The sequence below is a fragment of the Kitasatospora sp. NPDC092948 genome, from assembly GCF_044754805.1.
Taxonomy (GTDB): Bacteria; Actinomycetota; Actinomycetes; order Streptomycetales; family Streptomycetaceae; genus Kitasatospora.
This window is the reverse complement of sequence record NZ_JBIVPU010000002.1, coordinates 563093-617773: the sequence shown is the minus strand read 5'-3', so window position 1 is coordinate 617773 and position 54681 is coordinate 563093. Positions and strand designations below refer to the sequence as shown.

The following is a 54681-nucleotide window of genomic DNA, read 5'->3' as shown; positions in this document are numbered from 1 at the left end:
GCGCTGGCGCTGAGCCCGGGTGCGGCAGTGATCCATCTGGTGCGAGAGGCCGTGACCGCCACCGGCCGAGTGGTCGAGGTCTGTGACACGCTCATGGCCGCTGACCAGTTCGTTCTCGACTATCGGTTCGCCGCCACCGACTGACGGAAGCTCAAGTTCCGTAACCCGTCGCGGGTTTCTTCTCGCGGCGGGTTTACTTATGTACAGGAGTCGGGCACTCTTCTATTCGTAACTCCTGTACATGAGTGCAGGAGGTCACCTCGTATAGAGGAGTTGCAGCCATGGCTGTGTTCAAGGTCGACGTCTCCACCGCCTTCGTGTTCGTCGCCGTCCCGCCCGCGCCGAAGGTGGTGAACCGCCAGACGGGCGAGATCGCCGTTGACCGGGAGACCGGCGCGAAGCTGATGACCGTCGGCCTGACCATCGCGGACGAGGGTGAGGCGAACCTGTACACCGTCTCCGTGCCGGAGACCGGACTGTCGGAGTCGCTGGCGATCGGGATGCCGGTCGCGCTCACCGGGCTCAAGGCGTGGGACTGGGAGAACGAGTTCAACGGGCAGAATCGGCACGGGATTTCGTTCCGCGCGGCGGCCGTCACCTCGCTCGTTCCGGTTCAGGGCTGACGCCGTGTCGGGGGTGATGGCGCTCGCGGAGGTGGGCGTCCCGCTCGCTGCGGTCGGGGGTGGGGTCGCGTTCGCCCGGGTCAAGGCTCCGGCGCTGTACTGGTCGGCCATCGGCCTTCCGATCACCGCAACGCGGTTCTCCGCGACGTACAGCAGCATCATGGACGCCTGCGGTCTGACCGTGGCTCCGTCCTCGTTCCGGATCGCGATCACGCGGGCGACCACTCGGCGGGAGATCCGGCCGGTGCCGCCCCGCATCCGTCGGGTCCGGCCGACCACCACCGGACTCACGGTCCGGCTCCGGCTGGCACCCGGCCAAGAGCCGGCGGACCTGGTGGCCTCGACCGAGCGTCTTCGGCACGCCTGGGGCGTCCACAGCGTCCACGTTGCGGTGATCAAGCCGGGCGTCGTCGAACTGCGGATGACCGGGTATGACGTGCTCCGCAAGGTGCGGATGCCTCGCGGGTCGGTGGCCGGTGAGCTGGCCGTCCCGGTGGCGCTGCGCGAGGACGGCACGGCGTTCGTCCGCGACTACCGCGCGGTGCCGCACGCGCTGACGCTCGGGACCACGCTGTCCGGGAAGTCGATGTATCTGCGGAACCTGATCGCCGAACTCGCCCGCACCGATGTGGCGTTGGTCGGCATCGACTGCAAGCGCGGTGTCGAACAGGCCCCGTTCGCCTCGCGGATGACGGCGCTGGCGACCAATCCCGAGATGGCAAGTGACCTCCTGGACAAGCTCGTTGAGCTGATGGAGGACCGCTACGACCTGATCCGCTCCCACCAGAACATCCCGTCCGCAGTCTCGTCGGAGGAGATCACCTCGGACGTCTGGGGCCTGCCGGCCAAGCTCCGGCCGGTGCCGATCATCCTGGTGGTGGACGAGGTGGCCGAGCTGTTCATGGCCGCCACCCGTAAGGACGAGGAACGGCGGGACCGGATGGTCACCCAGTTGATCCGCCTCGCTCAGCTCGGCCGCGGCGCGCACATCTACGTCGAAGCGTGCGGCCAGCGGTTCGGTGCCGAGTTCGGCAAGGGGGCGACCATGCTCCGGGCCCAGCTCACCGGCCGGGTCGTGCACCGCGTCAACGACAAGGCCACGGCGGAGATGGGGCTCGGCGACGTCTCGCCGAACGCGGTTCTCGCCGCTACCCAGATCCCGCCGAACCTGCCCGGTGTCGCGGTGGCCGGTGACTCCTCCGGCGGCTGGTCCCGCATTCGGGCGCCGCACCTGACGCTCGCCAAAGCGGCGACCATCTGCCGGGCGAACGCCCACCTCACCCCCGTGATCGACCAGTTGGAACGGTTCCGCCCCTACGTTCCGCCGATGGTTGCCGTCCCGCCGAAGCCGACCTCGCCGCCGCGCTTCGCTGCATCGCCGGTCACCGAGTAGCCCATCTGCACCCACGGTCGGCGCGACTGCTTCGCGCCAGGTCCCTACCCCCGCCATGCCCGCGCCCGGGCCCAACTATGAACGGAGGAAAGGACGATGCGTCTCCCGCGTCCGGACGCCGTGCTCATCCAAGCCGCCATCGCCGGCGCACTGTCCTTCGCCCACCTGCACGACGTCGCCGAAGCCGCCGGCCAGCACGATTGGAAGGCGTGGGCGTACCCCGTCTCCGTCGACCTGCTGTTGGTCGCGGCCTGGCGGCGGATGCGACACCTCAAGTCCACTGGTGCGCCGGTCCGTTCGGCCTGGACCTGGTTCGGGATCGCGCTCGCCGCCTCGCTCGGTGCGAACATTGCCACCGCCGGCTTGCTCGACCTCGCTCACGTCCCCGCCTGGCTTCGAATCCTTGTTGCCGGTTGGCCCGCCCTCGCGTTCTTCGGCGGCACCCTGCTCGCTCACGGAAACCGGCCGGCGGATGAGCCCGAACTCGCCAGCGATGACGGCGAGTTGCCGCTCTACGAGCCCGATCCGCCGGCCGATCTCCCGGACGCCGAGCCCGAGTTGGAAGCCGTCGAAGCCGCTGCTGCACCCGCGGCTCTGCCGGCCGCCCCCGCTCCGGCGCCCGCGCCCACTGTCGCCGTCCCGGCTGTGCTGGTCGACCACGCCCGGAAGATCGCCGACGACCACCACGCCCGGACGGGTCAGCCGATCGACACCGAGACCCTGCGCGTCCGGCTCGGCGTCCCGCCCCACTTCGCCACCGCCATCGCGGCCCAGCTCACCTGAGAGGTGATCCCATGCCCCGCCCGATCCGCCTGCGCAACATGATCCGCATCGGCCCCGTGCAGGTCGGCACGTACTTCGACAACCGCGGCCGCGAGAAGCACACCGCCGCCTGCACCGCCCCGCGCTGCGGCTTCTCCGCCGACTACGACAGTCGCGCCGCAGCCGAGATCGCCGCCCGTACCCACCGCTGCACCATCCGCTGACAGGAGCCCGCCATGTCCCTCACCCTGCCCTTCGTCCTCGTCCTCGGCATCGCCGTCTGGGCCGTCGTCCGCTACCTCAACATCCGCCTCTGGGTCGCCGTCCTGATCGGACTGTTCGGGTTCTACCTGGCGAACACCTTCCTCGCCCCGGTTATCGACGGCACCGCCCGCTCTGGCGTGGACGTCATCAACAACACCCAGCAGAAGTGACCGGGGGCCGACCGTGAACGCCACCCTCCTGCTCCCGGACTCGCTGTCGCTCACCCCCGAAGGCTCGGCCCTGGTCGCGGAGATCGAGGCGTACTTGGCCACGCTGCCCGTCCAGGCCCGCGCGGTGGTGCCGCTCATCTGCAACTTCGGCAGCACGATTCAGCGTTGGAACGCCGGCTTCCCGCAGCCGCGGTTGTCCGTGCTGGACCGGCTCGCACACCGCACCGCCCGGCCGGTGGACGTGTCCGTCGCCGATCACCTCCGGCTCACCTCCCGCTACCTCGCCGAAGTCGGGTGGGTCCAGGGCAAGTTGTGGGACGCCTCCGGCCGCGTCTGCCTCCTCGGCGCCCAAGCCGCCGTCCTGCTGAACGGCTACGGCACCCCGTACACCGTCGGCCGCGCCCGCAACCAGGTGATGGAAGTCCTGCACACCACCGGACGGGCCGCCGCCTCCCCGGACGTGTTCAACGACGCCCCCGGCACCCGCCAGACCGATGTGCACCGCCTGCTCGACCGGGCCTCCGCCCGCGCGCACTCCCTCGGCATCTGACCGGTCCCCGGGGCGGAAGCAAGCCGCCAAGCCATCCCGCCGCCCCGGAGACCTCGACCCGCTCCGGAAGGACCGCAATGGACCTCGCCCCGCTCGTCGCCGCCGGCGTCCCCCTGCTCGGCTGGACCGCCCACAGCGCATTCCTCGCCCGCCGGCTGACCACCGCTCGCCGCGACCCGCTCACCGGCCTGCTCACCCGCGACGGCTTCACCGCCCGCGCCGAGCGGCTGATCCACCGTCACCCCGAGCGCACCACCGTCCTGCTGATCGACCTGGACGACTTCAAGGCCGTCAACGACACCCACGGCCACGCCGCCGGAGACGCCGTTCTCGCCGCCACCGCTCGCCGCCTCGCCACCTGGTGCGGCACCGACGGCCTTGCCGCCCGCCTCGGCGGAGACGAGTTCGCCGCCGTCGTCCTGGACACCGACCACCGCGTCCCCGAGCTGCGCGGCCTGCTCCAGCACCCCGTGCCGCACGGCACCGAGCTGCTGAGCGTCAGCGCCTCCGTCGGCACCTCGCACCCCGGCACGCACCTGCTCACCGAGGCACTGTCGGCCGCCGACCGCCAGATGTACGCCGCCAAGCCCGGCGCCCGAACCGCGCGCCGCCGCTGAGACAAAACCGGCCCCCGGCACGGCAGCAAGCCGCCAAGCATCCCGCCGCGCCGGGGACCTCAACCCTCCCCGAACCGTAGTCCGCGAAGGAGACCCCCATCATGACGCAGCACCGCCACGCCCAGGGCCGCATCTGCCCGAACTGCGACGGCTTCCCCCGCGTCGCCATCGCCACCGGCACCCGCCGCCCGGACGGCACCCGCACCACCAGCCCGGTCACCTGCCCCTCCTGCCACGGCCGCGGCACCGTCGCCCGCGCCTACCCGCCGGCGCTCTGACATGCCCTCCCTCGACTGGCGCGACTCCCGCCACTGGGACAACAGGCCCGCCCCCTGCGGCGTCTGCCACGAGCCGACTCACCTCCGCTCCGACCGCGGCAGGCCCGCCCACAAAGTCTGCGCGGAGACCTGGACCGACCAGCACACCACGCCCACGCCCAACCCGTCCTGATCCGCCCGCCCGGGGTCACTGCTCACGGCTGGCCCCGGGTCTTCCCCATCAGGGAGGTGACCCATGAACCGACTCACCGAGCGACCCGACCTCGCTCTGCTCGACCTCGCCCGGCTCGCCGCCCGCGGTGACCTGCCCCGGCTCGAAGACCAGATCCGCCGGACCGGCGGGTGCGCCAACCCGATCCACCTGAAGGGCTTCTGCACCCTCACCCACGCCCCCACCGGCGCGGTATGGCACCGCTACTCGACCGACCACGAGCCCGGCCACCGGCTCAAGGTCGCGTGCGGCAATCGTCGAGCCTCTCGCTGCCCCGCCTGCGCGCGAACCTACTCGGCCGACACCTACCACCTGATCCGCGCCGGACTCGCGGGCGACGACAGCAAGGGCATCCCAGCCACGGTGCGCTCGCACCCCCGCGTCTTCGCCACCCTCACCGCACCGTCGTTCGGCCCGGTCCACAACCGCCCCGACCACGGCCCGTGCCGCTGCGGCCTGGCCCACCCGGCGGGATCTCCCGTCCTCGGCACGCCGCTCGACCCGGACGCCTACGACTACGCGCACGCCGTGCTCTGGAACAACCACGCTCCCGACCTATGGCGGCGCTTCACGATCTACCTGCGCCGCGAAGTCGCCCGCCGCGCCGGCCTGACGCTCCGTGGCTTTCGCGACGCGGCCAAGGTGTCGTTCGGCAAGGTCGCCGAGTACCAGCGCCGCGGCGCGGTCCACTTCCACGCAGTGATCCGGCTCGACGGCCCCGAGGGCGCCGACACCGCCCCGCCGTCCTGGGCCACCGTCCCGCTGCTGGACGACGCCATCCGGGCCGCCGCACGCCGCGTCGGCGTCCCCATCTCGGCTGCCAGCGAACGGCCCTCCCGAGTCCTGCGCTGGGGCAAGCAGCTCGACGTCCGGCCCATTGGTGCGTTCGGCTCCGGCGAGATCAGCGAACAGGCCGTCGCCTCGTACGTCGCCAAGTACGCAACCAAGAGCGCCGAGACCACGGAAACCGTGGACCGCCGCATCCTGGAGCGCCACGAACTCGAACGTCACGACCTCCCGGACCACACCCGCCGCTTGATCGAAGCCTGCTGGGACCTCGACCCGCTCTACCCGGGAAGCCTGCTGGCGCACTGGTCCCACATGCTCGGCTTCCGCGGTCACTTCTCCAGCAAGAGCCCCAGCTACTCGACCACCCTCGGCGCTCTCCGCCAGGTCCGTGCTGACTTCCGTGCCGAGCAGTCCCGCACCGACCTCCGCGAACGCCTCCTTGCCGCCGGCTTCCCCGACCTGGACGAGGTGGATGACGCCGAAACCCTCGTCGTCGCCCACTGGTCCTTCGCCGGAGCCGGTAACAGCCCGGGTGAATCCATGCTTGCCGCCGCTGTCGCACGGGAGCTGAACGAACGCCGCACCAACGACCGGCAGGAACTGCTGGCCCAGCTCGTGGCCGAAGGGGAGGACCGATGACGACCGCAACCGAACTGCCGCTGGGCAGAAGAACCGGAACGGTGCCGGTCCTCTACCGGGTGGAGGACGTGGTGGAGGCGCTGAGCCTGAGCCGCACCGTGATCTACGACCTGATCCGCGTCGGGCGTCTCCGCACGGTCAAGGAGGGCCGCTCGCGGTTGGTGCCGGCGTCCGCCATCAACGAGTACGTCGCGCTGCTGGAGAACGAAGCCAGGGGGTAGCAGTGACGACCCGTCGCAGCCGCGGGGACGGCGGACTCCACTGGGACGAGAAGCGCCAGCGGTGGATCGCCAGCGCGAGCCTGGGGTTCGACCCGGCGGGGAAGCGCATCGTGAAGCGGGGGAGTGGCAAGACCAAGACCGAGGCGAAGGCCAAGCTCAAGGAGATCCTGCGCGATCACGAGGACGGCCTTGCCATCGCGCCCACCAACTACACCGTGGGCAACGCCGTGAACGACTGGCTGACGTACGGGCTGGCCGGCCGCGAGGACAAGACCGTCGAGACCTGCACCATCTTGTGCCGCACCCACGTCATATCGGCGCTGGGCGCCCGGAAGCTCCGAGACCTCGGCGCTGAAGACGTCGACCGCTGGTTGGCGGCCAAGGCCAAGGAACTGAGCACCCGTACCCTCCAGGCACTGCACTCGTGCCTCAACCGGGCGGTGAAGCGGGCGATGGCCCGGGACAAGGTGAAGCGCAACGTCGTGGAGCTATGCAGCGTCCCCACAGGCCGCCCTGGACGGCCTTCCAAGGCGCTGACGCTGGCTCAGGCCGAAGCGGTCCTCCAGGCCGCTCAGAAGACCGGCATGTACGCCTACATCGTGGTCTCGCTGCTGACCGGCGCCCGCACGGAGGAACTGCGGGCGCTCACCTGGGACCACACCTTCCTGAAGGGCACCCCGGATGCCGTCCCGCCGCACATCGCGGTGTGGCGCTCGGTCCGGGCCGGCGGCGACACCAAAACTCGGAAGTCCCGCCGCACCCTCGCGCTCCCCGCCCGGTGCGTCGAAGCCCTGCTGGACCACTGGGTCGATCAGGGCTGGGACCGGCTTGCTGCCGGCGACAACTGGCAGGAGAACGGCCTCGTCTTCCACTCCGCCGTGGGCACCGAGCTGGACCCGTCCCACGTCCGCCGCGCCTTCCGGACGGCCATCGCCAAGGCCGACGGCATCACCGCCGCCGACTGGACGCCCCGCGAGCTGCGGCACAGCTTCGTGTCGATCCTCTCCGACAAGGGCGTCCCGCTGGAGGAGATTTCCCGACTCGTCGGCCACTCCAGCACCAGCGTCACGGAGGAGGTCTACCGGAAGCAGATCCGCCCGGTGATCCAGACCGGCGCGACCGTCATGGACGACGTGTTCGGACACGCACCCGACTGGTAGTCACGCAGGTGATCCCGTACAACGAGGAAGGGCCCTACCGGATTTCTCCGGCAGGGCCCTCATCTGCACTTACGAAGAGATCGGTCAGTTGAGCAGTGTCTCCTCCGGGCGGCGGTTGAGAACCTCTATCGTCCGGTTGTTCAGGAGGTGCTCGACGCAGGCTGGCAGGTCGCCGCCGTGGTCTTCTCGGGCCATCTCACGGAGTTCCTTTACGAGATCCTGTCCGTTGATGAGGACGATCGGGTACTGGTCCTCGACCATCTCCAGTTGCGCGGGCTCCGAGTAGGCGCCGGTGGTGACGTAGACCCCGATCCAGCCGCGCCGGAGTCGGGCGACCACTCGGGCGATCTGCTCGGCCGATATCAGGCTGTCCGGCTTGATGCACTTGGCCTGCCCGAGGACCACGAGCTTGGTGCCGGCCAGCCCGGAACCCAGATCCAGTCGACCCACGAAGTCGGCACCGCCGTCGCCCGATCGTCGAGTGAGCCACTCTTCGATGTAGCTGTGGCCGGAAGCGCGCAGTATTCGTGCGGCGACCGCGGAAGCCAGAGCTTCGAATGCGTGCTTGTCTCCATCGAAGCGCCGGTAGACCTCCTGGAGGTCCGCCTCCAGAGGGCTGTCCTCGGCCGGCCGTTGGTCCTTCACCTTGACCACCCGGCTGCGGGCCACGCGCCGGCGTACCCGCGGCAGTGCCGAGTGTCCGTGCTTGACCCACTGCCGCCACGCGGCCGGAGCCAGGGCAAGTGCATCGGCATCGGAGCATCCAGGATCGCGGCGGGCCGAGATCCAGTCCCAATCCAACTTGTCAGCCTCGGCGGAGAGGTCGATCACCGCGAGGTCGAAGACGTAGTTCGTGAAGGTCGCGTTGGCCTGCCCTGCCCACTGGACCACCCGTTCCGCGCGTTCGATCAGACCGACGCCGCAGAACTCGACGTGCCCCTTGACCCTGCCGTTCCGCGACACGGAGCGGAACAACAGCAACGGGGCCGCGGCTGACCGGCCCGCGACTGTCGGAGCCTGGTGCCTGTCGAACGCCTCCAGCAGGGCTGCGTTCCCGGTGGTGCTTCCGAGCGGCTTCGTCGTCTCGGCCTTGTGATCGCCGAAGTACCGCACATGTCCGTTGTCGAGGTCGAACACGTCATGCCACGGTGTCTGCTCCGATCCGGCCTTCCACGGGCTGGAGCGAATCATCACCGCCGGCCGCCGCGCATCGTCGCCCGCCCTGACCTTGGCCATCGCGTTGATCCCCGCTTCGAGCAGGGCGCGCTTCTGGCCGGGGCTGTCCGTGACGAAGTAGAAGTTGGCGAACCCGTCGACGGCGGCTGGTGTTGCGTCCTTCGACGCCGTGTACCGCAGCACGTCTCCCATACCCAGCGAATTCCCCACAGTGCCCCCTCCGACGAACAGACTGCTCCGTCCGTGATCCTGGCACGCCTGTACGACCCACGGAGTTTCTCGTCCCTCCGGCCGGCGGTGGCCCGGCGTTGCTGCCTCTCGCTTCCGCCCGGTGATCCAGACCTGGTGCGACCCTCATGGACGACGTCTTCGGACACGGACACGCACCCGACGGGTAGTCACTCAGTTGGACCCGCACAACGAGGAAGGGCCCTACCGGATTTCTCCGGCAGGGCCCTTACCTGCACTTACGAAGTCGGGGTAGCGGGATTTGAACCCACGGCCTCTTCGTCCCGAACGAAGCGCGCTACCAAGCTGCGCTATACCCCGGTCCTGCTTTGTTGCTTTCCGTCTCCGGTGCAACGAGTAGAACTCTACAGGAGGTGGGGCCAGAGACGAAATCCGGTTTAGGGGCTGGTCAGCGAGGGGCGGGGGTGAGGGTGAGGAGAGTGGCTTCGGGGGGGCAGGCGAAGCGGACGGGGGTGTAGCGGTTGGTGCCGCAGCCGGCGGAGACGTGGAGGTGGGAGCGGTGGCCGGCGGCGGTGTGGGTGGAGAGGCCCTTGACGCGGTCGGTGTCCAGGTCGCAGTTGGTGACGAGGGCGCCGTAGAAGGGGATGCAGAGCTGGCCGCCGTGGGTGTGGCCGGCCAGGATCAGGGGGTAGCGGTCGGCGGCGAAGGCGTCGAGGACGCGGAGGTAGGGGGCGTGGACGACGGCGAGGGAGAGGTCGGCGTCGGGGGAGGGGCCGCCGGCCACCGCGGCGTAGTCGTCGAGGCGGATGTGCGGGTCGTCGAGGCCGGTGAACTCGATGTCGAGGCCGGCCACGGTGAGGCGGCCGCGGGCGTTGTTGAGGTCGAGCCAGCCGGCCCGGTCGAAGCCGTCGCGGAGTTTCTGCCAGGGGTTGTGGACGGCGCCGGAGATGCCGCGGCGGCCGCTGCCGTCGGGGTTGTTGAGGCCGTGGATGCCGCTGCGCAGGGCCTTGAGGTAGCGGGTGGGTGACTTGCGGGCGGGCCCGTAGTAGTCGTTGGAGCCGAAGACGTAGACGCCGGGGAAGTCCATCAGCGGGCCGAGCGCGTCCAGCGTGGCGGGGACGCCGAGCGGGTCGGAGAGGTTGTCGCCGGTGTTGACGACCAGGTCGGGGCGGAGGCCGGCGAGGCTCTGCAGCCAGCGCTGCTTCTTGGCCTGTCCGGTGACCATGTGGATGTCGGACACCTGGAGGATCCGGATCGGCCGGGCGCCGGCGGGCAGGATCGGAACCTCGACGCGGCGCAGACGGAACGAGCGGACCTCGTACCCGGCGGCATAGACGAGACAGGCGGCGCCGGTGGCGGCGACACCGAGCGGGACGGAGTACAGCGGTCGCATCGGTCCATGGTCGCAGACCGTTCGAAAAGACGGGCAAGCACCCGGGGCTCGGCGGCGGATGACGGGTCGTCAGTGCGAACCGGCAGGTAAAGGGGCGGCGGCGGGGCGGGACAGGTGTCAGAATCGGCGGCATGACGACGCTCAAGGAGCAGCTGCACGAGGACCTGACGGCTGCCATCAAGGCACGGGACGAGCTGCGCTCGGCCACCCTCCGGTTGACGCTGGCCTCGGTGACCAGCGCCGAGGTGGCGGGCAAGGAGAAGCGCGAGCTGTCCGACGCCGAGGTGCTGCAGGTGATCGGCAAGGAGTCGAAGAAGCGGCGGGAGGCCGCGGAGGCGTTCGAGGGCGCCGGTCGGACGGAGCAGGCGGCGCGGGAGCGGGCCGAGGGCGGGGTGCTGGAGGCCTACCTGCCCAAGCAGCTCACGGACGAGGAGCTGGCCGGGATCGTGGCCGCCGCGGTGGCGGAGTCCGGGGCGAGCGGCCCGCAGGGCATGGGCGCCGTGATGAAGCTGGTGCGTCCTCAGGTCGAGGGCAAGGCGGACGGCGGCCGGGTGGCCGCCGCGGTGAAGGCCGCCCTGGCCGGCTGATTCCGACCGCGCCGGTATCGGAGGGGCATTCGTACAGCAGCGGGCGCCCGCACAGAGACCCCGCACAGAGACCCCGCACAGAGACATAGACGTGCAACAGCCGAAGCCGCCCCCCCGGAGAGGATCTCCGGGGGGGGCGGCTTCGGCTGTTACGGGGTGCGCCGGTCAGTGGCGGCCGGGCTTGCCGGTGTTGCCGCCGACGGGCGGGAAGGAGAAGCCTCCGCCGGTCGGGAATCCGCCGTTGCCGCCGCCGTTGCCGCCGCCATTGCCGTTCCCGCCGCCGTTCCCGCCGCCGCCGGCGTTGTCCCCGGACGGGTCGCCGGGGTTGTCGGTGGCGGGCGTGGTGGCGGGGGTGGTGGGCTGCTGCGGGGCGATGGGGACGCTCTGGAAGGTGGTCCGGGGGGTGCCGTCCAGGGCGTCGTTCATGGCCATCTGCCAGATCGGGCCGGGGCCGTCGGCGCCGTAGACCGCCGAGAAGTACTTGCCGCCGATGCTGATGTTCTTCATCGAGACGTTGCCGCCGACGCCGCCGAGCCAGACCGAGGTGGCGAGGTCGGGGGTGTAGCCGGTGAACCAGGCGGCGTACCGCTCGTCGGTGGTGCCGGTCTTGCCGGCGATCTGGCGGCCGTCGTCGAGGCCGAGGGAGGAGCCGGTGCCCTTCTCGGTCACGCCGAGCAGCAGGGTGTTGACGCCGTCCGCGGTGCTCTGCGACATCGCCTGGGTGCAGTTGGCCTTCGGCACGTCGAGCTGCTTGCCCTCGCTGGTGACCACGGAGGTCAGCGCGATCGGGGCGCAGTAGGTGCCGCGGGCGGCGAAGGACGCGTAGACCGAGGCCATCTGGAGCGGGCTGACCTCCTGGGTGCCGAGCACCATGGAGGGGACCTCCTGGAGCGCCTTGCCGTTGGCCAGGGTGCCGACGCCGAGCTTGTCGGCCATCTGCTTCATCGGGCACAGGCCGGTCTGCTGCTCCAGCTGCACGAAGTAGGTGTTGACCGACTTCTGCATGGCGAGCTGCATGCTGTACGGGCCGACCTCGGAGGACGACTCGTTCTGCACGGTGGGCTTGCTGGTGTCGTTCCAGCTGCCCTGGCAGGTGGAGACCCGGGGGTACTCCATCTTGTTCGGCGAGGGGAGTTCCTGGGTGATCGGCACCCCGTTCTCCAGGGCGGCCGCGGCCAGGATCGGCTTGAAGGTCGAGCCGGGGGAGAAGCCGTTGCCGCCGCCCATGGACGCGCCGACGTTCAGGTTGAGGACGGTCTGCTTCTTGGACTCGTCCAGGCCGTACGGGCGGGTCTGCGCCATGGCGAGGATCTCGCCGGTGCCGGGCTTGATCATGGTGCCGGCGGCGGCCACCTTGTCGGTCACGTTGACCTTCTTGGTGACGGCGTTGTACATGTCGTGCTGCTTGTCCGGGTCGATGGTGGTGGTGATCTTCAGACCACCCTGCGACCAGACCTTCTGCCGGTCGGCGGCGGTCTTGCCGAACGCCGGGTCCTGCTTGATCACGTGGCGCACGTAGTCGCAGAAGAAGCCCATGCCGTTCCCGGCGGTGATGCAGCCGTTCTGCGGCTCGGAGTACTTGATGCCGAGGTCGGAGGCGATGGCCGCCTTCGCCTCCTCGGGCGAGATGTGCTTGTACTCCAGCATCTTGTTGATCACCGTGTTGCGGCGGGTCTGCGCGGCCTGCGGGTGGGTGACCGGGTCGTACGCCGAGGGGTTCTGCACCAGGCCGGCCAGCATCGCTGCCTCGGGGAGGGTGAGGTCCTTGGCGCTCTTGCTGAAGTAGCGGTTGGCGGCGGCTTCGATGCCGTACGCCTGGTGGCCGTAGAAGGTGATGTTCAGGTAGTTGGTGAGGATCTGGTCCTTGCTCAGGTCCTCCTCCAGCTTGATGGCGTACTTCAGCTCCTGGATCTTGCGACCCATGCTCTTCTTGGTGGCTTCCAGGAAGGCCTGCTGGTCGTCGCCGGCCTGCTCGACGAAGACGTTCTTCACGTACTGCTGGGTGAGCGTGGAGGCGCCCTGGGCGGTGGTGCCGGACTCGGCGTTCTTGGTGGCGGCGCGCAGCACGCCCTTGAGGTCGACGGCGCCGTGCTCGTAGAAGCGGTTGTCCTCGATGTCGACCTGCGCCTGACGCATGATCGGAGCCATCTGCTCCTTGGTCAGGATGGTGCGGTCGCGGTCGTACACCTTGGCGATCAGGCCGCCCTTGGCGTCGTAGATCATCGACGCCTGCGAGAGGGTGGGCGTCTTGAAGTCGTCCGGGATGTTGTCGAACGATTCGGCGGTGTCCTTGGCGGTCAGGCCGAACGCACCGACGGCCGGCAGCGCCATTCCGGCGACCAGGATGCCGGCCAGCACGGCGCTGCCCAGGAACTTGACGCCGAGGCCTGCCTTGTCCAGTGCGGTACCCGTGGATCGCGTAGCTGCCATGGGGAGAACCCTACGTTGCGGAATCCCGTACAGGGGGGCAGGTGTTCGCCTACGCTTGTCACAAGACTGCGACAGCTTCGCTCCGTTCATCATCATCACTCTTGTGAGTGATGAGCTTTGTCCGATTCGGGGGACTCTGTACCGAATTCCGACAGCTGCACGGCGAGCGGCTGTTGCACACCGTGACGAAGACCTGCCATTCGGCCCCGGCAAGGCCCACGACCTGCAATCACTCCAACGAGTGAGCTGTCGGACACCCATAGTCCGATCGGGTCATTCGAGATTGGGCCGACAGGGGCTGTTGCGTCGTGTCGTTCTTCCGTAACGTCCTCAACTGGCAACGGTGAATATGCCGTTGCCGCCGTGGGGGAGCCCCGAATCGGGAGAGGACGGCGCCGGGATGGGCTGGGTGGACGACTGGAGCGCGCAGGCCGCGTGCCGCACGAGCGATCCGGATGAACTGTTCGTGCAGGGGGCGGCGCAGAACCGCGCCAAGGCGGTGTGCAGCGGGTGTCCGGTGCGCACCGAGTGCCTCGCGGACGCACTCGACAACCGTGTCGAGTTCGGTGTGTGGGGCGGAATGACGGAGCGCGAGCGTCGGGCGCTGCTGCGCCGGCGCCCGACTGTGGGGTCCTGGCGCAGGCTGCTGGAGACCGCGCGCACCGAGTACGAGGAGTCGCTGGCCACCGGAGTGGTCCTGCGGGACTACGCCCAGGCGGGCTGACGACTCGTCAAGAACAGCGGTGCGGCGGGCCTTCGGCTCACTCGGCGGGGGAGCCGAGTCGGTCGCCGATGGCCCGCAGTCCGTCCAGGTCGTGGACGTCTCCGGGCAGTGCGGGCACCTCGACGATCGGCACGTCCGGGTAGACCGAGGCGAAGCGGTCGCGGGTGCGCCGTTCCCGAGCCATGACCTGCACCCGTTCGGCGTGCAGGCGCAGCAGCCCGGCGGCCAGGGTCTCGGCCTCGACGGTCGAGGTGGCGGTGCCGTTCTCCTCCAGTGCCTCGGCCGCGGCCAGCGCCCGCTCGGAGGTGAGCTGCGGTGCGCCGGTGGTGTGCACCCGGTTGAGCACCAGGCCGGCCAGCGGCATGGCGTCGGCGGCGAGCCGGTCGACGAAGTACGCGGCCTCGCGCAGTGCGTCGCGTTCGGGTGCGGCGACCACCAGGAACGCGGTGCCGTCGGCCTTCAGCAGCTGGTAGGTGCGGTCGGCGCGTTCCCGGAAGCCGCCGAACATCGAGTCCGTCGCGGAGACGAACGTCTGGATGTCGGTGAGCAGTTGGGCTCCGAAGATCTTGCCGAGGGTGCCGGTGATCAGCCCCATGCCGACGTTCAGGAACTTCATCGCGGAGCGGCCGCCGACCTTGGCGGGGGCGGTGAGCAGCCGGATCACCTTGCCGTCCAGGAAGGACCCGAGGCGGCTGGGGGCGTCCAGGAAGTCCAGGGCGGAGCGGGACGGCGGGGTGTCGACGACGATCAGGTCCCAGCGGTCCTCGGCGCGGAGCTGGCCGAGCTTCTCCATCGCCATGTACTCCTGGGTGCCCGCGAAGCCGGCCGACAGCGACTGGTAGAACGGGTTGTCCAGGATCGCCTTGGCCCGGTCGGGTTCGGCGTGGGCGAGCACGACCTCGTCGAAGGTCCGCTTCATGTCCAGCATCATCGCCTGGAGTTCGCCCGTTCCGCGGGTGCCCTCGACCACCCGCGGCGTGTTGTCGAGCTCGGTCAGGCCCATCGACTGGGCGAGCCGGCGGGCCGGGTCGATGGTCAGCACCACGACGCGGCGGCCGCGTTCGGCGGCGCGCAGGCCGATCGCCGCGGCGGTGGTGGTCTTGCCGACGCCGCCGGAGCCGCAGCAGACCACGATCCGGGTCGCCGGGTCGTCGATCAGGGTGTCGATGTCCAGCCCGGTCATGCCGCTCCCTGCCGCTTCAGTTCGCCCGCCAGCCGGTACAGGCCGCCCAGGTCCACGCCCTCGCCGAGCAGTGGCAACTCGTAGCTGGGAAGCCGCAGTTGTTGCAGGTCGATGCGCCGGGCGCGTTCCAGTTCGACCCGTTCGGCGTGTTCCCGGGCCTGCTCCAGCAGCGGGTCGAGCAGCGGCTCCACAGCGGCCCGCACGGTCTCCGGCTTGCGCGAGCGCCCGCCGAGGCCGGCCTCGCCGAGGGCCAGGGCGACCTCCTCGCGGTGGTCGCCGTGCGCGGCCTCGACCGCCGCCGCGTCCAGTATCGGCGGGCGCACCATGTTCACCAGCACGCCGCCGACCGGCAGCCCGGCCTCGCGCAGGTCGGCGATCCCGTCCACGGTCTCCTGCACCGGCATCTCCTCCAGCAGGGTGGTGAAGTGCACCGCCGTCTCCGGGGAGCGCAGCACCCGCATCACCGCCTGCGCCTGGCTGTGGATCGGGCCGAACCTGGCCAGCCCCGCGACCTCGGAGTTGACGTTCAGGAAGCGGGTCAGCCGGCCGGTCGGCGGGGCGTCCATCACCACCGCGTCGTACGCCCGGCGGCCGTCCGGGCCCTTGCGGCGGGCCGCCTCGCAGGCCTTGCCGGTGAGCAGCACGTCGCGCACGCCCGGGGCGATGGTGGTGGCGAAGTCCACGAAGCCGACCTTCTGCAGGGCCTTCCCGGCCCGGCCCAGCTTGTAGAACATCTCCAGGTACTCCAGCAGTGCCTGCTCGGTGTCGATGGCCAGCGCGTGCACCTCGCCGTGGCCCTTGCCGGGCAGGCCCAGCTGAGCGGGCGTCACGGTGGCCACCCGGCGTTCCTCGTACGGCAGCGCGGCGATCTGGAACAGCTCGGCGATGCCCTGCCGGCCCTCCACCTCGATCAGCAGGGTGCGGCCGCCCTCGGCGGCCAGCGCCAGCGCGAGCGCTGCGGCCAGCGTGGTCTTGCCGGTGCCGCCCTTGCCGCTGACCACGTGCAGCCTGACGCCCTCCCAGTCCGGCTCCCGCGGCGACGCCTGCCCGGTCGGCCCCGCCGTACCGCTGCTGCCCGCCACGCCCGCTCTCCGTCCGTCGCTGCCTGCTGAAGACCCGGGAAGGCCCTCCTCTGCCGGGGTGCCGCACGGGCATCCCTCACCGCGAGGGTAACGAGCGCGCGCTCCGGATGACGGGAGCATCCCGGCCACCCCGACGATTGATGCCCCCTTTGTGTCCCACCTCACACCGGCCGGGGCGGCTAGAGTCACCCCCATGACCAAGTGGGAATACGCAACCGTGCCGCTGCTCGTGCACGCGACCAAGCAGATCCTCGACACCTGGGGCCAGGACGGCTGGGAGCTCGTCCAGGTCGTCCCCGGGCCGAACCCGGAGCAGCTGGTGGCGTACCTGAAGCGCGAGAAGGAGTAGTCATGGGCCAGGTAGAGCAGAAGCTCGCCGAGCTCGGGCTGACCCTGCCCGAGGTGGCGGCCCCGGTCGCCGCGTACGTCCCCGCGCTGCGCGACGGCCACCACGTGCTGACCTCCGGCCAGCTGCCGATGGTCGGCGGCAAGCTCCCGCTGACCGGCAAGGTCGGCGCCGAGGTCACCGCCGAGGACGCCAAGGACCTGGCGCGGACCTGTGCGCTGAACGCGCTGGCCGCGATCAAGTCCGTGGTCGGCGACCTGGACCAGGTCGAGCAGGTCGTCAAGGTGGTCGGCTTCGTCGCCTCCGCCCCCGACTTCACCGGCCAGCCCGGCGTGGTCAACGGCACCAGCGAGCTGCTGGGCCAGGTCTTCGGCGACAAGGGCGTGCACGCCCGCAGCGCCGTCGGCGTGGCCGTGCTGCCGCTGGACGCGCCGGTCGAGGTCGAGCTGACGGTCCGCATCCGCGCCTGACCGCACACGCCCGTGAGGGCCCGTCGCCGCACCGCGGTGACGGGCCCTCACGCGTTCGGGCCTGTCCGGCCCGGCTAACCACCGTTAACATCCGTGACCATGCCCGAGATGCCTCAGCCCTGGCCCGCCCGGATCCGCGCCCTGGCCGCCGGGGACATCACCCCGCCCGAACCCCGGCCCTCCGCCACCGTGGTGCTGCTGCGCGACGCCGCCGCCGGCCCCGAGGCGTACCTGCTGCGCCGCCGCACCACGATGGCCTTCGCCGGCGGCATGTACGCCTACCCCGGCGGCAGCGTCGACCCGCGCGACCGGGAGGTGCGCCCGCCGTGGGCCGGCCCGTCCCCCGCGGAGTGGGCCGAGCGCCTGGGCGTGGACGAGCCGACCGCCTGCGCGGTGGTCTGCGCCGCCGTCCGGGAGACCTTCGAGGAGGCCGGCGTGCTGCTGGCCGGCTCCGACGACCGGACGCTGGTCGAACCCGGCGACTGGACCGCCGAACGGGCCGCGCTGGAGTCCCACGAGCTCTCCCTCGCCGAGTTCCTCACCCGCCACCGACTGGTGCTGCGCAGCGACCTGCTGGCCGCCTGGGCCCGCTGGGTCACCCCCGCGTTCGAGGAACGCCGCTTCGACACCTGGTTCTTCGTCGCCGCCCTGCCCGCCGGACAGGCCGCCGCGGACAGCGTCGGCGAGGCCGACCGGGTCGCCTGGATGACGCCCGCCGACGCGGTGGCCGGCTTCCACGAGGGCCGTTTCGGCATGATGCCGCCGACCATCACGGTGCTGCGCGAACTGACGCCGGTGGGCAGCGCCGCCGAGGCGCTGAGCGCCGCCGCGGGCCGCAAGGTGACCCCGGTGCTGGGGTGGGCCGAGTTGGACGGGGACCGCATGACGGTGCGCTGGCCCGGGTATGACGAACTGACTGTCGACGGCGTGTTCCCGGCATGAGAACCTTCCCCCGGAAAGCACGGCAGCCGCCGCGCCGACCAGTGCCTTTTCGCTGCGCCGGTACCGACCGCGCCCCTGGAAGGAGACCTCCGATGACTCACAACGACGTGGCTCGCCGGACCTCGGCCATGCCTGCCCGCACCGTCACCCCCCGCGCCGCCGCCTGCGAGGAACCAGGGGCCGCGCCCGCCGCCGCCCGCCTGCTGGTCCGCGAGCTGCCCGCGCGGGCGCTGGTGCGGTCGCTGCCGCTGCGGCGGCTCGGTCGGGCCGAGGTGGACGCCGCGTGAGCGGTCTGCTTCCGGGAGACCCCGCCGACCACGTCGGCGGGGTCGCCACCCCGCGCGCGCAGTGCGTGCTCGCGCCGAACCCGTCCCCGATGACGCTGGACGGCACCAACACCTGGCTGCTGTCCGAGCCCGGCTCCGACCTCGCCGTGGTGGTCGACCCGGGCCCGCTCGACGAGACCCACCTGCGACGGGTCGTCAGCACCGCCGAACAGCAGGGCAAGCGGATCGCCCTCACCCTGCTCACCCACGGCCACCCCGACCACGCGGACGGCGCCGCCAGGTTCGCCGAACTCACCGGCACCGCGGTACGCGCCCTCGACCCGGCGCTGCGACTCGGCGACGAGGGACTGCACGGCGGCCAGCGGCTGGAGATCGGCGGCCTCGACCTGCGGGTGATCGCCACCCCCGGGCACACCACCGACTCGCTGACCTTCCACCTGCCCGCCGACGGCGCGATCCTCACCGGCGACACCGTCCTCGGCCGCGGCACCACCATCATCGACCACCCCGACGGCCGCCTCGGCGACTACCTCGCCTCACTGCGCCACCTGCACGCGATGGCCGCCGAACACGGCGTCCGCACCGTGCTGCCCGGCCACGGCCCGGTCCTCGCGGACGCGCTCGGCGCCGTCGACTACTACCTCGCCCACCGGGCCGGCCGCCTCGCGCAGGTCGAAACCGCGATCGAGGCGGGCTGCCGCACGGCGGCCGAGGTCGTCGCCCGGGTGTACGCGGACGTGGACCGCGCGCTGTGGCCCGCGGCGGAACTGTCGGTCGAGGCCCAGCTCACGTACCTGAAGGAGCACGGCCTCATCTGAGCGGGAGCCACGGCGGGCGAGCGCGAGAACGTGGGCGCGTGGGGCACCTCCCGGCCCGCCAGGGCTGGGGGAGAACTGCGCGACAAGCGCGAAGCACGTCCGCAAGGTCGCAATCAAGTGCAGGTCATTGCCCTGCGTCGCGATCTTGCGGACGTGGTGCCTTCCGCTTCGCGCAGTTCCCCGCGCCCCTGGTTGTGCTCTCCCTGCTGGTTCGTCTACCGGGAGCGGCGCGACAGGCGCTCGACGTCCAGCAGGACGACCGCTCGGGCCTCCAGCTTCAGCCAGCCGCGGCCGGCGAAGTCCGCGAGGGCCTTGTTGACCGTTTCGCGGGAGGCGCCGACCAGCTGGGCCAGCTCTTCCTGGGTGAGGTCGTGGGCGACGTGGATGCCCTCGTCGGACTGCACGCCGAAGCGGCGGGAGAGGTCGAGCAGGGCCTTGGCGACGCGGCCGGGCACGTCGGAGAAGACCAGGTCGGACATCACGTCGTTGGTGCGGCGCAGGCGGCGGGCGATCGCGCGCAGCAGAGCGATGGAGACCTCGGGGCGGGCGTGCAGCAGCGGGAGCAGGTCGCCGTGGCCGAGGCCGAGGAGCTTGACCTCGGTGAGGGCGGTGGCGGTGGCGGTGCGCGGGCCCGGGTCGAACAGCGAGAGTTCGCCGATCATCTCGGAGGGGCCGAGCACGGCGAGCATGTTCTCGCGGCCGTCCGGCGAGGCGCGGTGCAGCTTGACCTTGCCTTCGACCACGACGTACAGCCGGTCGCCCGGGTCGCCCTCGTGGAACAGCGACTCGCCGCGGGCGAGCGTCACCTCGGTCATGGAAGCGCGGAGCTCGGCAGCCTGGTCGTCGTCGAGTGCCGCAAACAGCGCGGCGCGCCGCAGAACGTCGTCCACGAGCTTCCTCCTGCTGGTGTCATGGGCAGTGCTATTCACCACCAAGGATGACGCATGTCGCTCCGATCATATGAGGAGGGGGTGTGCCCGGGGGTGGCCTACGCGGCCATTCGCGCACTTTGGGTGACCGCCGCGACGGTGCCCGTCCGGCGGCGTGTCGCCGGGCGGGCGGCGGCGCGGGTCAGCCGCCGAGTGCCTGAAGGGCGAATGCGCGGGTGCCGGCGACGTGCTGGCGGGCGAGCACGGCGGCGGCTTCCGGGTCGCGGGCCTTGATGGCGTCCAGCAGCTGCTGGTGCTCGGTGCACATCGGGGCGCTGGTCTCGGCGTCCGAGGTGAGGCGGAAGAGTCGGCGCAGCCGGCCGTCGAGCGGGGCCATCATGTCGCGCAGCAGCGGGTTGCCGGAGAGCTCGACGATCTCGCGGTGGAAGTCGGCGTTCAGGTCGGCGGTCTCGCGCACCCGGCCGGCCTCGGCGGCCTTGCGGGTGCGGGCGAGCAGGCGTTCCAGGCCGCGGATGCCGGCGGCGGTGGCGTGCCGTGCGGCGAGGCTGGCGGCGAGGGCCTCCAGGGACTCGCGGACGGCGAAGAAGTGCTCCGCGTCGGCCGGCCCGAAGTCGGCGACGACGGCGCCGCGGCGGGCCTGGACGGTGAGGAAGCCCTCGCGTTCCAGGCGCTGCACGGCCTCCCGGACGGGGATCCGGGACACGCCCAGGCCGTCGGCGAGCTCGCGTTCCACCAGGCGCTGCCCGGCGGGGTGCTCGCCCTCGATGATCCGCTCGCGCAACCGGAGGTAGACGAGGTCCGCCAGTGACTGGTGGGCGTCGCCGAGGTTGTCGGGCATCGGGGCTCCAGGCGGAAGCGGGCGGACGGAGCGGTCTGAGGATCAGATCATTCCAGATCGCAACCCGCTACCCCCTTGTCCGGTATTCGGTATACCAGTTACGTTGGCCGCCCAGCGGGTCGGAACGGCGTCCGGCGCCACGCCCGCACCCCCTTTCGACGAGCCCGTACAGGGCCCGCACGGGGTCCGCACAGGGCTCGAACGGAGCCCGTACGGAGCCCGTACACAGCCCGCACCGAGCTCGCACCGAGCTTTCGCCGAAGCCGAGGAGGCCCCCGTGGCGACCCACCCGACCCCAGGCCCGCAGTTGCTGCTGGACGCGACGCTGCCCGACGGCACCCGCGCCGACCTGCGGATCGAGGGCGGTCGGATCGCGGAGGTCACGCCCGTGCGGCCCGGCCGGGAGCCCGCCGCCGCCGGACCGGGCGAGCGCCGGCTGAACGGCGCGCTGCTGCTGCCCGCGCTGGTGGACGGCCACGCCCACCTGGACAAGACGTTCCTCGGCGCGCCCTGGCAGCCGCACCGGGAGAGCGCCGACCTGCGCACCCAGATCGCCTCCGAGCGGCAGCAGCGCCGCGAGGTGGCCGCCCGCCTGCCGGTGGCGGACCGGGCGGAGGCGCTGGCCCGCCGGATGGCGGCGCTCGGCACCGGTTTCGTCCGCTCGCACGTGGACGTCGACCCGGACACCGGCCTCGACCACCTGTACGCGGTGCTGGAGGCCCGCGAGCGGGTGCGCGACCTGATCGACGTGCAGCCGGTGGCGTTCCCGCAGAGCGGCGTGGTCGCCGAGCCGGGGGTGGCGCAGCTGCTCGACGCGGCGCTCCGGGAGGGCGCCGAGCTGATCGGCGGGCTCGACCCGTTCGGGTTCGACAACGACGTGGACGGCCAGCTGGACGTGGTCTTCGGCCTGGCGGAGCGGCACGGCGTCGGCGTCGACATCCACCTGCACGACGGCGGCGCGCCCGGCGTGGCGCAGCTGCGGGCGATCGCCGGCCGGACCGCCACGCTGGGCCTGGCCGGCCGGGTCGCGGTCAGTCACGCGTACTGCCTCGGGCAGCTGGACGAGCGTGAACTCGACGCCGTCGCGGCCGTGTTGGCGGACGCCGGGGTGGCCGTGATGACCAACGGCCCGGCCCAGTCGATGCCGCCGGTGAAGCGCCTGCACGAGCGCGGGGTGCTGGTGTTCGCCGGCTCGGACAACATCCGCGACGCGTGGTGGCCGTACGGGACCGGCGACATGCTGGAGCGGACCACCGTCATCGGCCTGCAGGGCGACCTGATGACCGATCAGGACCTGCGGCTGGCCGCCGACCTGGCGACCGGGCACGCCGCCCGGGCGCTCGGGCTGGCCGAGTACGGGATCGCCGTCGGGGGACGCGCGGACCTGGTCGCGGTGGCCGCGCACTCCGTGCCCGAGGCGGTCGCGGCGCACCCCGAACGGCTGCTGGTGCTGCACCGCGGCCACCCCGTGCTGGACCGACTCGCCCCCTGACAGACCCGAACTCCCCCTGTACCACCCCGTGTTCGGAAGGACCCCCACACCATGACCACCGTCTCCACCCCCACCGGAAGACCTCCCGCCGAGCCGGCCGCCGCCCCCGCCGGGCAACTCGGCAAGGGCCTGATCGGCACCACCGACCTGGTGTTCTTCGTGGTCGCCGCGGCCGCGCCGCTGACCGTGCTGGCCGGCATCGCGCCGTTCGCGATCGGCGTCGGCGGCGCGTCCGCCCCGGCCGCGTACCTGATCTCCGGCGCGCTGCTGGTGCTGTTCGCCGCCGGGTTCACCGCGATGAGCCGGTACGTGCGCAACGCGGGCGCGTTCTACGCGTACGTGGCGCGTGGGCTGGGGCGCACCCTCGGGGTGGTCACCGCCTATGTGGCGGTGGTCAGTTACAACCTGATCACCCCCGGCGTGGCGGCCGCGTTCGGCTACTTCGCGGCCGGGCACATCGAGCAGCGCACCGGCGCGCACGTGCCGTGGTGGCTGCTGTCCGGGGTGTGCGTCGCGGTGGTCGGCGTGCTCGGCTGGCTGAAGGTCACGCTGTCGGCGAAGGTGCTCGGCGTGGCGCTGGTGCTGGAGGTGCTGTCGCTGCTGCTGATGGAGGGCGGGGTGCTGGCCGACCGGGGGACGGCCGCGCTCGACCCGGTGTCCTTCGACCCGTCGCTGCTCACCCAGGCCGGGGTGGCCGGCATGTTCGTGCTGGTGATCGGCGCGTTCACCGGCTTCGAGGCGACCGCGATCTACGCCGAGGAGGCCCGCGACCCGGCCCGCACGGTGCCGCGGGCGACGTTCATCGCGATCGGCTTCCTGGCGGTGTTCTACGCGCTGGGCACCTGGATCGTGATGGGCGCGTACGGCACCGACCAGGCCGTCGCGCAGGCCCGTGCGGACGGCGGGCCCGACCTGACGTTCCGGGCCGCCGAGCGGTTCGTCGGACTGTGGCTGTCCGACAGCATGCACGTGCTGATCATCGTCTCGGCGTTCGCCTCCGCGCTGGCCTTCCACAACGCGGCCGCGCGCTACCTGTACGCGCTGGGCCGGGAGGGCCTGCTGCCGCGCGGCCTGGGCCGGGTGTCGGGGCGCACCGGGTCGCCCGGGACGGCGGTGCTGGTGCAGTCGGTGTTCAACGTGCTGGTGGTGGGCCTGGGCGCGGTGCTCGCCGTCGACCCGTACCTGGTGGTGCTGCTCTGGTCGAACAGCGTCGGGGTGCTCGGCATCATGGCGATGCAGGCGCTGGCGGCGGTCGCGGTGTTCGCGTTCTTCCGCAAGGACCGGCGCGGGCTGTCGGCGTTCCGGGTGGTCTGGGCGCCGCTGCTGGCGGCCGCCGGGCTGGCCGTGCTCACCGTGCTCGCGGTGTTCAACTTCGATCTGCTGACCGGCCGTTCGGGCCTGGTGAACTGGCTGCTGCTGGTGCCGATGCCACTGGTCGGCACGGCCGGCTGGCTGGTCGCCCGGCGGATCCGGCGCACCGACCCGGAGCGGTTCGCCCGGCTCACCGAGGTCGATGTCGAACGCGACTGAGCGCGGCGCGGAGCGGCGGCGCGGGCCCGTGACGGGTCCGCGCCGCCGCTTCGGCGTGCGTCAGCCGACGAGCGCGCCGTGCTCGGCGACCACCCGGCCGGCCTTCACCACCAGCTCGCGCTCCGGCAGGTCGACCAGCACCTGCGGCGGGCACTCGCCGTCCACCAGCAGGAAGTCGGCGGGCGAACCGGCCGTCAGGTCGGCCCTCGGCAGGCCGAGCAGGTCGGCGCCGCCGTGCGCGGCGAGCTCCAGGCAGTCGGTCAGCTCCCGGTCGGTGCGGGCGTCGGTGGTCCAGCCCAGCAGGTGCGCCCGGTGCAGCATGTCGGCGTTGCCGAACGGGCTCCAGGAGTCCCGCACCCCGTCCGAACCGAGGCCCACCCGCACGCCGTGCGCCCGCAGCACGCGGAACGGCAGCACCTGGTGCGCGGACGGGGCGACGGTGGTCAGCGCGATCCCGGCGGACGCCAACAGCTCGGCCATGGCGGCGAGTTCACCGTCCGGCAGCTCCGGCAGGCAGAACACGTGGCTGACCGTCACCCGGCCCTGCAGGCCCGCGGCGACGGTGCGGGCGGCGATCTCCCGCAGCGGGCCGAGGCCGGCCGCGCCGCGGTCGTGCAGGTGGACGTCCAGCAGCACCCCGTACCGTTCGGCCAGCGAGAACAGCAGGTCGAACTGCTCGCGGCCGTCCGCGCTGCCGCCGTCGAACCCGGCCGGGTCGATGCCGCCGACCGCGTCCACCAGGTGCTCGCGGGCCGCCTCGGTGAGCAGCTCGGCCGCACCCGGCGTGCGGACCACCCCGTGCTGCGGGAACGCCACCGACTGCACGTCGAGTTTCCCGGCGAGCCGGTCGGCGGCCTCCCGCAGGCCGGTCGCGCCGGCCAGGCCGTACGCGGGCGCGACGTCGACGTGCGCCCGGACGGCGCGGGTGCCGCGCGTCACCGCGTGGGCCAGCAGGCGGTGGGCGCGCTCGCCGATCGGGCTGTGCTGGCGCCGGAACAGCTCGACGTCCCCCGCCACGTACTCCGGCAGGCTGCCGGCCGGGCGGCGGCTGTACCAGGGCTCGCCCCAGGCGGTCTTGTCCGGGTGGATGTGCGCGTCCACCAGCGTCGGCAGCGCGATCCTGCCACCGCCCTCCACCACCACCGGATGGGCGTCGTCCGGCAGTTCGGTCACCAGGACGCCGTCCACGGCGGCCAGATCGGTGACCGGGCCGCCGAACGGGCGGACCTGGCGGAACAGCGTGGCGTGCATCGCTTCACTCCCGGGGAGGTGCTGAAAGAGTCTTCCGGGAGCAGTCGATCCGGTTTCGTTGAGGCAGTCAACTCGGCGCAGCGGTAGGCGAGTTGGCGATTCGTGCTGCCATCTTGCCGATCGGCGGGGCGGAGACGGTCAGCACCGGGCACGGGGCGTGGCCGCGGCAGTGCCGGGCGGTGCGGTCGCCGTGCGGGTGCGCCCAGCGGTGGTGCGGGGCGCCGAGCAGCAGCAGGTCGGCGGGGCCGCCGACCGCCGCGACCAGCGCCGGCCCGGGCAGGCCGGTGGCCACGGTGGGGTGGACCAGGATGTCGTTCGGCCAGCCGCCGAGGGCGACGTCGAAGGCGGCGTCCAGCAGCAGCCGGGCGGCCCGCTCCGGCACCTTGTCGTCGGGGCGGCGGGCGAGCACCGGGACCAGCACGGCGCCGCGCACCGACGCCTCCAGCGCGGCCCGGCGCAGGGCGGCCAGGCTGTCCGGCGAGCCGTCCACGCCGACCACCACGCGGGTTTCGTCGCGTTCCATGTCCGGACCTCCTCGTTCCCCCCACTCCAGTGAACGCCGCCGGCGGCGGCCCGGGCGTCAGGGCGGCGTTGGGAAACCGGCCGCGGGCGTCAGGGAGCCGTCAAGGAGCGCCGGGTGCGGGTCCGGGACGCGATCTGCTGGGTCGTGCGGGCCTCAGGGCCTGTCCTCGCCCCCGTCGCGGGGCTGCGACGCGGGATCGAGGACAGGCCCTGACCGGGGCCCGCGAGTTCTGGACGGAGGACGCGTGATGGAGCAGCGGCCGCGCATCGTGGTCGGGGTCAGCGGATCGCTCGGCAGCCTGGCGGCCGTGCACCGCGCGGTGGCCGAGGCCCGGCGGCTGGGCGGCGAGGTGCTGGCCCTGCACGCCTGGGAGCCGCCGAGCGGGGAGTTCGGCCACCGCCGCTCGCCGTGCCCGCCGCTGCTGTCGGCGGTGCGCGAGCTGGCCGAGACCACGCTGGTCGAGGCGATGACGGAGGCCTTCGGCGGCGCCGACCCCGGTGTCCCGGTCACCGCCCGCACCGTCCGGGGCCGGACCGCCCCCGCCCTGCTGGCCGCCGCCGACCGGCCCGGCGACCTCCTCGTCCTCGGCCCGTCCGGCTCCTGGCTGCACCGCGGCCTGCGCGGCTCGGTGCCCAGGGCGTGCCTGCGCCGGGCGGGCTGCCCCGTCCTGGTCGTACCCCGCCCCGAACTCGCCACCACCCTCGACGAGTTGACCGGCCACCTGTTCGCCGCCCGAGCCCTCGACACGGAGCTGCGCGGGCTGCTCGCGGTGTCCCGCGGTGCGTGAGCGGCTGCCGGTCGCGATGTCGGCCGCGACCGCACTGCTGCTCGGCGCGGCGACCGCACTGGCCCTCGCACCCCTCGGCGAACTCCGCCCCGGCTGGTTCGCCCTCACCGTCTTCGCCGCCGGCGGCGCCGCCCTCGGTACCCGCTCCCACCCGGCCGCCGCACCCCTGATCGCGGCCGCCCTCTGGCTCTTCCACAACGGCTTCGCCGAACACCACCACGCCCGACTCGGCTGGGACGGCTGGGCCGTCGAAACCCGCCACCTCGCCCTGCTCACCGGCGCGGCCCTGCTCGCCGCACTGGCCGCCCGCCTCCCGCACCGACCATAAGGACCACGTACAACAGAAGACGGCGGCAGTCCGGGCCGTGGGGGCCGGGACCACCGCAAACCGGACCGGCCCGGGCGATGCGTGGGGGCACCGCCCGGGCCCGTTCCGTTGCCGGCTGCGGTACCCGGCAGTCACGGGCGCTGCCGTTCCCGCCCCGGCCGTTCCACAATGGACGGTATGACTGCGCACGAGGACGGCCTGTCCGCGCTGGCCCGGCTGGTGGCCGGGGGCGGGGTGGCGGTGCTGAGCGGTGCCGGGCTGTCGACCGAGTCCGGGATTCCGGACTACCGGGGGCCGGACGGGGTCCGGCGGCACCGGGCGCCGATGACGTACCAGGAGTTCCTGGCGGGGGAGCCGGCCCGGCGGCGGTACTGGGCGCGCAGCCATGCCGGGCGGGCCGTGATCGCCGGGGCCCGGCCGAACGCCGGGCACTTCGCGGTGGCGCGGCTGCGGGAGGCGGGGCGGCTCTCCGCCGTGATCACCCAGAACGTGGACGGTCTGCACCGCGCCGCGGGCACCGCCGACGCCGTCGAGCTGCACGGCGGCCTCGACCGGGTGGTCTGCCTCGCGTGTGCCGCGGTCAGCCCCCGCGCCGAGCTCGACGAGCGCCTCGCCGCCCTCAACCCGGCCTTCCGGGACGCCGGTTCGCGGATCAACCCGGACGGCGACGTCGAACTCCCCGACGAGCTGGTGGCGTCCTTCACGGTCGCCGACTGCGCGCGCTGCGGCGGGATGCTCAAGCCCGACGTGGTGTTCTTCGGCGAGAGCGTCCCCAAGGACCGCGTCGAGCGCTGCTACCGCCTGGTCGACGAGGCCCGCGCCCTGCTGGTCCTCGGCTCCTCGCTGGCGGTCATGTCCGGCCTGCGCTTCGTCCGCCGCGCCGCCAAGTCCGGCAAGCCGGTCGCCATCGTCACCCGCGGCACCACCCGCGGCGACGACCTCGCCGCCCTCCGCCTCGACCGCCCGCTCGGCGAGACCCTGACGGCGCTGGCCGAGCACCTCGGCGCGTAGCTTCCCGAAGGTCCCGGAGACGGGGACGGGCTCCGGGCGCGGCCCGCGCGGCGGTGAGCGGGAGGCGGGGCGTCAAGGAGGCGTCAAGGTCGGAGAACCACCCGTATGGAGGGCGTCAGGAACCGTAAAGGCGGCCGGGCGCGCTGCTTGGCTCAGGGGGCCGGCGAGATACGCAGGCCGTTGTCCCGAGCCACCTTGGTGGATGCCATGTCGGATCTGATCTATGTCGGTGTCACGGTTGCCGTGTTCGCCGTCATCGCCCTGATCGCGCGGGGGGTGGAGAAGCTGTGACCGTGGAGAACATCGTCGGTCTCATCGTCGCCGCCGCGCTGGTCGGCTACCTCGTTCTCGCGCTGATCCACCCGGAGAAGTTCTGACATGAGTGCGACTCTTGCCGGCTGGCTCCAGGCGATCGCCCTGGTCGGTGCGCTGGCCCTGTGCTACCGGCCGCTGGGCGACTACATCGCCGGGCTGCTGACGTCCGCGAAACACCTGAGAGCCGAGAAGGCCCTGTACCGACTGGTCGGCGTCGATGGCGACGCCGACCAGCGTTGGCCGGTGTACCTGCGCTCGGTGCTGGCGTTCTCGACGCTGTCGGTGCTGTTCCTGTACGGGCTGATCCGCCTTCAGACGCATCTGCTGCTGAGTCTGGGCGTGCCCGAGATGGAGGCGCACCAGGCGTGGAACACCGCGATCTCGTTCACCACCAACACCAACTGGCAGTCGTACAGCGGCGAGTCCGCGATGGGCCACCTGGTGCAGATGACGGGCCTGGCGGTGCAGAACTTCGTCTCCGCGGCCGTCGGCATCGCCGTGGTGGCGGCGCTGATCCGCGGGTTCACCCGCAACCGCACCGACCGGGTCGGCAACTTCTGGGTGGACCTGACCCGGATCTCGCTGCGCCTGCTGCTGCCGATCGCGATCGTGTTCGCGCTGGTGCTGGCCGCCAACGGCGTGGTGCAGAACTTCCACGGCTTCCACGAGGTGACCACGCTGACGGGCGGTCAGCAGGCCGTCCCGGGCGGGCCGGTGGCCTCGCAGGAGGTCATCAAGCTGCTCGGCACCAACGGCGGCGGCTTCTACAACGCCAACTCGGCGCACCCGTTCGAGAACCCGACCGGCTTCACCAACCTGGTGGAGATCTTCCTGCTGCTGGTGATCGCGTTCTCGCTGCCCCGGACCTTCGGGAAGATGGTCGGCGACCACCGGCAGGGCTACGCGATCGTCTCGGTGATGGGCCTGTTCTGGGTGGCCTCGGCCGCGCTGATCACCTTCTTCGAGCACCAGCACGCCGGCGCCGCGCTGCAGGCGGCCGGTGCGGCGATGGAGGGCAAGGAGCAGCGGTTCGGCATCGCCGGGTCCAGCCTGTTCGCGGCGTCCACCACGCTCACCTCGACGGGCGCGGTGAACTCCTTCCACGACTCGTACTCGCCGTTCGGCGGCGGTCTGACGATCTTCAACATGATGCTCGGCGAGATCGCGCCCGGCGGTACCGGATCAGGCCTGTACGGCATGCTGATCCTGGCGATCGTCGCGGTGTTCGTGGCCGGTCTGATGGTCGGCCGCACCCCGGAGTACCTGGGCAAGAAGCTCGGCGGCCGGGAGATGAAGTTCGCCTCGCTGTACATCCTGACCACGCCGACGATCGTGCTGATCGGCGCCGGCACCGCGATCGCGCTGCCCGGCGAGCGCGCCGGGATGCTCAACTCCGGCGCGCACGGCTTCTCCGAGGTGCTGTACGCGTTCACCTCGGCCGCGAACAACAACGGCTCGGCGTTCGCCGGCATCACCGTGAACACCACCTGGTACGACACGGCGCTCGGCCTGGCGATGGTGTTCGGACGGTTCCTGCCGATGGTGTTCGTGCTGGCACTGGCCGGGTCGCTGGCCCGGCAGCAGCCCGTTCCGGCGAGCGCGGGCACGCTGCCCACCCACAAGCCGCTGTTCGTCGGCCTGCTCTCCGGGGTGGTGCTGATCGTCGTCGGCCTCACCTACTTCCCGGCCCTGGCCCTCGGGCCGATCGCAGAAGGTCTCCGCTGATGTCCACCACGCTCGAAAACGCGCCGCACAGAGTCTCCGGCGGCCTGCTCGACCCGAAGCTGCTGCTGGCCTCGCTGCCCGACGCGGTGAAGAAGCTCGACCCCCGGGTGATGGTGAAGAACCCGGTGATGTTCGTGGTCGAGGTCGGCTCGGTGGTCACCACCGTCGCCGCGATCGCCGACCCGTCGGTGTTCGCCTGGGCGATCACCGCCTGGCTGTGGCTGACCACGGTGTTCGCCAACCTGGCCGAGGCGGTCGCCGAGGGCCGCGGCAAGGCGCAGGCCGACACGCTGCGCCGCACCAAGTCCGACACGACGGCCCGACGGCTCGTCGACTGGCCCGCCGAGCAGACCGAGGAGGAGGTGCCGGGCACCGCGCTGCGGCTCGGCGACCACGTGGTGGTCGAGGCCGGGCAGATCGTGCCCGGTGACGGCGACGTGGTCGAGGGCATCGCCAGCGTCGACGAGTCGGCGATCACCGGCGAGTCCGCGCCGGTGATCCGGGAGTCCGGCGGCGACCGGTCGGCCGTCACCGGCGGCACCAAGGTGCTGTCCGACCGGATCGTGGTGAAGATCAGCTCCGAGCCGGGCAAGACCTTCATCGACCGGATGATCGCCCTGGTGGAGGGCGCGGCCCGGCAGAAGACGCCGAACGAGATCGCGCTGAACATCCTGCTGGCCTCGCTGACCATCGTCTTCCTGATCGCCGTGGTCACCCTCCAGCCGATGGCGACCTACGCGGGCGCCCCGCAGCCCACCGTGGTGCTGGTGGCGCTGATCGTGGCGCTGATCCCGACCACCATCGGCGCGCTGCTCTCGGCGATCGGCATCGCCGGCATGGACCGGCTGGTGCAGCGCAACGTGCTGGCGATGTCGGGCCGGGCCGTGGAGGCCGCCGGCGACGTCAACACCCTGCTGCTCGACAAGACCGGCACCATCACGCTCGGCAACCGGCAGGCCGCCGAGTTCCAGCCCGCCGAGGGTGTGAGCGTCGAGGAGCTGGCGGACGCCGCGCAGCTGTCCTCGCTGGCCGACGAGACCCCCGAGGGCCGGTCGATCGTGGTGCTCGCCAAGACGGCGTACGGCCTGCGGGCCCGCGCCCAGGGCGAGTTGGCGCACGCCGAGTGGGTGCCGTTCACCGCGCAGACCCGGATGTCGGGCGTCAACGTGGACGCCCGGGAGGTCCGCAAGGGCGCGGCCGCCTCGGTCTCCAACTGGGTGACGGGGCACGGTGGTTCGGTCGGCCCCGAGGTGGCGCAGCTGGTCGACGGGATCTCCGCCGCCGGCGGCACCCCGCTGGTGGTCGCCGACCGGGAGGGCGGGCGTCCGCCCCGCGTGCTCGGCGTGATCCACCTCAAGGACGTGGTGAAGGAGGGCATGCGGGAGCGGTTCGACGAGTTGCGCCGGATGGGCATCAAGACCGTGATGATCACCGGCGACAACCCGCTGACCGCGCGGGCGATCGCCCAGGAGGCGGGCGTGGACGACTTCCTCGCCGAGGCCACGCCCGAGGACAAGATGGCCCTGATCCGCAAGGAGCAGGAGGGCGGCAAGCTGGTCGCGATGACCGGCGACGGCACCAACGACGCCCCGGCGCTGGCCCAGGCCGACGTCGGCGTGGCGATGAACACCGGCACCATGGCGGCCAAGGAGGCCGGCAACATGGTGGACCTGGACTCCAACCCGACCAAGCTGATCGAGATCGTCGAGATCGGCAAGCAACTGCTGATCACCCGCGGCGCGTTGACGACGTTCTCGATCGCCAACGACGTGGCCAAGTACTTCGCGATCATCCCGGCGATGTTCGCCGGCGTGTACCCGGGCCTGCGGCACCTGAACGTCATGGGCCTGCACAGCCCGACCTCCGCGATCACCTCGGCGATCATCTTCAACGCCCTGGTCATCGTCGGCCTCATCCCGCTGGCCCTGCGCGGCGTCAAGTACCGCCCGTCCAACGCCAGTTCGCTGCTGTCCCGGAACATCGGGCTGTACGGCCTGGGCGGCCTGGTGGTGCCGTTCGTCGGCATCAAGGTGATCGACCTGATCGTGCAGTTCGTCCCCGGCCTCAACTGACCAGAGAGGAGAACGAGACATGCCCGTCTTCCTGCGCACCCACCTCACCGCGCTGCGGATGCTGCTGGTGATGACCGTGATCCTCGGCATCGCCTACCCGCTGCTGATCACCGGCATCGGCCAACTCGCCTTCCCCGCCAAGGCCAACGGCTCCGTCGTCTCGAACGACGGCAAGGAGATCGGCTCCAGCCTGCTCGGCCAGAGCTTCGACCTGCCCAAGCAGAACCCCGACGACCCGAACGAGCAGGCCCGGCCCGACCCGAAGTGGTTCCAGCCCCGCCCGTCGGCCGGCGGCTACGACCCGAAGTCCTCCGGCGCCTCCAACCTCGGCCCGAACAGCGCCGACCTGCTGAAGGCCGTCGAGGAACGCCGCGCCGCCGTCGCCGCGTTCGACGGCGTCGACCCGGCGAGCGTCCCGCCGGACGCGCTGACCGCCTCCGGCTCCGGACTCGACCCGCAGATCTCCGTCGCCTACGCCAAGGAGCAGGTGCAGCGGGTCGCCAAGGCCCGCGGCGTCAGCCCCGACCGGCTCGACCGGCTGATCGGCCAGTACACCGACGGCCGCTCGCTCGGCTTCCTCGGTCAGGGCGGAGTCAACGTGGTACTGCTCAACCGTGCGGTCGCCGACCTCACGTGACGATGTGTCAATTACGCAAGCAGGCCGACCCGGGCGCTCCCCCGCCCGGGTCGGCCGACCCCTGTCCGCCCCCGACCGTGAGACGAGCCGCCATGCCAGTTGACCTCGGAGCGCAGCTGCCCGGCCACCGGCGGGGCCGGCTACGGGTCTTCCTGGGCGCGGCCCCCGGCGTCGGCAAGACCTACCGGATGCTGGACGAGGCGCACCGCCGGCAGGAGCGCGGCACCGACGTGGTGGTCGGCTTCCTGGAGACCCACGACCGGCCCCGCACCGCCCGGCTCCTCGAGGGCCTGGAGCAACTCCCGCGCGCCCGAAGGCGCTACCGCGACACCGAGTTCGCCGAACTCGACCTGGACGCGCTGCTGCGGCGCCGCCCCGAACTCGCCCTGGTCGACGAACTCGCCCACACCAACATCCCCGGCGGACGGCACGCCAAGCGCTGGCAGGACGTCGAGGAGCTGCTCGCCGCCGGCATCGACGTGGTCACCACCGTCAACATCCAGCACCTGGAGTCGCTCAACGACGTGGTGCAGAAGATCACCGGCGTGCCGCAGCGCGAGACCGTCCCCGACGAGGTGGTGCGCCGCGCCGACCAGATCGAACTGGTCGACATGGCCCCGCAGGCACTGCGCCGCCGGCTCGCGCACGGCAACGTCTACCAGGCCGAGAAGGTCGACGCCGCGCTCGCCAACTACTTCCGGGTCGGCAACCTCACCGCGCTGCGCGAACTCGCGCTGCTCTGGCTGGCCGGCCGGGTCGACGAAGGGCTGCGCGACTACCGGGCGGTGCACAACATCGACCGGGTGTGGGAGACCCGCGAACGCGTGGTCGTCGCCCTCACCGGCGGACCGGAGGGCCCCACGCTGATCCGCCGCGCCGCCCGGATCTGCGACCGCACCGCCGGCGGCGAACTGATCGCCGTGCACGTCACCCGCAGCGACGGCCTGGCCGGCGCCTCCCCGGGCAGGCTCGCCGAGCAGCGCAGCCTGGTCGAGTCGCTCGGCGGCAGCTACCACGTGGTGGTCGGCGACGACATCCCCGAGACGCTGCTGACCTTCGCCCGGGCCCGCGACGCCACCCAGCTGGTCCTCGGCACCAGCCGGCGCGGCCGCACCAACCGCTTCCTCACCGGCCCCGGCATCGGCGAGACCACCGTCGACCGGTCCGAGGACATCGACGTCCACATGGTCACCCACGCGTTCACCGGCCGCGGCCGACTGCCCTCGCTGGGCCGCCGGCACTCCCGCCGCCGCACCGTGGCCGGGTACGCGGCCGGGCTGGCCGTCCCCTGGGTGCTGACCGCCGTGCTCTCCCAGGCGCACACCGCGCTGAACCTCACCACCGACGCGCTGATCTTCCAACTCGGCGTCGTCGGCGTCGCGTTGCTCGGCGGCGCGGTCTCCGCCCTGCTCGCCTCACTGGTCGCCTCGCTGCTGCTGAACTACTACTTCATCCCGCCGGTGCACGCCTTCACCATCAACGAGGCCAACAACTTCATCGCGCTCGCCGTGTTCGCCGCCGTCGCGCTGTGCGTGTCCACCGTCGTCGACCACTCCGCCCGGCAGACCGCCCGCGCCGCCCGCGCCACCGCCGAGGCCGAGACCCTCTCCACGCTGGCCGGCTCCGTACTCCGCGGCGCCGACGCCGTCCCCGCCCTGCTGGAACGCACCCGCACCTCCTTCGGCCTGGACACCGCCGCGCTGCTCGACCCCGCCAGCGGCGAAGTCCTCGCCCGCACCGACACCCCGGCCACCCCCGACGAACACCCCGAAGTCACCGAACTCCCGGTCGGCGCCGACGCGTTGCTGGTGCTCACCGGACGCCGCCTGCCGGACACCGACCACCGGGTGCTGGCCGCGTTCGCCGCCCACCTGGCCGCCGCCCTGGAACGCGACCGCCTCGCCACCGTCGCCGCCGAGGTCGAACCCATCCGCGCCGCCGACCGGATGCGCACCGCGCTGCTCGCCGCCGTCAGCCACGACCTGCGCACCCCGCTCGCCACCGCACTCGCCTCGGTCGGCTCGCTGCGCAGCCCCGACGTCGAGTTCTCCGCCGACGACCGGGCCGAACTGCTCGCCCTCGCCGACGAGTCCCTGGTCGAACTGACCCGGCTGGTCGACAACCTGCTCGACCTCAGCCGCCTCCAGGCCGGCGCGCTCACCCTGCACCTGCAACCCACCCACCTGGACGAGATCCTGCCGCGCGCCCTCGACTCGCTGCCCGACCCCGACGCGCCCGTCCAGCCCCTCGACCTCGACACCGCGCCGCCGGTGCTCGCCGACCCGCCGCTGCTGGAACGCGTCCTCGCCAACGTCGTCACCAACGCGCTGCGGCACAACGCACCCGGCGCACCCGTCCTGGTCACCGCCTCCGCGCACGCCGACCGGGTGGAGATCCGGATCGTCGACCGCGGCCCCGGCATCCCGCCCGAGGACCGCGACCGGGTCTTCCTGCCGTTCCAACGCCTCGGCGACACCGACAACACCACCGGCCTCGGCCTCGGCCTGGCACTCTCCCGCGGCCTCGCCGAAGCCATGGGCGGCAGCCTCGACGTCGAGGACACCCCCGGCGGCGGCACCACCATGCTGCTCACCCTGCCCGCCGCCACCGAAGAACCCCCCGAGGAAACCCGATGACCAGCGTCCTCGCCGTCGACGACGAACCCCGCCTGCTGCGCACCCTGCGCCTCAACCTGCTGGCCCGCCAGTACGCCGCGCTCACCGCCGACACCGCCCAACAGGCCCTGCGGCTCGCCGAACAGAGCCCGCCCGACGCCGTCCTGCTCGACCTCGGCCTGCCCGACCAGGACGGCATGGACGTCCTGCGCGCACTGCGCCGGTACAGCGCCGCACCGATCATCGTGCTGTCCGGCCGCACCGACCCCGCCGACCGCATCCACGCCCTCGACGGCGGCGCCGACGACTACCTCACCAAACCCTTCGTCATGGACGAACTCTTCGCCCGGCTGCGCGCCGTCCTGCGCCGCCCCGCACCCGCCGACGCCCCGCCGCTCGCCCGGATCGGCGACCACACCGTCGACGCCGCCGCCGCCCTCGCCACCGGACCGGACGGCCCCGTCCGGCTCACCCCCATCGAATGGCAGCTGCTCTCCGTGCTGCTCGCCGCCCCCGGCCGGCTGGTCGGCCGCCGCCAACTCCTCACCGCCGTCTGGGGCCCCGGCCACGACCACCACGGCAACTACCTGCGGGTCCACTTCGCCGCCCTGCGCCGCAAACTCGAACGCGACCCGCACCGGCCCCGGCACCTGATCACCGAACCCGGCCTCGGCTACCGCTACCTGCCCTGACGGGCGGCCGGACGGCGCCCGGCACCCGCTCGCGGCCCGCGCCGACTGGCCGCCCGCATCGCCCGCCCCGTCCGCCGTCCGAAAGTGACGTCACGTCAAAAAGCGGGCCCGGTACGACAAGCGCACTATGACAGAATCCGCCGGGTGACCATCCGGGTACTGATCGCCGACGACCAGGAGATGGTGCGCCGCGGCCTGCGCCGCATCCTGGAGACCCAACCGGACCTCCAGGTGGTCGGCGAGGCCGCCGACGGCGTCGCCACCGTCGAAGCCGCCCGCGCGCTGCGCCCCGACGTCGCGCTGGTCGACGTCCGGATGCCCCGGATGGACGGCCTGGAAGTCGTCCGGCAGCTCTGCGGACCCACCGCCGACCCGCAGGTCAAGGTGGTCGTGGTGACGACGTTCGACCTCGACGAGTACGTGTACCCGGCGCTGCGCGGCGGCGCCTCCGGCTTCCTGCTCAAACGCTCCGGACCGGCCCTGCTGATCGAAGCCGTCCGCGCCGCGATGGCCGGCGACAGCCTGATCAGCCCGTCCGTCACCGTCCGCCTGCTCCAGCACGTCACCGGCCGCCGCCCCGAGACCGCGCCGCTCGCCGAACCGCTCACCGCCCGCGAGCAGGAGATCACCCGCGAGGTCGCCGCCGGCCGCACCAACGCCGACATCGCCGCCGCCCTGTTCATCTCGCCCGGCACCGTGAAGACCCACGTCGCGCACATCCAGCGCAAACTCGGCGTCCGCAACCGGGTCGGCATCGCCATGCGCGCCTTCGAACTCGGCTACCTCACCGACCTGCCCGCATGACCGCCCGCCGGGTCCTGACCGCCGCGGCCGTCGCCCTGCTGCTGCTGCCCGCCGCGCTCGCCCCGTGGACGGCCTGGTTCCCCGCCCTCGCCGCCGCGCTGGTCCTCGCCCTCACCACGCTCCGCCCGCCGCCCGTCGCCGGGCCGGTCGCCGCCGCCCTGGTCTCGCTCGCCCTCGACGCCGGCCTCCCGGGCGACCACCTGCTGGCGCAGCTGTGGACGCCCGTCGAGTTCACCGCGCTGCTGGTCCTGGTGGCGCGCTCGGTACGGCGACTGACCACCCGTCGGGCCTGGGCCGTCGGCGCGCTCACCGCCACCGCCGCGCTGGCGCTGCCGCTGCGCTTCGCGCTGCGCCAGCCGCTTCCGGGGCCCGCCTCCGCGGCGGGGCTGCTGCTCGCCGCCGTTCCCCTCGCCGGCGTCCTCGGCGCCGCCCTCCACCTGCGCGGCCAGGACGACCGCCGGGCCCGCGCCGTCCGCGACGCCCGCCACGAGCAGCGCCTCGCCGTCGCCCGCGACCTGCACGACTACGTCGCCCACGAGCTCACCGGCATCCTGCTGGAGGTGCAGGCCGCCCAGCTCGGCGGCTACGACGAGGACGAGAACGCCCGGCTGCTGGCCCGCCTGGAGTCCGCCGGACAGCGTGCCCTCGCCTCCATGGACCACACCCTCGACGCGCTGCGCGCCCCCGACGGCGCCGGCCCGCGCCGCCACACCCTCGCCGAACTGCCCGCGCTGCTCGACCGGTTCCCCGACCGCCCGGCCCTGCACGGCCACGCCGAGCTCCCCGCGCTGCCGCCCGCCGTCGAGGACGCCGCCTACCGGGTCGCGCTGGAGGCCCTCACCAACATCCGCCGCCACGCGCCCGCCGCCGGCCGGATCACCGTCGCCCTCGCCCACCGGCCAGGCGCCGGACTGACCGTCACCGTCACTGACAGCGGCCCCGCCCACCCGCACGCCCGCCCCGGCGGCGGCACCGGCCTGGCCGCGCTGCGCAGCCGGATCGCCGACCTGGGCGGCGAGCTGACGGCCGGCCCGCACGGCCCCGGCTGGCAGGTCGCCGCGACCCTGCCGACCTGAGCCTGAACGCACGGACGGCGCGCGTGAATGCGCGAACGGCGCGCGGCCGCCCCTCGCAGGGCCGCCGCGCGCCGTCCACGACGCGAGTCCTACTCCTCGACCGGGGTGCCGTCGGCGGCGATCCGGGCGAAGCCGAGGTACCGGTGCAGCGCCTTCGGCAGCAGCACCGAACCGTCGGCCTGCTGGTGCTGCTCCAGCACCGCCGCGATGGTGCGGCCCAGCGGCAGACCCGAACCGTTCACGGTCGCCGCCGGGGTCGGCTTCCCGTTCTCGTCGCGGGTGCGGATGCCGGCCCGGCGGCCCTGGAAGGTGCCGAAGTCCGACACCGAGGAGATCTCCCGGTAGGTGTCCTGGCTGGGCAGCCACACCTCCAGGTCGTACGTCAGCTGCGACGAGAACCCGGTGTCGCCGGCCGCCAACATGACCACCCGGTACGACAGTTCGAGCTCCTGCAGGCACGCCTCGGCGTGCGACACCATCAGCAGCATCTGCTCCCGCGCCTGCTCGGCGGCGCAGATCCGCACCATCTCCACCTTCGAGAACTGGTGCAGTCGGATCAGCCCGCGGGTGTCCCGCCCGTACGAGCCGGCCTCCGAACGGAAGCACGGGGTGTGCGCGGTGAGCGCCAGCGGCAGCTCCGCCGGCGGGACGACCTCGTCCGCGTACAGGTTGGTCAGCGGCACCTCGGCGGTCGGGATCAGGAACAGGTCCCGGTCGGCGACGCCCGTCCGGAACAGGTCCTCCTCGAACTTCGGCAGCTGCCCGGTGCCGGTCATGGTGCGCCGGTTCACCAGGTACGGCACCGCGTGCTCGACGTAGCCGTGCCGGCGGGTGTGCAGGTCCAGCAGCAGCGCGACGATCGCCCGCTCCAGCGCCGCACCGGCGCCGCGCAGCACGCTGAACCGCGAACCCGACAGCTTGGTGGCCCGGCCGAAGTCCATGATGCCCATGGTCTCGCCCAGGTCGACGTGGTCCTTGGGCGCGAAGTCGAACGACTGCGGCTCGCCGACCCGGCGCACCTCGCTGGCGTCCGCGTCCGAGAAGCCGTCCGGCGCCTCGTCGGACGGCAGGTTCGGGATCGTCAGCAGCAGGTCCGTCAGCTCCTGCTGGACCTTCTCCAGCTCGGCCTCGTTCTGCTGGATCTGCTCCTTCAGCGAACGGGCGCTCTCCTTCAGCTCGGAGACGTCCCCGCCCTGCTTCGCCGTCCGCTGCACCTCCTGCGCGACCTGCTTCGACCGCGCCCGCAGCTCGTCACCGCTCCGAATGCCCGCGTTGCGCCGGGACTGCAGGGCCTCCAGCGCGGACAGGTCGAGCCGGTAGCCGCGACGGGCGAGCCGCCGGACGGCTTCGTCCCCCAGGTCGATCAGGGCGCGGGCATCATGCATCGGAGTCTGCTCCTCAAGGCAGCCAGGTGGGAGTCCCGACCGTAGCAGGGGCACGGATCACCCGGCAGCGCGTTTCGCTGCCGGCCGCGCCCCGCCGTCAGCCCTTGGCGACGAACTCCGCGAGCACCGGCGCCAGCACCTCCGGCGCCACCTCGTGGGTCTGGCCCTCCAGGGTGCGGTACTCGGCGTGCGCGGCGGCGGCCGTCGCCCGGGCCGCGTCCCGCAGCGACTCGGGGCTCAGCCCGCCGTCCAGCACCAGCACCGGCACGCCCAGCGCGGCCAGCCGCCCGACGGGCACCGGCGCGCCGCCCTCGCCGTCCAGCGCCTGCGCGTCGGTGGCCAGCGTCGGCGCGACCTCCTCGAACACCGGCCAGACGGGGGACTGCCGCATCCCGTCGACCATCGGCTCCGGCATGCCGACGTACGCCATGAACCGGGCGACCGCCGCACCCCGGTCGCCCGCGGCGATGTCCCGCGTCACGCCCGCCCGGTAGTCGGAGAACCGGGCCCGCTGCTCCTCGGTGGTGGTGAACGGCGGCTCGTACACGGCGACCCGCTCGACGCCGATGCCCGCACCGGCCGCCCGCAGCGCCAGCGCCCCGCCGGAGGACAGGCCGAACAGCGTCGCCGAGCCGCCCGCCGCCGCGACCAGCGCCGCCAGGTCCTCGACCTCCCGCTCCACGGCGTACCCGTCCAGCGGGCCGCTCTCCCCGCGCCCGCGCCGGTCGTAGCTGAACACCCGGTGGCCGTCGGCCAGTCGGTCGGCGATCGCGGTCGTCGGGCCGAACGCGCGGTGACACAGCGCGCCGTCCACGAGCACCACGGCAGGGCCCTCGCCCACCGCCCGGTAGGCGATCCGGGTGCCGTCGGCGGAGGTCACGAACTCGGTCGTCTTCAAAGCTCCTCGGGTGCGGTTCCGGGCGGGACGGGGCGGTCGGGCGGCGAGCGTGTGGGCGACCAGCGCGTTGGCATGGCCGTGGCCCAGGCCGTGCTCGCTCTTCAACCAGGCGACCAGCTCCATGTGCCTGGTCAGCGGCGAGCTGCGGATCAGCTCCTGCCACTCGGCGATCGGGCGCCCGTACTTCTGCTCGATCGAGGGGAAGTAGCCGGCCGGTCCCTTGACGCTCATCCCTGGTTCCTCCGCTTTCACTGTCGTCGTCGCCGTCACAGGTACGGACGAGTGGCTCCGCCGGAACTCATCGGTCCCCGGGGAAACTTCTCCGCGCCACGTCACCGACACCGCCCGGAACCCGCCGGCACCGCCTACGGTCGGGACATGGCATGGATCGACGACAGCACGATCGAGCGCGCCGCCGACTACCTGTGGACCGCGGGCCGGGTCCTGGAACAGCGGCGCTTCACCCACCTGTTCGACGCCCCCGACCCGGCGGGCGTCCTCGCCGCCCTGGACGCCTACCGCACCCCGGACGGCGGCTGGGCGTACGGCCTGGAACCCGACGTCCGCGGCCCCGCCGCCCAACCGCTGGCCGCCGGCGCCGCCGCCCGCATCCTCGGCGAGGCCGACGCACTGGCAGGCCCGCGCGGATCCGAACTCTGCGACTGGGCCGCCACGCTGGCCACCCCGGACGGCGGCGTGCCCGCCGTGCTGCCCAGCCTGCGCCGCTACCCGCACCCGCCGTTCCTGCCGATCGCCGACGAGCCGCCGGCCGAGCTGCTCTCCACCGGCCAGATCGTCGCCCCGCTGCTGCGCCACGGCGTCCAACACCCGTGGCTGACGGGCGCGCAGGAGTTCTGCCGCCGCGCCGTCGAGGCGATCGACACCACTCACCCGTACGAGGTGTTCACCGCCGTCGGCTTCCTGGACGCCTCTCCGGACCGCGCCTGGGCCGCCGAACAGGCCGCCCGCCTCGGCGAACTGGTGCACCGTCAGCAACTGGTGCTACTGGACCCGGCCCACCCGGAGCAGGTCCGGATCGCCCCCGGGTACGCGCCCCGCGAGTACCACCTGCCGCACGACTTCGCGCCCCGCCCGGACAGCCTGGCCCGCGCCTGGTTCTCCGACGCCGAGATCGAACGCGGCCTGGTCCACCTGCTGTCCGCCCAACTCCCCGACGGCGGCTGGCCGATCAACTGGGCCCGCTGGTCCGAGTCCACCGAGCACGAGGCCCGCCCGGGCGTCACCCTCGCCGCCCTGCTCACCCTGCGCGCCTACTCCTGACGCCCGTTCAGCCGACGGCGCGCTTCACCAGCTCCGCGATGCGCGCCGACTCGGCCTCGCCCAGGTCGGCGATCGCGTAGTACACCGGCCACATGTCGCCGTCGTCGAGCCGCGCGTGGTCGCTGAAGCCGATGGTCGCGTACCGGGACTTGAACTTGGCGGCGCTCTGGAAGAAGCACACCGGCTTGCCGTCCCTGTTGTTGTACGCGGGCATCCCGTACCAGGTCTTCGGGGCCAGCTCCGGCGCGACCTCGGTGACGATCGCGTGGAAGCGCTCCGCCAGCACCCGGTCCTCGGGCGGCATCTCGGCGATCTTCTCCAGCAGGTCCCGCTCCGCCTCGGCGGCCTTCGCGGCGGCCGACGCCCGCTTCGACTCCGCCTTCAGCTCCTTGGCGCGCTCCTTCATCGCCGCGCGCTCGTCCGCCGTGAAACCCTCGTGCTTCTCCGCCATGACCGGCTCTCCCGTTCCGCTGCCTCGCTGACGTTCCTCATCGTAGGAACGCCTCCACCGCCCCGGCTTCTCGGAAACTGACCGGTTGCCCGCATGCGGCAGCCCGGCCCGGGAGGCTCCCGGGCCGGGCTGCTCCGTGCGGCTCAGCGGGCCTTGAAGGTCCGCAGCCGCAGGCTGTTGCCGACCACGAAGACCGAGGAGAAAGCCATGGCGGCTCCGGCGATCATCGGGTTGAGCAGGCCGGTGGCGGCCAGGGGCAGGGCGGCCACGTTGTAGGCGAAGGCCCAGAACAGGTTGCCCTTGATGGTGGCGAGGGTCCGGCGGGACAGCCGGATCGCGTCCGCCGCCGAGCGGAGGTCGCCGCGCACCAGGGTCAGGTCGGCGGCCTCGATGGCGGCGTCGGTGCCGGTGCCGATGGCCAGGCCCAGGTCGGCCTGGGCGAGGGCCGCGGCGTCGTTGACGCCGTCGCCGACCATCGCGACCGTCCGGCCCTCGGCCTGGAGCCGCCGTACGGTGGCGACCTTGTCCTCCGGCAGCACTTCGGCGATCACGTCCTCGGCGGGGATGCCGACCTCGGCCGCCACCGACTCCGCGACCGTCCGGTTGTCACCGGTCAGCAGGACGGGGCGCAGGCCCAGTGCCCGCAGCTCGGCGATCGCTGCCGCGCTGGTCGGCTTCACCGCGTCCGCGACCTCCAGCACGGCCCGCGCCGCACCGTCCCAGCCGACCGCGATCGCGGTCCGACCGGCCCGCTCGGCCGCGGCCTTGGCAGCCAGCAACTCCACCGGCAGGTGCTGCGCCCAGTCGGCCAGCAGCGCCTCCCGTCCGGCGACCACCGCGTGGCCGTCGACCACGCCCTGCACGCCGAGCCCCGGAACGTTCTCGAAGCCCTCGACCGGCTCCAGCTCGCCGAACCTCTCCTGCGCGGCGGTCGCCACGGCCTGGGCGATCGGGTGCTCGGAGGCGTGCTCCAGTGCGCCGGCCAGCCGCAGGGCCTCGTCCTCGGTGGTGCCCGGGGCGGTGTGCACGCCGACCAGGGTCATCCGGCCGGTGGTCACGGTGCCGGTCTTGTCCAGCACGACGGTGTCGACCTTGCGGGTGTTCTCCAGCACCTCGGGGCCCTTGATCAGGATGCCCAGCTGGGCGCCGCGGCCGGTGCCGACCAGCAGCGCGGTCGGAGTGGCCAGGCCCAGGGCGCAGGGGCAGGCGATGATCAGCACCGCGACGGCCGCGGTGAAGGCGGCGGTCCAGCCCTCGCCGGTGCCCAGCCAGTAGCCCAGGGTGGCCAGCGCCAAGGTGATCACGACCGGCACGAACACGCCGGAGATCCGGTCGGCGAGGCGCTGCGCGGCGGCCTTGCCGTTCTGCGCGTCCTCGACCAGCTTCGCCATCCGCGCCAGCTGGGTGTCCGCACCGACCCGGGTGGCCTCGACCACCAGCCGGCCGCCGGCGTTCACGGTCGCGCCGGTCACCGCGTCGCCCGGGCCGACCTCCACCGGCACCGACTCGCCGGTCAGCATCGACGCGTCCACCGCGGAGCTGCCCTCGACCACCGTGCCGTCGGTGGCGATCTTCTCGCCCGGACGGACCACGAACCGGTCCCCGACGGCCAGCTGCCCGATCGGCAGCCGCACCTCGCGGCCGTCCCGCAGCACCGCCACGTCCTTCGAACCCAGCTCCAGCAGCGCCTTCAGCGCCGCGCCCGCCGTCCGCTTCGACCGGGCCTCGAAGTACCGGCCGGCCAGGATGAACGCGGTGACGCCGGCCGCCGCCTCCAGGTAGATGTTCGAAGCGCCGTCGGAGCGGGCGATGGTGAACTCGAAGCCGTGCCGCATGCCCGGCATGCCCGCGTCGCCGAAGAACAGCGCCCACACCGACCACAGGAACGCGGCGCCGGTGCCCAGCGAGACCAGGGTGTCCATGGTCGCGGCGCCGTGCCGGGCGTTGGTCCACGCGGCCCGGTGGAACGGCCACGCCGCGTACGTCACCACCGGCGCGGCCAGCGTCAGCGACAGCCACTGCCAGTTGTCGAACTGCAGCGCGGGCACCATCGCCATCGCGATCACCGGCACGGCCAGCGCCAGCGCGGTGATCAGCCGCTGCCGCAGCGGAGCCAGCTCGTCGGCCTTCTCCCCGCCCTGCTCCTGCTCCGCCGCCGGGGGCTCCGGCACGGCGGCCGTGTAACCCGTCGCCTCCACGGTGGCGATCAGATCGGAGACCTCCACGGGCCCGTCGATGACCACCTTGGCCTTCTCGGTGGCGTAGTTGACGCTGGCCTGGACGCCGTCCATGCGGTTGAGCTTCTTCTCGATCCGCGCGGCGCAGGAGGCACAGGTCATGCCGCCGATGCGGAGTTCCACCTCGGTGGAGGCGGGTGCTGCCTTGGTGGTCATCAGGGGCTCCTCGTGGTGTCGAACACCCCGGCCGGCGGCCGGGTCTCTTCGTTCTCAGGCGCGGCCGGTCAGTTCGTAGCCGGCCTCGTCGACGGCGACGCGCACCGTCTCGTCGTCGAGCGGGCCCGCCGAACCGACGGTGACCAGCCCGCTCGTCACATCCACCTGCACGGCCCGGACGCCGTCGAGCGCCTTGATCGCCTTGCCGACGCTCTGCTCACAGTGCCCGCAGGTCATCCCGGAGACGGCGAACACGGTGGTGACAGCGGCCGGCGCGTCGACGGTCACGGTGGTGGAGCAGGTGCCGTCGCTGGAGCAGCAGGACATGGGATCCTCCATTGAAGTTCTCAATACCCAGAGGGGGTATCCCTCCCGGCACCACCTTTATACCCCTAGGGGGTATCCACGGCAAGCCCCCACCACAAGCCGAAAGCCGGCACACCGCCACCCGCAGGCCCAGAAAGCGCAGGCCGGTCGCCTGCGCGCCCCAGGCGCGGGGAGCCGCGCGAACCAGAAGGGAGCCGAACCTCGCGCCGCCCTCGACGGCCTGCACCTGGCTGCGCCGTGGGCGGTGGGTGTCGTGCGCCCAGGAGCGCGGGGAACTGCGCGCTGCGGAAGGTGAAGCCGTGAACCCCGCTCGTCCCTCAGTGACTTGCACGCGCTTGCGCCCCTGGGTGGCAGGTGTCGCGCGCCAGGGGCGCGGGGAACTGCGCGCAGCGGAAGGCGCAGCCCTGAACTCCGCGCTTCTCTCAATGACTTGCACGTGCCGGCGCCCGTGGGCGGTGGGTGCCGTGCGCGCTCGGGGGTGCAGGGAGCGGCGCGAAGCGGGGTGAAGTCGAACCTCGCGCTGCTCTCGGCGGCCTGCACCTGGCTGCGCCGTGGGCGGCGGGTGTCGTGCGCGCCAGGGGCGCGGGGAACTGCGCGCGGCGGGAGGCGAAGCCCTGAACTCTGCGTCTCTCTCAATGACTTGCACACGCTTGCGCACTGCTCCACAGGGCCGCGCTCCGTTCCGGAAATCTCCCACCCCGCTGACCTCGCCCTTTCCTCCGCCCACCCCTCCGCGAGAGCCGAATCCCGCTCCCGCCACGCTTGACACATACCCCCGGGGGGTATCTACTCCTCGTGTCGCCAGGCCCCCCACCCCCTCCAGGGAGTCCGCCATGAACACCGCACTCAAGGTCGCTGCCTTCGCCTCCGGCCTCGCCCTCGCGTTCGGCACCGCCTACGGAGTCGGCCACGCCGTCGGTCGCACCCCGCCCCCGCCCCCGGCCCCGGCCTCGGCCCCGGCCCACCACCACTGATCAGGCGCCCCCGCACAGAGCGGAGCCCCGCGCACACCCACGTCGTCCACATACCCCCTCCCGGTATGTCCCCCGAAGGAGCCCCCGGCCATGTCCGACCTCAGCGCACCACCCGCGCCGCGCCGCTGGACGGCGCTCGCCCTGATCGCCCTCGCCCAGTTCATGGTCATCATGGACACCTCGATCATCGGCGTGGCCCTGCCGAAGATGCAGGAGGCACTCGGGTTCTCGCAGGAGAACCTCTCCTGGGTGTTCAACGCCTACGTGGTCGCGTTCGGCGGCCTGCTGCTGCTCGGCGGACGCCTGTCCGACCTGCTCGGCGCCAAGCGCGTCTTCGCGACCGGCTGGGCCGTCCTCGCCGCCGGCTCGCTGGTGGCCGGCCTGGCCGGCACCGCCTGGGTCGAACTGGTCGGCCGCGCCGCCCAGGGCGCCGGCTCGGCGCTGATCGCCCCGGCCGCGCTCACCCTGCTGATGACCCTGTTCGGCGGCCGCCCCACCGAACTGCCCAGGGCGTTCGCCCTGTACGGCGCGGCGGCCCCGGCCGGCGGCACCGCGGGCGTGTTCCTCGGCGGCCTGATCACCCAGTACGCCAGTTGGGAGTGGGTGTTCTGGATCAACCTTCCGGTGGCGCTGCTGGTGCTCGTCGCCAGTCCGTCCGTGATGCCCGCCGCCGCGGCCCGCCGCGGATCGATCGACTGGCTGGGCGCGATCACCGTCACCGCCGGTCTCGCCGTCACCGTGTTCGCCGTCGTCCGGGCCCCCGAGGTCGGCTGGGGCTCCGCGCAGACCTGGCTGGTACTGGCCGCCGGGCTGCTGCTGATCGCCGCGTTCGTCGGCGTCCAGTCCCGCCGCAGCGAGCCGCTGATGTGCCTCGGCATCTGGCGCAGCCCCAACCTGGCCGGCGCCAACCTGGCGCAGCTGCTGATGGCGGCGGCCTGGATCCCGATGTGGTTCTTCCTCAACCTCTACCTGCAGCAGGTGCTCGGCCTGAAGGCGTTCGCCTCCGGCGCGGCGCTGCTGCCGATGACCGCCGAGATCATGCTGATGATGATCGTCCTGGCGCCCCGGCTGATCGCCCGCTTCGGCCCGAAGCCGCTGATCGTCACCGGCCTGGCCGCGCTCGCCGCCGGCATGTACTGGCTGTCGCTGGCCCGCCCGGACGGCAGCTTCGCGGTCGACGTCCTGCCGGCCTCGCTGCTCGCCGCGGTCGGCATGGCGCTCGCCTTCATCCCCTCGCTGGGCACCGCGCTCGCCGTCCCGAACCCTGCCGAGGGCGGCCTCGCCTCCGGCATCGTCAACACCTCCTACCAGGTGGGTTCCGCCCTCGGCCTGGCCGCGATGACCGCCGTCGCCGCCGCCAACGGCTCCCGCGAACTCGGCGACCCGGCCGCCCTGACCCACGGCTTCTCCGCCGCCTTCCTCGGCGCCGCCGCCCTGGCCCTGCTCGGCGCGCTCGCCTCGCTGCTGACCCTGCGCACCCCGGCCCCCGCCGCCGAACCCGTGGAGGCTGCCGCCTGATCCCCCGTCAACCCGGCCGCCCGGCGCTCTCCCCGGAGAACGCCGGGCAGTCCGCCGTTGCCCGGGGCCGATCGGCGTAGCCTTCGTGCATGGCAGAGAGCAAGGTCACAAAGGCCGGGCGGCGGAAGAAGCCCGAGACCCACCTGGGGATGGTGCGCCGGGCCCGGAAGATCAACCGCGAGCTGGCGGAGCTGTACCCGTACGCGCACCCGGAGCTGGACTTCGACGGGCCGTTCCAGCTGCTGGTGGCGACCGTGCTGTCGGCGCAGACCACCGACCTGAGGGTCAATCAGACCACCCCGGCGCTGTTCGCCCGGTACCCGACGCCGGAGGACCTCGCGGCGGCCGTCCCCGAGGAACTGGAGGAGATCGTCCGCCCGACGGGCTTCTTCCGGGCCAAGGCGAAGTCGCTGATCGGCCTGTCGATCGCGCTGCGCGACCGCTTCGACGGCGAGGTGCCGCACAAGCTGGAGGACCTGGTCACCCTCCCCGGGGTGGGCCGCAAGACCGCCAACGTCGTCATCGGCAACGCGTTCGGCGGCGCGGGCATCACCGTCGACACGCACTTCGGACGGCTGGCCCGCCGCTTCGGCTGGACCACCTCGGAGGACCCGGTCCAGGTCGAGACCGACGTCGCGGCGATCTTCCCGAAGTCGGAGTGGACGATGCTCTCGCACCGGGTGGTGTTCCACGGCCGCCGGGTCTGCCACGCCCGCAGGCCCGCCTGCGGGGCCTGCCCGATCGCACCGCTCTGCCCGTCGTACGGCACCGGCGAGACCGACCCGGAGCAGGCCCGCAAGCTGCTCAAGTACGAGCTCGCCGGACAGCCCGGCCAGCGCCTGCGGCCCCCGGCCGACTTCCCGGGCGAGGCCGCGGCCCGCGCCGAGGTCGCGGCCGGACACCCGCTGCCCGACACCGCCCCGGACGCGGTGCGGGCGGCCCGCACGAACGTGGGAGACCAGGCATGACGACACCCGCAGTGCTCCGCGACGGCCTGCCCGGATGGCTGCTGCCGGTGCGCGACGCCGCCGAGCGGACGGCGCCGGAGCAGCTGAGCCGCTTCCTGCCGCCCACCGAGGGCGGCCGACCGTCGGCGGTGCTGATGCTGTTCGGCGAGGGCCCGGCCGGCCCCGACCTGCTGCTGATCGAACGGGCCCGCAGCCTGCGCTCGCACGCCGGACAGCCGTCCTTCCCCGGCGGCGCGCTGGACCCGGAGGACGGCGACCCGGCCGGCTCCGGCCCGCTCGCGGCGGCGCTGCGCGAGGCCGCCGAGGAGACCGGGCTCGACCCGTCCGGCGTGCAGCTGTTCGCGCAGCTGCCCGCGCTGTACATCCCGGTGAGCGGCTTCGTGGTGACGCCGGTGCTCGGCTGGTGGCGGCGCGAGTCTCCGGTCGCGGTGGTGGACCCGGCGGAGACCGGCGCGGTGTTCCGGGTCCCGCTGGCGGAGCTGACCGACCCGGCGAACCGGGCCCGGCTGCGCCACCCGTCGGGGCACACCGGCCCGGCCTTCCAGGTGGCCGGCCGGCTGGTGTGGGGCTTCACGGCCGGGGTGATCGACCGGGTCCTGCACTTCAGCGGCCTGGAACGGCCCTGGGACAGCCGACGCACCGTCGAACTCTCCGAGGAGGCCGCGGCGCTGGCGCTGCGCCCCCGCTCCTGACCGCCGCTCAGCGTCCGACGCGCAGCGGGGCGAGCGTCGAGACCACGTCCCCGGTGTACGGGTTGTCGTTCTCGGAGTGCCACTCGTCGCTCGCCGAGCCCGCCGCCCACGAGGCCGCCCCGAGCACCAGATAGATCACCAGCAGCGCCTTCGCGGCCCCGGTCAGCACCAGCGGCCGGGTCGCGGAGCGGCTCGGCTCGGCGTTCGACGGGTCGCCGAACACGTCCTTGGGGTAGGCGGAGGTGAGCATCATCAGGTACGCCTGGAACCGCATCCGGTAGCGCAGCACGGCGGCGGTGGCCTCGAACAGCGCCTGCGGCATCCGCCCCATGATCAGCACGATCAGCCAGTGGATCACCGACACCGTCCACCACCCGGCCTGCAGCAGGCCCTGGACGATCGCGGCGGGGACGACCAGCAGCAGCCGGAAGAACACCGCGAGCCGGTTCAGCGGCTCACCGGGTCGCACCTCGATCCGCACCGGGTGCTCGGGCGCGGCGAAGCGGAACGGCGGGTAGCGGTCGACCAGCAGCAGCATCGCGCCGTAGACCCTGGTGTCGTACGCCAGGAACCCGGAGAGCCACTCGGCGGCGAACCGGGGGAGCCGGCCGGTGAACAGCGCGCCGAACCAGCCGATCACCACGACCACGAAGGCCACGATCGACAGCACCCACAGCACGACGAACTGCGGGATCAGCAGCAGCAGGCGCAGCAGCACGGTGAGCCGGTTCTGGCGGGCCGACGGCGGAAGGTCCAGGGCGGGCCGGAATTCGCTGCGGTCCACGACCGGCACGTCCCACCTGGGCTGTTCCATGACACGACTCCCTGATCCCTCGTCAGCTGTCCGGATGGTCAGACAGTCGCAACCATTCCGGGCGCGCTGCCCGCCGGGCTGACCCGATCGGGCGACACCGGGCGGCCGTTGTCCCCCGCCCGGTGGGTCGTGGGAGGGTATCCGGGTGAACGTCCTGGATCTGCTGCTGATCGCCGCCGCACTGGGCTTCGCCGTCTCCGGCTATCGGCAGGGATTCGTGGTCGGCGTGCTCTCCGTGCTGGGTTTCCTCGGCGGCGGCCTGATCGCCGTCCAGCTGCTCCCGCTGCTCCTGCGTCATCTCTCCCAGGGCACCACCGCCTCGGTGGTGGCGGTCGTGGTGGTGATCGTGCTCGCCGCGGTCGGCCAGGCGATCACCACGCACTTCGGCTGGAAGCTCCGCGGACGGATCGGCCGCGCCAAGGTCAAGACCCTGGACGCGATCGGCGGCTCCCTGGTGAACGTGCTGTCCATGCTGCTGGTGGCCTGGCTGATCGGTTCGGCGCTGGCGGGCACCTCGCTGCCGACGGTCTCCAAGCAGGTCCGCACCTCCAAGGTGCTCGGCTCGGTGCAGTCGGCGCTGCCGTCCGACGCCCCGAACTGGTTCTCCGACTTCAGCAAGGAACTCGCCCGCAACGGCTTCCCGCAGGTGTTCAACCCGTTCGAGCAGGAGCCGATCACCGAGGTGGATCCGCCCGACCCGGCGCTGGCGGGCAGCGCCGGCGTGCAGAAGGCCAAGGGCTCGCTGGTGAAGGTGCTGGGCACCGCCGCCTCCTGCGGCAAGACCCTGGAGGGCTCCGGCTTCGTGTTCGCCCCGCACCGGGTGATGACCAACGCGCACGTGGTCGGCGGCGTCGACGAGCCGACCGTGCAGATCGGCGGCACCGGCCAGCTCTACGACGCCACCGTGGTCCGCTACGACTGGCAGCGCGACATCGCCGTGCTGGACGTCCCACGGCTGAACGCCCCGCCACTGACCTTCGCCGGCGAGGCGCGCACCAACGACTCGGCGATCGTCGCGGGCTTCCCCGAGAACGGCGCCTTCAACGTCCAGCCCGCCCGCATCCGCGGCCGCATCCAGGCCAACGGCCCGGACATCTACCACCGCGGCCAGGTCGTCCGCGACGTCTACTCGATCCGCTCACTGGTCCGCCAGGGCAACAGCGGCGGCCCGCTGCTCACCCCGGACGGCCAGGTGTACGGCGTGGTGTTCGCCAAGTCGCTGGACAGCTCCGACACCGGCTACGTGCTGACCGCCGCCGAGGTGAAGGAGGACGTCACGCAGGGCGCCACCGCCTCCGGCCGGGTCGGCACCGAGGGCTGCGCGCTCTGACCCGCCGCCTGCCGAGCATTCTCTGACGCCCCGTCGGCACCGCCTGGTAGCGTCGGCCGAGCTCACCCGAACGGCCCAGCCGGGCCGCCCCGCGGCGGAGCCCGACGGGAGGTTCGACAGACGTCATGATGGGTCACTCGCACGCGGTCAGCGGTGCGCTGCTGTTCGCGGCCACCGCGCCGTTCGTCCCACCGCTGATGGGCATGCATCTGACGCCGGCCGACGTGCTGATGGGCACCGTGCTGTGCGCCGGCGCGGCGCTGCTGCCGGACCTCGACCACCACGACGGGACGATCGCCAACTTCCTCGGCCCGATCTCCAAGATGCTGTGCCGCTTCGTCGCCTGGGCCTCCGGCGGTCACCGGCACGCCACCCACTCGCTGCTGTTCGTGGCCCTGATGGGCGGCGGCAGCTGGGCCGGCATCACCTTCCTGGGCCGCTACTTCACCATCGGCCTGACCTTCTTCCTGCTCGCCATGGCGATCAAGGCGCTGCGCCTGCACCCGCCGGGCCACGGGGCGGGGGCCTGGATCACCGTGGTCGGCCTGGCCGCGCTCGGCACCTTCGGCATGCTCACCTGGCTGCCCAACGCCCCGGGCTGGCTGCCGTACGCGGTGGCCCTGGGCACCCTGGCGCACCTGATGGGCGACTGCCTGACCAAGCAGGGCTCGCCGCTGCTGTGGCCGCACAAGCAGCGCTACGAGATCGTGCTGATCAAGCGCACCGGCAACGACATGGAGACCAAGATCCTGGTCCCGGTGATGACGGTGGCGACCTTCGGCCTGCTGCTCTGGTCCACGGCGATCTCCCCGACCGTCCTCGGCTGAGCTCTCGCTGACGCGAAGACAGGGACGCGGGGAGACGCGCGCGAGCGGGTGGGCGCGAAAACAGGGGCGCGGGGAACTGCGCGAAGCGGAAGGCACCCCACCGCAAGATCGCGACGCAGGACAATCACTTGCACGTGATCGCGACCTTGCGGACGTGACCTGCGCTTGTCGCGCAGTTCCCCACACCCCTGCTTTCGCGCCCGACTGCGTTTCGCCCTCGCCGGGCGCCTAGCCCTCGCGGCGCAGCCTCGCGCCGACCCAGCGCGCCCGCCGCCCGATGATCTTCGGAATGCCGAGCCGGTACCCCGTGCTGCGCGGCGTCCGCTCGGTGGGCTGGTAGGGCCACTCCGGCTGCGGGGCGTGCTGCTGCGAGCTGCTGCTGCCACGGCGGCTTCGGCGCGGCTGGGCTTCTCGATCGGGCATCCAGGTCATACCGGAGGGATTCCCCTGGGCCGCCCGGAGTAACCGCTTCGCGCCGTGCGACTGGCTTATGCGTTTGTCATATGAACACCGTCAAATCCCGGGAGTCACACCGGGGTTGGCGTCGAACGGTCAGCCGTCCTTGTGCTGCCGGACCCACCCGATCAGCTCCGCCGTGAACTCCTCCGGCACCTCCTCGTGCGGGAAGTGCCCCACCCCCGGCAGCAGCCGCCAGCGGTACGGCGCGGCGACGAACTCGCCCGCCCCCAGCGCGGTGCGCGACAGCAGCACCGGGTCGGACGCGCCCTGCACGTGCAGCACCGGCGCGGTGATCTGCTTCTTCATCCGGCGCGCGAACTGGATGCCGTCCGGCCTGGCCATCGAGCGCATCAGCCAGCGGTACGGCTCGATCGAGCAGTGCGCGGTGCTCGGCACCTGGATCGCCCGGCGGTACGACGCCACCGCCTCCTCGGGCAGCACGTTCGGCCCGGTCCAGGCCCGCAGGTACTCGCCGACCAGCGCCCCGTCGTCGGCGACCAGCCGGCGCTCCGGGATCCACGGCCGCTGGAAGCCCAGCACGTGCTCGAACGCCGCGATCTGCTTCCGGTCGGTGAGCAGCGCCCGCCGCAGGTGCCGCGGGTGCGCGGCCGACACCACGGTCAGGCTGCGGATCACCGAGGGACGCATCACCGCCGCCACCCAGGCCAGCGTGCCGCCGGTGCCGTGCCCCACCAGGTGCGCCTGCCGCTCGCCCAGCGAACGGATCACACCGGTGACGTCCAGCGCCAGGTTGCCGGGGTCGTAGCCACGCGGAGTGCGGTCGGAGCCGCCCATCCCGCGCAGGTCCAGCGCCACCGCCCGGAAACCCGCCTCGGCGAGCGCCGTCAGCTGCTGCCGCCACGCCCACCAGTACTCGGGCCAGCCGTGCACCAGCAGCACCAGCGGGCCCTCGCCGATCTCGGCGATGTGGAAACGCGCGCCGTTCGCGGCCAGATCGCGGTGCGTCCACGGCCCGGCCGAGCGGACGCTCCACGGTTCCCCGGCGCCTGGCCGGACGGGAACGGGGGCGGGCTCATCCACGGGCTTCTGGTCCAACGACATACCCGCAGCCTGTCATACCCGCGTCCTCCGTACCTGCCCGGCACTCACACCGGGACGCAAACCGTTACCGGCCGCCGATCACTGGATCCGGCCCAGCGCCCGGTCGATCTCCTCCTTGGTGGCCGGCCGCGGCTTGGCGTTCTTCAGCACCTGCGCGGTGGCCTGCGCGCCGGCGATGGTGCGCTCCGGCTTCCGGATCTTCTTGGCCTGGTACCAGATCCACCCGGCGAGCACGAGCGCGATCACCACGTACGCGCCGCCGATGATGGTGAACGACCAGCCGGCGGTGATGCCCAGCGCCTGGAGGCCGTAGGCGAAGCCGAAGGAGAACATCGGCAGCGACGCCAGCAGCACCACCGCGGCCAGCACCCCGCCGACGACGGCCTTGCCGGCGCGCGACACGTCCTCCTTGATCTCGGCCTTGGCCAGCGAGATCTCGTCGTGCACCAGGCTGGAGAGTTCGGCGGAGGCGGCGGCGAACAGCTCGCCGACGGTGCGCTCACCCTCGTACGGGATGCGGCCGTCGCCGTTCGGGTTGGTGGCTCCTGCGGCCATCGGCGGTCTCCACTTCGCTGGCTGGATGCGGCGTACTGAGGGTGCGTCACGCACGGGTGTCAGCTCAGCATCATGCCTCTACCGGCGAGTCGGGCACCACTCCGGGTCCCCGGCGGACGGCGTGTCACCGCTGTTGTTGGTACACATCGGGGATGCCGTCGCCGTCCGAGTCGCGGTCCTCGTCCTCGCACAGCTGCCGGTAGTACCGGTTGCGGCGCTTGAGCAGCAGGGTGCCGACCACCGCGCAGGTCAGCGAGCCCACCAGGACGGCCTCCTTGCAGAGCTCGGCCAGATGCGGGTCGCCGACGAACGCCAGGTCGCTGATCAGCAGCGACACCGTGAAGCCGATGCCCGCCACGGTCGACAGCGCGAACATGTCGGACCAGGTCAGCTGCGGGTTCAGGCGAGCCCTGGTGTAGCGGGCGGCCAGCCAGGTGCCGCCGAAGATGCCCACCGACTTGCCGATCAGCAGGCCGATCACGATGCCCAGCGGCGCCGCCTCGGTGAACACCTCGCCGAGCACCTTCGCGGACACCGGCACCCCCGCCGCGAACAGCGCGAACATCGGCACCGCGAAACCCGCCGACAGCGGACGCACCAGGTGCTCGACGTGCTCGCCGGGGGAGTGCTCCTCGCCCTCCTCGCGGTGGCAGCGCAGGATCAGGCCCATCGCCACACCGGCGACCGTCGCGTGGACGCCGCTCTCGTGCATCAGCGCCCAGATCACCACGCCCAGCGGCACCATCAGCCACCAACGACCCACCCCGCGCCGGTGCAGGAACCAGAACAGCACCAGCCCCGCCAGCGACGCGCCCAGCGCCCAGAAGGTGATCCCGGTCGAGTAGAAGACCGCGATG

The 54681-nt window shown here is 72.5% G+C and carries 59 protein-coding genes and 1 tRNA gene (2 of these 60 only partly in view); 40 read left to right on the top strand and 20 right to left on the bottom strand.

Annotated elements, in window-relative coordinates; all coding sequences use genetic code 11:
• The 12 genes from ACIQF6_RS07580 to ACIQF6_RS07525 form a co-directional block, all read left to right on the top strand.
• Window positions 1-144 carry the end of a GntR family transcriptional regulator gene (locus tag ACIQF6_RS07580; RefSeq protein WP_400891300.1) on the top strand. It extends 639 nt beyond the left edge of the window, so only the last 144 of its 783 coding nucleotides appear in the window; the start codon falls outside the window, past its left edge; the stop codon is at window positions 142-144.
• A 137-nt stretch (window positions 145-281) separates the two neighbouring features.
• Window positions 282-623: a hypothetical protein gene (locus ACIQF6_RS07575; protein WP_400891298.1), complete on the top strand. Its 342-nt coding sequence runs from the start codon at window positions 282-284 to the stop codon at window positions 621-623.
• Between the two features lie 4 nt (window positions 624-627).
• A complete protein-coding gene (locus tag ACIQF6_RS07570; RefSeq protein WP_400891296.1) occupies window positions 628-2016 on the top strand; it encodes an FtsK/SpoIIIE domain-containing protein in 1389 nt (462 codons plus the stop codon).
• A gap of 96 nt (window positions 2017-2112) precedes the next feature.
• Window positions 2113-2799: a DUF2637 domain-containing protein gene (locus tag ACIQF6_RS07565; RefSeq protein WP_400891293.1), complete on the top strand. Its 687-nt coding sequence runs from the start codon at window positions 2113-2115 to the stop codon at window positions 2797-2799.
• Window positions 2800-2810: 11 nt separating this feature from the next.
• Entirely contained in the window at window positions 2811-3002 is a 192-nt protein-coding gene (locus ACIQF6_RS07560) for a mobile element transfer protein (RefSeq protein ID WP_387996482.1), read from the top strand.
• Window positions 3003-3014: 12 nt separating this feature from the next.
• The gene (locus ACIQF6_RS07555) at window positions 3015-3212 is read left to right on the top strand and encodes a hypothetical protein (RefSeq protein ID WP_400891289.1); all 198 of its coding nucleotides are present in this window, start codon (window positions 3015-3017) and stop codon (window positions 3210-3212) included.
• A gap of 13 nt (window positions 3213-3225) precedes the next feature.
• On the top strand, window positions 3226-3762 hold the full coding sequence (locus tag ACIQF6_RS07550) for a hypothetical protein (protein WP_400891287.1): 537 nt from the start codon (window positions 3226-3228) through the stop codon (window positions 3760-3762).
• Between the two features lie 77 nt (window positions 3763-3839).
• Window positions 3840-4379, top strand: a complete 540-nt coding sequence (locus tag ACIQF6_RS07545) for a GGDEF domain-containing protein (protein ID WP_400891285.1) — start codon at window positions 3840-3842, stop codon at window positions 4377-4379.
• Between the two features lie 101 nt (window positions 4380-4480).
• Window positions 4481-4657 (top strand): hypothetical protein, encoded by a 177-nt coding sequence (locus tag ACIQF6_RS07540; RefSeq protein ID WP_400891283.1) that lies wholly within the window; start codon window positions 4481-4483, stop codon window positions 4655-4657.
• A 235-nt stretch (window positions 4658-4892) separates the two neighbouring features.
• Window positions 4893-6296, top strand: a complete 1404-nt coding sequence (repSA, locus tag ACIQF6_RS07535; protein ID WP_400891280.1) for a replication initiator protein RepSA — start codon at window positions 4893-4895, stop codon at window positions 6294-6296.
• A complete protein-coding gene (locus ACIQF6_RS07530) occupies window positions 6293-6517 on the top strand; it encodes a helix-turn-helix domain-containing protein (RefSeq protein ID WP_400891277.1) in 225 nt (74 codons plus the stop codon). The genes repSA and ACIQF6_RS07530 overlap by 4 nt, the downstream gene beginning before the upstream one ends.
• A 2-nt stretch (window positions 6518-6519) precedes the next feature.
• The gene (locus ACIQF6_RS07525; protein WP_400891275.1) at window positions 6520-7677 is read left to right on the top strand and encodes a tyrosine-type recombinase/integrase; all 1158 of its coding nucleotides are present in this window, start codon (window positions 6520-6522) and stop codon (window positions 7675-7677) included.
• Window positions 7678-7761: 84 nt separating this feature from the next.
• Here the strand turns inward: ACIQF6_RS07525 and ACIQF6_RS07520 are convergent, their stop codons facing one another.
• The 3 genes from ACIQF6_RS07520 to ACIQF6_RS07510 all read right to left on the bottom strand — a co-directional run bounded on the left by ACIQF6_RS07520 (window position 7762) and on the right by ACIQF6_RS07510 (window position 10435).
• On the bottom strand, window positions 7762-9045 hold the full coding sequence (locus ACIQF6_RS07520; protein WP_400891273.1) for a restriction endonuclease: 1284 nt from the start codon (window positions 9043-9045) through the stop codon (window positions 7762-7764).
• A gap of 283 nt (window positions 9046-9328) precedes the next feature.
• Window positions 9329-9402 (bottom strand) — tRNA-Pro (locus ACIQF6_RS07515).
• 88 nt (window positions 9403-9490) lie between these two features.
• The gene (locus tag ACIQF6_RS07510; protein WP_400891271.1) at window positions 9491-10435 is read right to left on the bottom strand and encodes a metallophosphoesterase; all 945 of its coding nucleotides are present in this window, start codon (window positions 10433-10435) and stop codon (window positions 9491-9493) included.
• Window positions 10436-10566: 131 nt separating this feature from the next.
• On the opposite strand from ACIQF6_RS07510, the gene ACIQF6_RS07505 reads away from it, so the two are divergent.
• Window positions 10567-11022, top strand: a complete 456-nt coding sequence (locus ACIQF6_RS07505) for a GatB/YqeY domain-containing protein (RefSeq protein ID WP_400891269.1) — start codon at window positions 10567-10569, stop codon at window positions 11020-11022.
• A gap of 165 nt (window positions 11023-11187) precedes the next feature.
• Here ACIQF6_RS07505 and ACIQF6_RS07500 read toward each other — a convergent pair whose 3' ends face one another.
• On the bottom strand, window positions 11188-13452 hold the full coding sequence (locus ACIQF6_RS07500; RefSeq protein ID WP_400891267.1) for a transglycosylase domain-containing protein: 2265 nt from the start codon (window positions 13450-13452) through the stop codon (window positions 11188-11190).
• A 400-nt stretch (window positions 13453-13852) separates the two neighbouring features.
• On the opposite strand from ACIQF6_RS07500, the gene ACIQF6_RS07495 reads away from it, so the two are divergent.
• Window positions 13853-14176, top strand: coding sequence for a WhiB family transcriptional regulator (locus tag ACIQF6_RS07495; protein WP_035864045.1), 324 nt, complete (start codon window positions 13853-13855; stop codon window positions 14174-14176).
• Between the two features lie 37 nt (window positions 14177-14213).
• On the opposite strand, the gene ACIQF6_RS07490 is transcribed toward ACIQF6_RS07495, so the two are convergent.
• Window positions 14214-15359, bottom strand: coding sequence for an ArsA family ATPase (locus ACIQF6_RS07490; protein ID WP_400891264.1), 1146 nt, complete (start codon window positions 15357-15359; stop codon window positions 14214-14216).
• Window positions 15356-16366, bottom strand: a complete 1011-nt coding sequence (locus ACIQF6_RS07485) for an ArsA-related P-loop ATPase (RefSeq protein ID WP_400892182.1) — start codon at window positions 16364-16366, stop codon at window positions 15356-15358. The genes ACIQF6_RS07490 and ACIQF6_RS07485 overlap by 4 nt, the downstream gene beginning before the upstream one ends.
• A gap of 268 nt (window positions 16367-16634) precedes the next feature.
• Here ACIQF6_RS07485 and ACIQF6_RS07480 point away from each other — a divergent pair, with 268 nt between their 5' ends.
• The 5 genes from ACIQF6_RS07480 (at window position 16635) to ACIQF6_RS07460 (ending at window position 19304) form a co-directional block, all read left to right on the top strand.
• Window positions 16635-16790 (top strand): DUF4177 domain-containing protein, encoded by a 156-nt coding sequence (locus ACIQF6_RS07480; protein ID WP_152645221.1) that lies wholly within the window; start codon window positions 16635-16637, stop codon window positions 16788-16790.
• 2 nt (window positions 16791-16792) lie between these two features.
• Window positions 16793-17257 carry a RidA family protein gene (locus ACIQF6_RS07475; protein WP_400891262.1) on the top strand — a complete coding sequence of 155 codons (465 nt, stop codon included), beginning with the start codon at window positions 16793-16795 and terminating at the stop codon, window positions 17255-17257.
• A gap of 99 nt (window positions 17258-17356) precedes the next feature.
• Window positions 17357-18199, top strand: a complete 843-nt coding sequence (locus tag ACIQF6_RS07470) for an NUDIX hydrolase (RefSeq protein ID WP_400891260.1) — start codon at window positions 17357-17359, stop codon at window positions 18197-18199.
• Window positions 18200-18291: 92 nt separating this feature from the next.
• Window positions 18292-18486 carry a hypothetical protein gene (locus ACIQF6_RS07465; protein WP_400891259.1) on the top strand — a complete coding sequence of 65 codons (195 nt, stop codon included), beginning with the start codon at window positions 18292-18294 and terminating at the stop codon, window positions 18484-18486.
• Window positions 18483-19304 carry an MBL fold metallo-hydrolase gene (locus tag ACIQF6_RS07460; protein ID WP_400891258.1) on the top strand — a complete coding sequence of 274 codons (822 nt, stop codon included), beginning with the start codon at window positions 18483-18485 and terminating at the stop codon, window positions 19302-19304. Before ACIQF6_RS07465 ends, ACIQF6_RS07460 begins: the two co-directional genes overlap by 4 nt.
• Window positions 19305-19519: 215 nt before the next feature.
• Here the strand turns inward: ACIQF6_RS07460 and ACIQF6_RS07455 are convergent, their stop codons facing one another.
• A complete protein-coding gene (locus tag ACIQF6_RS07455) occupies window positions 19520-20194 on the bottom strand; it encodes a Crp/Fnr family transcriptional regulator (protein WP_014136744.1) in 675 nt (224 codons plus the stop codon).
• A gap of 181 nt (window positions 20195-20375) precedes the next feature.
• The gene (locus ACIQF6_RS07450; RefSeq protein WP_400891256.1) at window positions 20376-21032 is read right to left on the bottom strand and encodes a GntR family transcriptional regulator; all 657 of its coding nucleotides are present in this window, start codon (window positions 21030-21032) and stop codon (window positions 20376-20378) included.
• 277 nt (window positions 21033-21309) lie between these two features.
• Here ACIQF6_RS07450 and ACIQF6_RS07445 point away from each other — a divergent pair, with 277 nt between their 5' ends.
• Together ACIQF6_RS07445 and ACIQF6_RS07440 are read left to right on the top strand one after the other, a co-directional pair.
• Entirely contained in the window at window positions 21310-22524 is a 1215-nt protein-coding gene (locus tag ACIQF6_RS07445; RefSeq protein ID WP_400891253.1) for an amidohydrolase, read from the top strand.
• 51 nt (window positions 22525-22575) lie between these two features.
• Window positions 22576-24054, top strand: a complete 1479-nt coding sequence (locus ACIQF6_RS07440; RefSeq protein ID WP_400891250.1) for an APC family permease — start codon at window positions 22576-22578, stop codon at window positions 24052-24054.
• Window positions 24055-24114: 60 nt separating this feature from the next.
• On the opposite strand, the gene ACIQF6_RS07435 is transcribed toward ACIQF6_RS07440, so the two are convergent.
• Together ACIQF6_RS07435 and ACIQF6_RS07430 are read right to left on the bottom strand one after the other, a co-directional pair.
• A complete protein-coding gene (locus ACIQF6_RS07435; protein ID WP_400891248.1) occupies window positions 24115-25305 on the bottom strand; it encodes an amidohydrolase in 1191 nt (396 codons plus the stop codon).
• Window positions 25306-25372: 67 nt separating this feature from the next.
• Window positions 25373-25828: a universal stress protein gene (locus tag ACIQF6_RS07430; protein ID WP_400891246.1), complete on the bottom strand. Its 456-nt coding sequence runs from the start codon at window positions 25826-25828 to the stop codon at window positions 25373-25375.
• Between the two features lie 247 nt (window positions 25829-26075).
• On the opposite strand from ACIQF6_RS07430, the gene ACIQF6_RS07425 reads away from it, so the two are divergent.
• The 12 genes from ACIQF6_RS07425 to ACIQF6_RS07370 all read left to right on the top strand — a co-directional run bounded on the left by ACIQF6_RS07425 (window position 26076) and on the right by ACIQF6_RS07370 (window position 37890).
• Window positions 26076-26615, top strand: coding sequence for a universal stress protein (locus ACIQF6_RS07425; RefSeq protein WP_400891244.1), 540 nt, complete (start codon window positions 26076-26078; stop codon window positions 26613-26615).
• Entirely contained in the window at window positions 26608-26943 is a 336-nt protein-coding gene (locus tag ACIQF6_RS07420; RefSeq protein ID WP_400891240.1) for a hypothetical protein, read from the top strand. The genes ACIQF6_RS07425 and ACIQF6_RS07420 overlap by 8 nt, the downstream gene beginning before the upstream one ends.
• Window positions 26944-27111: 168 nt before the next feature.
• Window positions 27112-27954 carry an NAD-dependent protein deacetylase gene (locus ACIQF6_RS07415; RefSeq protein ID WP_400891237.1) on the top strand — a complete coding sequence of 281 codons (843 nt, stop codon included), beginning with the start codon at window positions 27112-27114 and terminating at the stop codon, window positions 27952-27954.
• A 105-nt stretch (window positions 27955-28059) separates the two neighbouring features.
• On the top strand, window positions 28060-28245 hold the full coding sequence (locus tag ACIQF6_RS07410; RefSeq protein ID WP_400891234.1) for a hypothetical protein: 186 nt from the start codon (window positions 28060-28062) through the stop codon (window positions 28243-28245).
• On the top strand, window positions 28242-28331 hold the full coding sequence (kdpF, locus tag ACIQF6_RS07405) for a K(+)-transporting ATPase subunit F (protein WP_400891232.1): 90 nt from the start codon (window positions 28242-28244) through the stop codon (window positions 28329-28331). The genes ACIQF6_RS07410 and kdpF overlap by 4 nt, the downstream gene beginning before the upstream one ends.
• A 1-nt stretch (window position 28332) precedes the next feature.
• Window positions 28333-29994 carry a potassium-transporting ATPase subunit KdpA gene (gene kdpA, locus ACIQF6_RS07400; protein ID WP_400891229.1) on the top strand — a complete coding sequence of 554 codons (1662 nt, stop codon included), beginning with the start codon at window positions 28333-28335 and terminating at the stop codon, window positions 29992-29994.
• Window positions 29994-32066, top strand: a complete 2073-nt coding sequence (kdpB, locus tag ACIQF6_RS07395; protein ID WP_400891227.1) for a potassium-transporting ATPase subunit KdpB — start codon at window positions 29994-29996, stop codon at window positions 32064-32066. Before kdpA ends, kdpB begins: the two co-directional genes overlap by 1 nt.
• A gap of 19 nt (window positions 32067-32085) precedes the next feature.
• Complete coding sequence (gene kdpC / locus ACIQF6_RS07390; RefSeq protein WP_400891224.1) at window positions 32086-32703, top strand: potassium-transporting ATPase subunit KdpC; 618 nt, start codon at window positions 32086-32088, stop codon at window positions 32701-32703.
• Between the two features lie 92 nt (window positions 32704-32795).
• A complete protein-coding gene (locus tag ACIQF6_RS07385; protein WP_400891222.1) occupies window positions 32796-35339 on the top strand; it encodes an ATP-binding protein in 2544 nt (847 codons plus the stop codon).
• Complete coding sequence (locus tag ACIQF6_RS07380) at window positions 35336-36010, top strand: response regulator (RefSeq protein ID WP_400891219.1); 675 nt, start codon at window positions 35336-35338, stop codon at window positions 36008-36010. The genes ACIQF6_RS07385 and ACIQF6_RS07380 overlap by 4 nt, the downstream gene beginning before the upstream one ends.
• A gap of 144 nt (window positions 36011-36154) precedes the next feature.
• A complete protein-coding gene (locus ACIQF6_RS07375; RefSeq protein ID WP_400891217.1) occupies window positions 36155-36814 on the top strand; it encodes a response regulator in 660 nt (219 codons plus the stop codon).
• Window positions 36811-37890, top strand: a complete 1080-nt coding sequence (locus ACIQF6_RS07370) for a sensor histidine kinase (RefSeq protein ID WP_400891214.1) — start codon at window positions 36811-36813, stop codon at window positions 37888-37890. The genes ACIQF6_RS07375 and ACIQF6_RS07370 overlap by 4 nt, the downstream gene beginning before the upstream one ends.
• Before the next feature lie 89 nt (window positions 37891-37979).
• Here the strand turns inward: ACIQF6_RS07370 and serS are convergent, their stop codons facing one another.
• Window positions 37980-39275 carry a serine--tRNA ligase gene (gene serS / locus ACIQF6_RS07365; RefSeq protein ID WP_400891212.1) on the bottom strand — a complete coding sequence of 432 codons (1296 nt, stop codon included), beginning with the start codon at window positions 39273-39275 and terminating at the stop codon, window positions 37980-37982.
• A gap of 97 nt (window positions 39276-39372) precedes the next feature.
• Complete coding sequence (locus ACIQF6_RS07360; RefSeq protein WP_400891210.1) at window positions 39373-40404, bottom strand: alpha/beta fold hydrolase; 1032 nt, start codon at window positions 40402-40404, stop codon at window positions 39373-39375.
• A gap of 147 nt (window positions 40405-40551) precedes the next feature.
• Between ACIQF6_RS07360 and ACIQF6_RS07355 the strand changes: the two genes are divergently transcribed.
• Window positions 40552-41454, top strand: a complete 903-nt coding sequence (locus ACIQF6_RS07355; protein ID WP_400891208.1) for a hypothetical protein — start codon at window positions 40552-40554, stop codon at window positions 41452-41454.
• A 7-nt stretch (window positions 41455-41461) separates the two neighbouring features.
• On the opposite strand, the gene ACIQF6_RS07350 is transcribed toward ACIQF6_RS07355, so the two are convergent.
• The 3 genes from ACIQF6_RS07350 to ACIQF6_RS07340 all read right to left on the bottom strand — a co-directional run bounded on the left by ACIQF6_RS07350 (window position 41462) and on the right by ACIQF6_RS07340 (window position 44637).
• Window positions 41462-41905 (bottom strand): iron chaperone, encoded by a 444-nt coding sequence (locus ACIQF6_RS07350; protein WP_400891206.1) that lies wholly within the window; start codon window positions 41903-41905, stop codon window positions 41462-41464.
• Between the two features lie 143 nt (window positions 41906-42048).
• Window positions 42049-44298 (bottom strand): heavy metal translocating P-type ATPase, encoded by a 2250-nt coding sequence (locus ACIQF6_RS07345; protein ID WP_400891203.1) that lies wholly within the window; start codon window positions 44296-44298, stop codon window positions 42049-42051.
• A 54-nt stretch (window positions 44299-44352) separates the two neighbouring features.
• Entirely contained in the window at window positions 44353-44637 is a 285-nt protein-coding gene (locus ACIQF6_RS07340) for a heavy-metal-associated domain-containing protein (protein WP_400891201.1), read from the bottom strand.
• Between the two features lie 821 nt (window positions 44638-45458).
• On the opposite strand from ACIQF6_RS07340, the gene ACIQF6_RS07335 reads away from it, so the two are divergent.
• The 4 genes from ACIQF6_RS07335 to ACIQF6_RS07320 all read left to right on the top strand — a co-directional run bounded on the left by ACIQF6_RS07335 (window position 45459) and on the right by ACIQF6_RS07320 (window position 48777).
• Window positions 45459-45599, top strand: a complete 141-nt coding sequence (locus ACIQF6_RS07335; protein ID WP_400891199.1) for a hypothetical protein — start codon at window positions 45459-45461, stop codon at window positions 45597-45599.
• 90 nt (window positions 45600-45689) lie between these two features.
• Entirely contained in the window at window positions 45690-47117 is a 1428-nt protein-coding gene (locus ACIQF6_RS07330; protein ID WP_400891197.1) for an MFS transporter, read from the top strand.
• A gap of 89 nt (window positions 47118-47206) precedes the next feature.
• Window positions 47207-48085 (top strand): endonuclease III, encoded by an 879-nt coding sequence (gene nth, locus ACIQF6_RS07325; protein ID WP_400891195.1) that lies wholly within the window; start codon window positions 47207-47209, stop codon window positions 48083-48085.
• Window positions 48082-48777: an NUDIX hydrolase gene (locus ACIQF6_RS07320; protein WP_400891192.1), complete on the top strand. Its 696-nt coding sequence runs from the start codon at window positions 48082-48084 to the stop codon at window positions 48775-48777. Before nth ends, ACIQF6_RS07320 begins: the two co-directional genes overlap by 4 nt.
• Before the next feature lie 7 nt (window positions 48778-48784).
• On the opposite strand, the gene ACIQF6_RS07315 is transcribed toward ACIQF6_RS07320, so the two are convergent.
• Entirely contained in the window at window positions 48785-49591 is an 807-nt protein-coding gene (locus ACIQF6_RS07315) for a DUF4389 domain-containing protein (RefSeq protein ID WP_400891190.1), read from the bottom strand.
• 145 nt (window positions 49592-49736) lie between these two features.
• Here ACIQF6_RS07315 and ACIQF6_RS07310 point away from each other — a divergent pair, with 145 nt between their 5' ends.
• Both ACIQF6_RS07310 and ACIQF6_RS07305 read left to right on the top strand, forming a co-directional pair.
• Window positions 49737-50921: a MarP family serine protease gene (locus ACIQF6_RS07310; RefSeq protein WP_400891187.1), complete on the top strand. Its 1185-nt coding sequence runs from the start codon at window positions 49737-49739 to the stop codon at window positions 50919-50921.
• Window positions 50922-51046: 125 nt separating this feature from the next.
• Window positions 51047-51748 (top strand): metal-dependent hydrolase, encoded by a 702-nt coding sequence (locus ACIQF6_RS07305; RefSeq protein ID WP_400891185.1) that lies wholly within the window; start codon window positions 51047-51049, stop codon window positions 51746-51748.
• A gap of 228 nt (window positions 51749-51976) precedes the next feature.
• Here ACIQF6_RS07305 and ACIQF6_RS07300 read toward each other — a convergent pair whose 3' ends face one another.
• From ACIQF6_RS07300 to nhaA, 4 genes are all read right to left on the bottom strand, one after another.
• Window positions 51977-52171 carry a hypothetical protein gene (locus tag ACIQF6_RS07300; RefSeq protein ID WP_400891182.1) on the bottom strand — a complete coding sequence of 65 codons (195 nt, stop codon included), beginning with the start codon at window positions 52169-52171 and terminating at the stop codon, window positions 51977-51979.
• 129 nt (window positions 52172-52300) lie between these two features.
• Window positions 52301-53248 (bottom strand): alpha/beta fold hydrolase, encoded by a 948-nt coding sequence (locus ACIQF6_RS07295; protein ID WP_400892179.1) that lies wholly within the window; start codon window positions 53246-53248, stop codon window positions 52301-52303.
• Between the two features lie 99 nt (window positions 53249-53347).
• Entirely contained in the window at window positions 53348-53824 is a 477-nt protein-coding gene (locus tag ACIQF6_RS07290) for a phage holin family protein (RefSeq protein ID WP_400891179.1), read from the bottom strand.
• 124 nt (window positions 53825-53948) lie between these two features.
• Window positions 53949-54681: the 3' portion of a Na+/H+ antiporter NhaA gene (gene nhaA, locus ACIQF6_RS07285; RefSeq protein ID WP_400891177.1), read on the bottom strand. Its footprint extends 557 nt past the window's final position; only the last 733 of its 1290 coding nucleotides appear in the window; its start codon lies off the right edge, out of view; the stop codon is at window positions 53949-53951.

Coding starts and splice junctions, on each gene's coding strand:
- ACIQF6_RS07575 (WP_400891298.1), top strand. CDS start 282: ATGGCTGTGTTCAAGGTCGACGTCTCCACCGCCTTCGTGTTCGTCGCC.
- ACIQF6_RS07565 (WP_400891293.1), top strand. CDS start 2,113: ATGCGTCTCCCGCGTCCGGACGCCGTGCTCATCCAAGCCGCCATCGCC.
- ACIQF6_RS07560 (WP_387996482.1), top strand. CDS start 2,811: ATGCCCCGCCCGATCCGCCTGCGCAACATGATCCGCATCGGCCCCGTG.
- ACIQF6_RS07555 (WP_400891289.1), top strand. CDS start 3,015: ATGTCCCTCACCCTGCCCTTCGTCCTCGTCCTCGGCATCGCCGTCTGG.
- ACIQF6_RS07545 (WP_400891285.1), top strand. CDS start 3,840: ATGGACCTCGCCCCGCTCGTCGCCGCCGGCGTCCCCCTGCTCGGCTGG.
- ACIQF6_RS07540 (WP_400891283.1), top strand. CDS start 4,481: ATGACGCAGCACCGCCACGCCCAGGGCCGCATCTGCCCGAACTGCGAC.
- repSA (WP_400891280.1), top strand. CDS start 4,893: ATGAACCGACTCACCGAGCGACCCGACCTCGCTCTGCTCGACCTCGCC.
- ACIQF6_RS07530 (WP_400891277.1), top strand. CDS start 6,293: ATGACGACCGCAACCGAACTGCCGCTGGGCAGAAGAACCGGAACGGTG.
- ACIQF6_RS07520 (WP_400891273.1), bottom strand. CDS start 9,045: ATGGGAGACGTGCTGCGGTACACGGCGTCGAAGGACGCAACACCAGCC.
- ACIQF6_RS07510 (WP_400891271.1), bottom strand. CDS start 10,435: ATGCGACCGCTGTACTCCGTCCCGCTCGGTGTCGCCGCCACCGGCGCC.
- ACIQF6_RS07505 (WP_400891269.1), top strand. CDS start 10,567: ATGACGACGCTCAAGGAGCAGCTGCACGAGGACCTGACGGCTGCCATC.
- ACIQF6_RS07500 (WP_400891267.1), bottom strand. CDS start 13,452: ATGGCAGCTACGCGATCCACGGGTACCGCACTGGACAAGGCAGGCCTC.
- ACIQF6_RS07495 (WP_035864045.1), top strand. CDS start 13,853: ATGGGCTGGGTGGACGACTGGAGCGCGCAGGCCGCGTGCCGCACGAGC.
- ACIQF6_RS07490 (WP_400891264.1), bottom strand. CDS start 15,359: ATGACCGGGCTGGACATCGACACCCTGATCGACGACCCGGCGACCCGG.
- ACIQF6_RS07480 (WP_152645221.1), top strand. CDS start 16,635: ATGACCAAGTGGGAATACGCAACCGTGCCGCTGCTCGTGCACGCGACC.
- ACIQF6_RS07475 (WP_400891262.1), top strand. CDS start 16,793: ATGGGCCAGGTAGAGCAGAAGCTCGCCGAGCTCGGGCTGACCCTGCCC.
- ACIQF6_RS07470 (WP_400891260.1), top strand. CDS start 17,357: ATGCCCGAGATGCCTCAGCCCTGGCCCGCCCGGATCCGCGCCCTGGCC.
- ACIQF6_RS07465 (WP_400891259.1), top strand. CDS start 18,292: ATGACTCACAACGACGTGGCTCGCCGGACCTCGGCCATGCCTGCCCGC.
- ACIQF6_RS07450 (WP_400891256.1), bottom strand. CDS start 21,032: ATGCCCGACAACCTCGGCGACGCCCACCAGTCACTGGCGGACCTCGTC.
- ACIQF6_RS07440 (WP_400891250.1), top strand. CDS start 22,576: ATGACCACCGTCTCCACCCCCACCGGAAGACCTCCCGCCGAGCCGGCC.
- ACIQF6_RS07435 (WP_400891248.1), bottom strand. CDS start 25,305: ATGCACGCCACGCTGTTCCGCCAGGTCCGCCCGTTCGGCGGCCCGGTC.
- ACIQF6_RS07430 (WP_400891246.1), bottom strand. CDS start 25,828: ATGGAACGCGACGAAACCCGCGTGGTGGTCGGCGTGGACGGCTCGCCG.
- ACIQF6_RS07425 (WP_400891244.1), top strand. CDS start 26,076: ATGGAGCAGCGGCCGCGCATCGTGGTCGGGGTCAGCGGATCGCTCGGC.
- ACIQF6_RS07415 (WP_400891237.1), top strand. CDS start 27,112: ATGGACGGTATGACTGCGCACGAGGACGGCCTGTCCGCGCTGGCCCGG.
- ACIQF6_RS07410 (WP_400891234.1), top strand. CDS start 28,060: ATGGAGGGCGTCAGGAACCGTAAAGGCGGCCGGGCGCGCTGCTTGGCT.
- kdpA (WP_400891229.1), top strand. CDS start 28,333: ATGAGTGCGACTCTTGCCGGCTGGCTCCAGGCGATCGCCCTGGTCGGT.
- kdpB (WP_400891227.1), top strand. CDS start 29,994: ATGTCCACCACGCTCGAAAACGCGCCGCACAGAGTCTCCGGCGGCCTG.
- kdpC (WP_400891224.1), top strand. CDS start 32,086: ATGCCCGTCTTCCTGCGCACCCACCTCACCGCGCTGCGGATGCTGCTG.
- ACIQF6_RS07385 (WP_400891222.1), top strand. CDS start 32,796: ATGCCAGTTGACCTCGGAGCGCAGCTGCCCGGCCACCGGCGGGGCCGG.
- ACIQF6_RS07380 (WP_400891219.1), top strand. CDS start 35,336: ATGACCAGCGTCCTCGCCGTCGACGACGAACCCCGCCTGCTGCGCACC.
- ACIQF6_RS07370 (WP_400891214.1), top strand. CDS start 36,811: ATGACCGCCCGCCGGGTCCTGACCGCCGCGGCCGTCGCCCTGCTGCTG.
- serS (WP_400891212.1), bottom strand. CDS start 39,275: ATGCATGATGCCCGCGCCCTGATCGACCTGGGGGACGAAGCCGTCCGG.
- ACIQF6_RS07360 (WP_400891210.1), bottom strand. CDS start 40,404: ATGAGCGTCAAGGGACCGGCCGGCTACTTCCCCTCGATCGAGCAGAAG.
- ACIQF6_RS07355 (WP_400891208.1), top strand. CDS start 40,552: ATGGCATGGATCGACGACAGCACGATCGAGCGCGCCGCCGACTACCTG.
- ACIQF6_RS07350 (WP_400891206.1), bottom strand. CDS start 41,905: ATGGCGGAGAAGCACGAGGGTTTCACGGCGGACGAGCGCGCGGCGATG.
- ACIQF6_RS07345 (WP_400891203.1), bottom strand. CDS start 44,298: ATGACCACCAAGGCAGCACCCGCCTCCACCGAGGTGGAACTCCGCATC.
- ACIQF6_RS07340 (WP_400891201.1), bottom strand. CDS start 44,637: ATGGAGGATCCCATGTCCTGCTGCTCCAGCGACGGCACCTGCTCCACC.
- ACIQF6_RS07335 (WP_400891199.1), top strand. CDS start 45,459: ATGAACACCGCACTCAAGGTCGCTGCCTTCGCCTCCGGCCTCGCCCTC.
- ACIQF6_RS07330 (WP_400891197.1), top strand. CDS start 45,690: ATGTCCGACCTCAGCGCACCACCCGCGCCGCGCCGCTGGACGGCGCTC.
- nth (WP_400891195.1), top strand. CDS start 47,207: ATGGCAGAGAGCAAGGTCACAAAGGCCGGGCGGCGGAAGAAGCCCGAG.
- ACIQF6_RS07320 (WP_400891192.1), top strand. CDS start 48,082: ATGACGACACCCGCAGTGCTCCGCGACGGCCTGCCCGGATGGCTGCTG.
- ACIQF6_RS07315 (WP_400891190.1), bottom strand. CDS start 49,591: ATGGAACAGCCCAGGTGGGACGTGCCGGTCGTGGACCGCAGCGAATTC.
- ACIQF6_RS07305 (WP_400891185.1), top strand. CDS start 51,047: ATGATGGGTCACTCGCACGCGGTCAGCGGTGCGCTGCTGTTCGCGGCC.
- ACIQF6_RS07300 (WP_400891182.1), bottom strand. CDS start 52,171: ATGCCCGATCGAGAAGCCCAGCCGCGCCGAAGCCGCCGTGGCAGCAGC.
- ACIQF6_RS07290 (WP_400891179.1), bottom strand. CDS start 53,824: ATGGCCGCAGGAGCCACCAACCCGAACGGCGACGGCCGCATCCCGTAC.